51 protein-coding genes (2 of these 51 cut by a window edge) are annotated in these 57,671 nt (G+C 38.9%); 36 read left to right on the forward strand and 15 right to left on the reverse strand.

Features of this window, described 5'->3' with window-relative positions:
• The 4 genes from pheT to LEP1GSC199_RS03075 form a co-directional block, all read right to left on the reverse strand.
• Nucleotides 1-124, reverse strand: partial view of a phenylalanine--tRNA ligase subunit beta gene (gene pheT / locus LEP1GSC199_RS03060; RefSeq protein WP_002977128.1) — the 5' portion only. 2,276 nt of this gene lie to the left of the window's left edge; the window shows 124 of its 2,400 coding nt (coding positions 1-124); the start codon lies at nucleotides 122-124; its stop codon lies beyond the left edge, outside the window.
• A gap of 42 nt (nucleotides 125-166) precedes the next feature.
• Nucleotides 167-2,251, reverse strand: a complete 2,085-nt coding sequence (locus LEP1GSC199_RS03065) for a sensor domain-containing protein (protein WP_002977030.1) — start codon at nucleotides 2,249-2,251, stop codon at nucleotides 167-169.
• A complete protein-coding gene (locus LEP1GSC199_RS03070; protein ID WP_002977290.1) occupies nucleotides 2,241-3,485 on the reverse strand; it encodes an amidohydrolase family protein in 1,245 nt (414 codons plus the stop codon). Before LEP1GSC199_RS03070 ends, LEP1GSC199_RS03065 begins: the two co-directional genes overlap by 11 nt.
• Nucleotides 3,486-3,608: 123 nt before the next feature.
• Nucleotides 3,609-5,516, reverse strand: a complete 1,908-nt coding sequence (locus LEP1GSC199_RS03075) for a RecQ family ATP-dependent DNA helicase (protein WP_002977159.1) — start codon at nucleotides 5,514-5,516, stop codon at nucleotides 3,609-3,611.
• A gap of 59 nt (nucleotides 5,517-5,575) precedes the next feature.
• Between LEP1GSC199_RS03075 and LEP1GSC199_RS03080 the strand changes: the two genes are divergently transcribed.
• The 7 genes from LEP1GSC199_RS03080 (at nucleotide 5,576) to ftsZ (ending at nucleotide 14,131) form a co-directional block, all read left to right on the forward strand.
• A complete protein-coding gene (locus LEP1GSC199_RS03080) occupies nucleotides 5,576-7,132 on the forward strand; it encodes an MBOAT family O-acyltransferase (protein WP_002977016.1) in 1,557 nt (518 codons plus the stop codon).
• Complete coding sequence (locus tag LEP1GSC199_RS03085; RefSeq protein ID WP_002977003.1) at nucleotides 7,122-8,399, forward strand: DUF1574 family protein; 1,278 nt, start codon at nucleotides 7,122-7,124, stop codon at nucleotides 8,397-8,399. The genes LEP1GSC199_RS03080 and LEP1GSC199_RS03085 overlap by 11 nt, the downstream gene beginning before the upstream one ends.
• Nucleotides 8,400-8,458: 59 nt before the next feature.
• A complete protein-coding gene (locus tag LEP1GSC199_RS03090; protein WP_002977173.1) occupies nucleotides 8,459-10,171 on the forward strand; it encodes a caspase family protein in 1,713 nt (570 codons plus the stop codon).
• Between the two features lie 308 nt (nucleotides 10,172-10,479).
• Nucleotides 10,480-10,845, forward strand: a complete 366-nt coding sequence (locus LEP1GSC199_RS03100; protein WP_002977275.1) for an LIC_10421 family protein — start codon at nucleotides 10,480-10,482, stop codon at nucleotides 10,843-10,845.
• 113 nt (nucleotides 10,846-10,958) lie between these two features.
• Complete coding sequence (locus LEP1GSC199_RS03105) at nucleotides 10,959-11,690, forward strand: cell division protein FtsQ/DivIB (protein WP_002976870.1); 732 nt, start codon at nucleotides 10,959-10,961, stop codon at nucleotides 11,688-11,690.
• A gap of 1 nt (nucleotide 11,691) precedes the next feature.
• Nucleotides 11,692-12,930, forward strand: coding sequence for a cell division protein FtsA (ftsA, locus tag LEP1GSC199_RS03110; protein ID WP_002976792.1), 1,239 nt, complete (start codon nucleotides 11,692-11,694; stop codon nucleotides 12,928-12,930).
• 10 nt (nucleotides 12,931-12,940) lie between these two features.
• Entirely contained in the window at nucleotides 12,941-14,131 is a 1,191-nt protein-coding gene (ftsZ, locus tag LEP1GSC199_RS03115; RefSeq protein ID WP_002977153.1) for a cell division protein FtsZ, read from the forward strand.
• Nucleotides 14,132-14,190: 59 nt separating this feature from the next.
• On the opposite strand, the gene LEP1GSC199_RS03120 is transcribed toward ftsZ, so the two are convergent.
• Genes LEP1GSC199_RS03120 through LEP1GSC199_RS03130 form a run of 3 tightly spaced genes read right to left on the reverse strand, consistent with a single transcriptional unit; the run spans nucleotide 14,191 to nucleotide 16,987 of the window.
• Nucleotides 14,191-15,597: a COG3014 family protein gene (locus LEP1GSC199_RS03120; protein ID WP_002977265.1), complete on the reverse strand. Its 1,407-nt coding sequence runs from the start codon at nucleotides 15,595-15,597 to the stop codon at nucleotides 14,191-14,193.
• Nucleotides 15,598-15,614: 17 nt separating this feature from the next.
• Entirely contained in the window at nucleotides 15,615-16,193 is a 579-nt protein-coding gene (locus LEP1GSC199_RS03125) for a hypothetical protein (RefSeq protein WP_002977008.1), read from the reverse strand.
• Nucleotides 16,194-16,228: 35 nt separating this feature from the next.
• The gene (locus LEP1GSC199_RS03130) at nucleotides 16,229-16,987 is read right to left on the reverse strand and encodes a hypothetical protein (protein ID WP_002976945.1); all 759 of its coding nucleotides are present in this window, start codon (nucleotides 16,985-16,987) and stop codon (nucleotides 16,229-16,231) included.
• Here LEP1GSC199_RS03130 and LEP1GSC199_RS03135 point away from each other — a divergent pair.
• Genes LEP1GSC199_RS03135 through ispF form a run of 3 tightly spaced genes read left to right on the forward strand, consistent with a single transcriptional unit; the run spans nucleotide 16,962 to nucleotide 18,967 of the window.
• Entirely contained in the window at nucleotides 16,962-17,459 is a 498-nt protein-coding gene (locus LEP1GSC199_RS03135; protein ID WP_002976994.1) for a hypothetical protein, read from the forward strand. The two genes, LEP1GSC199_RS03130 and LEP1GSC199_RS03135, sit on opposite strands and share 26 nt — an antisense overlap.
• 21 nt (nucleotides 17,460-17,480) lie before the next feature.
• Entirely contained in the window at nucleotides 17,481-18,467 is a 987-nt protein-coding gene (gene nadA / locus LEP1GSC199_RS03140) for a quinolinate synthase NadA (RefSeq protein ID WP_002977123.1), read from the forward strand.
• Nucleotides 18,468-18,472: 5 nt separating this feature from the next.
• Entirely contained in the window at nucleotides 18,473-18,967 is a 495-nt protein-coding gene (ispF, locus tag LEP1GSC199_RS03145; protein ID WP_002977086.1) for a 2-C-methyl-D-erythritol 2,4-cyclodiphosphate synthase, read from the forward strand.
• Here the strand turns inward: ispF and LEP1GSC199_RS03150 are convergent.
• Nucleotides 18,964-19,419 carry a hypothetical protein gene (locus LEP1GSC199_RS03150; RefSeq protein WP_002977082.1) on the reverse strand — a complete coding sequence of 152 codons (456 nt, stop codon included), beginning with the start codon at nucleotides 19,417-19,419 and terminating at the stop codon, nucleotides 18,964-18,966. The genes ispF and LEP1GSC199_RS03150 overlap by 4 nt on opposite strands.
• Nucleotides 19,420-19,556: 137 nt before the next feature.
• On the opposite strand from LEP1GSC199_RS03150, the gene LEP1GSC199_RS03155 reads away from it, so the two are divergent.
• The 7 genes from LEP1GSC199_RS03155 to LEP1GSC199_RS03185 are packed head-to-tail and all read left to right on the forward strand — an operon-like array spanning nucleotide 19,557 to nucleotide 28,653.
• Nucleotides 19,557-21,536: a SpoIIE family protein phosphatase gene (locus LEP1GSC199_RS03155; protein WP_002976951.1), complete on the forward strand. Its 1,980-nt coding sequence runs from the start codon at nucleotides 19,557-19,559 to the stop codon at nucleotides 21,534-21,536.
• Nucleotides 21,529-22,575, forward strand: coding sequence for a carotenoid 1,2-hydratase (locus LEP1GSC199_RS03160; protein WP_002977169.1), 1,047 nt, complete (start codon nucleotides 21,529-21,531; stop codon nucleotides 22,573-22,575). Before LEP1GSC199_RS03155 ends, LEP1GSC199_RS03160 begins: the two co-directional genes overlap by 8 nt.
• A gap of 3 nt (nucleotides 22,576-22,578) precedes the next feature.
• Nucleotides 22,579-23,589, forward strand: coding sequence for an ABC transporter permease subunit (locus LEP1GSC199_RS03165; protein ID WP_002977006.1), 1,011 nt, complete (start codon nucleotides 22,579-22,581; stop codon nucleotides 23,587-23,589).
• Nucleotides 23,586-24,635, forward strand: a complete 1,050-nt coding sequence (locus LEP1GSC199_RS03170; RefSeq protein ID WP_002977092.1) for an ABC transporter permease subunit — start codon at nucleotides 23,586-23,588, stop codon at nucleotides 24,633-24,635. Before LEP1GSC199_RS03165 ends, LEP1GSC199_RS03170 begins: the two co-directional genes overlap by 4 nt.
• Nucleotides 24,632-25,621, forward strand: coding sequence for an ABC transporter ATP-binding protein (locus tag LEP1GSC199_RS03175; protein WP_002977215.1), 990 nt, complete (start codon nucleotides 24,632-24,634; stop codon nucleotides 25,619-25,621). Before LEP1GSC199_RS03170 ends, LEP1GSC199_RS03175 begins: the two co-directional genes overlap by 4 nt.
• Entirely contained in the window at nucleotides 25,614-26,570 is a 957-nt protein-coding gene (locus LEP1GSC199_RS03180; protein ID WP_002976873.1) for an ABC transporter ATP-binding protein, read from the forward strand. Before LEP1GSC199_RS03175 ends, LEP1GSC199_RS03180 begins: the two co-directional genes overlap by 8 nt.
• Nucleotides 26,571-26,577: 7 nt before the next feature.
• Entirely contained in the window at nucleotides 26,578-28,653 is a 2,076-nt protein-coding gene (locus LEP1GSC199_RS03185; protein WP_002976953.1) for an AsmA family protein, read from the forward strand.
• Between the two features lie 67 nt (nucleotides 28,654-28,720).
• Here LEP1GSC199_RS03185 and LEP1GSC199_RS03190 read toward each other — a convergent pair whose 3' ends face one another.
• Together LEP1GSC199_RS03190 and LEP1GSC199_RS21615 are read right to left on the reverse strand one after the other, a co-directional pair.
• Complete coding sequence (locus LEP1GSC199_RS03190; RefSeq protein WP_002977258.1) at nucleotides 28,721-30,265, reverse strand: MutS-related protein; 1,545 nt, start codon at nucleotides 30,263-30,265, stop codon at nucleotides 28,721-28,723.
• A gap of 205 nt (nucleotides 30,266-30,470) precedes the next feature.
• A complete protein-coding gene (locus LEP1GSC199_RS21615; protein WP_002977237.1) occupies nucleotides 30,471-30,701 on the reverse strand; it encodes a hypothetical protein in 231 nt (76 codons plus the stop codon).
• Between the two features lie 165 nt (nucleotides 30,702-30,866).
• On the opposite strand from LEP1GSC199_RS21615, the gene LEP1GSC199_RS03200 reads away from it, so the two are divergent.
• The 8 genes from LEP1GSC199_RS03200 to LEP1GSC199_RS03235 all read left to right on the forward strand — a co-directional run bounded on the left by LEP1GSC199_RS03200 (nucleotide 30,867) and on the right by LEP1GSC199_RS03235 (nucleotide 37,579).
• Entirely contained in the window at nucleotides 30,867-31,079 is a 213-nt protein-coding gene (locus tag LEP1GSC199_RS03200) for a hypothetical protein (RefSeq protein WP_408611802.1), read from the forward strand.
• 68 nt (nucleotides 31,080-31,147) lie between these two features.
• Nucleotides 31,148-33,196 (forward strand): AMP-dependent synthetase/ligase, encoded by a 2,049-nt coding sequence (locus LEP1GSC199_RS03205; RefSeq protein WP_002977060.1) that lies wholly within the window; start codon nucleotides 31,148-31,150, stop codon nucleotides 33,194-33,196.
• Nucleotide 33,197: 1 nt separating this feature from the next.
• Entirely contained in the window at nucleotides 33,198-33,974 is a 777-nt protein-coding gene (locus tag LEP1GSC199_RS03210) for an enoyl-CoA hydratase/isomerase family protein (RefSeq protein WP_002977174.1), read from the forward strand.
• A 126-nt stretch (nucleotides 33,975-34,100) separates the two neighbouring features.
• Entirely contained in the window at nucleotides 34,101-34,442 is a 342-nt protein-coding gene (locus LEP1GSC199_RS03215) for an arsenosugar biosynthesis-associated peroxidase-like protein (RefSeq protein WP_002976941.1), read from the forward strand.
• A 3-nt stretch (nucleotides 34,443-34,445) separates the two neighbouring features.
• Nucleotides 34,446-35,420, forward strand: a complete 975-nt coding sequence (gene arsS / locus LEP1GSC199_RS03220; RefSeq protein ID WP_002976969.1) for an arsenosugar biosynthesis radical SAM (seleno)protein ArsS — start codon at nucleotides 34,446-34,448, stop codon at nucleotides 35,418-35,420.
• Nucleotides 35,421-36,176, forward strand: coding sequence for a type I methionyl aminopeptidase (gene map / locus LEP1GSC199_RS03225; RefSeq protein ID WP_002976832.1), 756 nt, complete (start codon nucleotides 35,421-35,423; stop codon nucleotides 36,174-36,176).
• 62 nt (nucleotides 36,177-36,238) lie between these two features.
• On the forward strand, nucleotides 36,239-37,051 hold the full coding sequence (locus tag LEP1GSC199_RS03230; RefSeq protein WP_002977165.1) for an alpha/beta fold hydrolase: 813 nt from the start codon (nucleotides 36,239-36,241) through the stop codon (nucleotides 37,049-37,051).
• Nucleotides 37,052-37,174: 123 nt separating this feature from the next.
• Nucleotides 37,175-37,579 carry an MAPEG family protein gene (locus LEP1GSC199_RS03235; RefSeq protein ID WP_002976937.1) on the forward strand — a complete coding sequence of 135 codons (405 nt, stop codon included), beginning with the start codon at nucleotides 37,175-37,177 and terminating at the stop codon, nucleotides 37,577-37,579.
• Here LEP1GSC199_RS03235 and LEP1GSC199_RS03240 read toward each other — a convergent pair.
• Nucleotides 37,576-38,577 (reverse strand): NAD(P)H-dependent glycerol-3-phosphate dehydrogenase, encoded by a 1,002-nt coding sequence (locus LEP1GSC199_RS03240; protein WP_002976988.1) that lies wholly within the window; start codon nucleotides 38,575-38,577, stop codon nucleotides 37,576-37,578. The genes LEP1GSC199_RS03235 and LEP1GSC199_RS03240 overlap by 4 nt on opposite strands.
• 56 nt (nucleotides 38,578-38,633) lie before the next feature.
• Here LEP1GSC199_RS03240 and LEP1GSC199_RS03245 point away from each other — a divergent pair, with 56 nt between their 5' ends.
• The 5 genes from LEP1GSC199_RS03245 to LEP1GSC199_RS03265 are packed head-to-tail and all read left to right on the forward strand — an operon-like array spanning nucleotide 38,634 to nucleotide 43,611.
• Nucleotides 38,634-39,314: a hypothetical protein gene (locus LEP1GSC199_RS03245; protein ID WP_002977077.1), complete on the forward strand. Its 681-nt coding sequence runs from the start codon at nucleotides 38,634-38,636 to the stop codon at nucleotides 39,312-39,314.
• Nucleotides 39,315-40,319: a metallophosphoesterase family protein gene (locus tag LEP1GSC199_RS03250; RefSeq protein ID WP_002976897.1), complete on the forward strand. Its 1,005-nt coding sequence runs from the start codon at nucleotides 39,315-39,317 to the stop codon at nucleotides 40,317-40,319. It abuts the gene before it with no gap.
• Entirely contained in the window at nucleotides 40,320-40,730 is a 411-nt protein-coding gene (locus tag LEP1GSC199_RS03255; RefSeq protein WP_002977038.1) for a hypothetical protein, read from the forward strand.
• Nucleotides 40,727-42,796: an ATP-dependent DNA helicase RecG gene (recG, locus tag LEP1GSC199_RS03260; RefSeq protein ID WP_002976959.1), complete on the forward strand. Its 2,070-nt coding sequence runs from the start codon at nucleotides 40,727-40,729 to the stop codon at nucleotides 42,794-42,796. Before LEP1GSC199_RS03255 ends, recG begins: the two co-directional genes overlap by 4 nt.
• Nucleotides 42,797-42,822: 26 nt before the next feature.
• Nucleotides 42,823-43,611 (forward strand): M15 family metallopeptidase, encoded by a 789-nt coding sequence (locus tag LEP1GSC199_RS03265; protein ID WP_002977132.1) that lies wholly within the window; start codon nucleotides 42,823-42,825, stop codon nucleotides 43,609-43,611.
• On the opposite strand, the gene galE is transcribed toward LEP1GSC199_RS03265, so the two are convergent.
• Together galE and lpxA are read right to left on the reverse strand one after the other, a co-directional pair.
• A complete protein-coding gene (gene galE, locus LEP1GSC199_RS03270; protein ID WP_002976825.1) occupies nucleotides 43,606-44,574 on the reverse strand; it encodes a UDP-glucose 4-epimerase GalE in 969 nt (322 codons plus the stop codon). The two genes, LEP1GSC199_RS03265 and galE, sit on opposite strands and share 6 nt — an antisense overlap.
• The gene (gene lpxA / locus LEP1GSC199_RS03275) at nucleotides 44,571-45,377 is read right to left on the reverse strand and encodes an acyl-ACP--UDP-N-acetylglucosamine O-acyltransferase (protein ID WP_002977267.1); all 807 of its coding nucleotides are present in this window, start codon (nucleotides 45,375-45,377) and stop codon (nucleotides 44,571-44,573) included. Before lpxA ends, galE begins: the two co-directional genes overlap by 4 nt.
• A gap of 143 nt (nucleotides 45,378-45,520) precedes the next feature.
• On the opposite strand from lpxA, the gene LEP1GSC199_RS03280 reads away from it, so the two are divergent.
• Nucleotides 45,521-45,829: an Hpt domain-containing protein gene (locus LEP1GSC199_RS03280; RefSeq protein ID WP_002976847.1), complete on the forward strand. Its 309-nt coding sequence runs from the start codon at nucleotides 45,521-45,523 to the stop codon at nucleotides 45,827-45,829.
• Nucleotides 45,830-45,844: 15 nt separating this feature from the next.
• Here the strand turns inward: LEP1GSC199_RS03280 and LEP1GSC199_RS03285 are convergent, their stop codons facing one another.
• The gene (locus LEP1GSC199_RS03285; RefSeq protein WP_002976888.1) at nucleotides 45,845-47,242 is read right to left on the reverse strand and encodes a DUF6938 domain-containing protein; all 1,398 of its coding nucleotides are present in this window, start codon (nucleotides 47,240-47,242) and stop codon (nucleotides 45,845-45,847) included.
• A 90-nt stretch (nucleotides 47,243-47,332) separates the two neighbouring features.
• Between LEP1GSC199_RS03285 and LEP1GSC199_RS03290 the strand changes: the two genes are divergently transcribed.
• The 5 genes from LEP1GSC199_RS03290 to LEP1GSC199_RS03310 all read left to right on the forward strand — a co-directional run bounded on the left by LEP1GSC199_RS03290 (nucleotide 47,333) and on the right by LEP1GSC199_RS03310 (nucleotide 57,426).
• Nucleotides 47,333-48,514 (forward strand): acetyl-CoA C-acetyltransferase, encoded by a 1,182-nt coding sequence (locus tag LEP1GSC199_RS03290; protein ID WP_002977281.1) that lies wholly within the window; start codon nucleotides 47,333-47,335, stop codon nucleotides 48,512-48,514.
• 318 nt (nucleotides 48,515-48,832) lie between these two features.
• The gene (locus LEP1GSC199_RS03295) at nucleotides 48,833-51,898 is read left to right on the forward strand and encodes a peptidase domain-containing ABC transporter (protein ID WP_002976861.1); all 3,066 of its coding nucleotides are present in this window, start codon (nucleotides 48,833-48,835) and stop codon (nucleotides 51,896-51,898) included.
• Nucleotides 51,891-52,994: an HlyD family efflux transporter periplasmic adaptor subunit gene (locus LEP1GSC199_RS03300; RefSeq protein WP_002977161.1), complete on the forward strand. Its 1,104-nt coding sequence runs from the start codon at nucleotides 51,891-51,893 to the stop codon at nucleotides 52,992-52,994. Before LEP1GSC199_RS03295 ends, LEP1GSC199_RS03300 begins: the two co-directional genes overlap by 8 nt.
• A 2-nt stretch (nucleotides 52,995-52,996) precedes the next feature.
• Complete coding sequence (locus LEP1GSC199_RS03305) at nucleotides 52,997-56,059, forward strand: ATP-binding cassette domain-containing protein (protein ID WP_002977075.1); 3,063 nt, start codon at nucleotides 52,997-52,999, stop codon at nucleotides 56,057-56,059.
• Nucleotides 56,060-56,067: 8 nt separating this feature from the next.
• A complete protein-coding gene (locus LEP1GSC199_RS03310; protein ID WP_002976961.1) occupies nucleotides 56,068-57,426 on the forward strand; it encodes a TolC family protein in 1,359 nt (452 codons plus the stop codon).
• Here the strand turns inward: LEP1GSC199_RS03310 and LEP1GSC199_RS03315 are convergent.
• Nucleotides 57,423-57,671, reverse strand: partial view of a hypothetical protein gene (locus LEP1GSC199_RS03315; RefSeq protein WP_002977231.1) — the 3' portion only. It continues 114 nt past the right edge of the window; 249 of the gene's 363 nt are visible here — the last part of the coding sequence; its start codon lies off the right edge, out of view — the gene reads right to left on this strand; it ends in the stop codon at nucleotides 57,423-57,425. The two genes, LEP1GSC199_RS03310 and LEP1GSC199_RS03315, sit on opposite strands and share 4 nt — an antisense overlap.

Consider the following 57,671-nt stretch of genomic DNA (forward strand, 5'->3'; position numbering starts at 1 on the left):
GGAGTTTGAATTCTTCCGCATCATCAATTTCGCAAATAGATGTATTAATTTTTTCCAGAACCTTTTCGAAAGGAATCTGGGAGAGGGGGGTAAATTCGTTTAACCAATCAACTGAAAGTTTCAAGTGAAATCCTTAATTGATAAAAACGGCGGGAAAGCGAACGGGTCAATCCGAAATTCCAAGTTCTGTCTTCAGAAAATGAAGGCAATCCTCGGAAGTCATCGGTTTGGCAAAGAAAAATCCCTGAATGAGATCCACTCCACTTTCCGCAAGTAATTGCACTTGTTCCGCGGTTTCCGCACCTTCTGCAACCACAATCAAACCAAGGTTATGTGCTAGGTTGGCAACAGCGTGGATGATGGTTTTGGAGTCTTTGTCTGATGTGATCTCCGATACAAAAGAACGGTCAATTTTTAAGGAAGAGATAGGGAGTTTTTTCAAATAGCCCAAACTACTGTAACCAGTTCCAAAATCATCGATAGCAATTTTGGCACCGAGTTTGCGAATTTCTTGCATCGTACGAACGGCTGCATCCGCATTTTCCATTACGGAACTTTCTGTGAGTTCCACCTCTAGGTCATGCGGGTCCACTTTAAAAAGTTTCAAATTTTCGGCAATGGTGGAAATCAATTTTTCGTGTTTGAATTGTTTGGTGGAGATATTCACTGCCATAGATACTCCATCAATTCCTTCATCTTTCCAAAAACGCATGGTTTGGATGGCAGATTTGATCACCCATTCCCCAATGGCTAAAATCATTCCCGTTTCTTCAGAGATCGGTATAAATACATTCGGAGAGATAAGACCACGTTCGGGATGGCGCCAACGAATGAGTGCCTCCACACCCACAGGTTTTCTCGTATAAAGATCGATTTTCGGTTGGTACATCAAAGTGAATTGATTTTCGATGATGGCGATTCGCATTCGATTTTCGATTTCTAATCGTTCGGCAACTACCGTTTGCAACTCTTCGGTAAAAAACACATAACAGTTTTTTCCTTGGGCTTTGGCTAAGTTGAGGGCACTGTCCGCATTTTTTAAAAGTGTATTGGAATCTTTTCCGTCTGTTGGGTATAAGGCGATGCCAACAGAAATATTAACAAAAATTCTTTCACCGTCGATGATAAAAGGATGGGTCATGGCATCTGAAATGGATTCAGAGATGACTGCAGCATCTCTTTCGTTCGATAAATCTGGTAATACAACTGTGAATTCATCCCCGCCTTGTCTACTGATCAAATCATATACACGAATGCTTTCGCGGATTCGGTAAGCAACAAGTTTGATGATTTTATCACCAAAGTCATGGCCTCTCGAATCATTGATGATTTTGAAGTTATCCAAATCGATAGCAAGAACTCCTACCAAGTTTCCATGCCTTCTTGCTTCTTCAAAAATAGGAAATAGTTTATCAATAAGAGAATTACGATTGGGTAAGTTTGTGAGTTGATCAAAAAAAGCCATATAGGCAATTTTTTCTTCGGCATGCCTTCTTTGGGTGATGTCAAGAAAGGCAACAGCCAATCCAAAGTTCTCAATCGGAATGGGAGTAGCCAGAATATCAAACCAAGTGATTTTATCTTCCTTAATCATACCAATTTCCAGATTCCGAATCACTTCTTTGTGACGAAGGGCACGCATAAGACTTGAGTTTCGTGGATAAATTTTGTTTCCGTTGGGTTGGATGAGAGTGTATTTGCGAATGTTTAAAGTGCGGTTTAAAAGTTCCCCATCTTGGATATTAAAATAGGTTCGAGCAGTTTTGTTGGTTTCTACAATTTTCCCTTTTTCATCGGTGATGGCAATGCCCATGGGTAGGTTGTCGAAAATAGATTTATACTTTTGTTGCTGCAAAAGGAATTCGAAGGAAATGTCTTTTTGGATGGTGACATCCCGGTCAAAGCCAAGTATAATTTTAGATTCACGTAAAGGAATGAGTAACCAAATGATCCATACTTCTTCATTGGCCTTGGTGACGAGTCTATTTTCAAAATTTACTATATTCGGATTATCGCCAAGATTTACAAATGTATCTTTTGTTTTCTCTTTATCATCTTCTTGGGTAAAATCAACAATGGATTTGCCAACAATCTCTTTGGGTTCAAATTCCAGAAACCGTGCAAACCTTTCGGTAACAGAAATAAAATTTCCATCCCAATCCATCACTTGAAAACTATTCGGATACTCTGCGAGGAGTGACTTAACTGTGAGTCCAGAGAGAATTTTGCTGCCTAATGGCTCATTTTGCATGAATTTCTTTGCCTAAAAAGTAAACTGATTCGATGGATCCAGGAAAACTGAATCCTTCAAAGGGTGACCAGCCGGACTTACTTTTAACCATTGATTTTTGAAATTCAACTGGTTTTTTTAAATTTAGGACAGAAAAATTCGCCGCATAACCTTGATTAATAACTCCAACCCCTTTTCCAAATTTCTTTGGTAAGTAGGGTAAAACAAACTCACCAGGGTTTTTGGCACATATTTTTGCTATGGTTGTCATCGGAATGTTTAGTTTCAGTATCATATAGGTGACAAATAACCCATAAGTATCGAGTTGCGAGATCCCACTTGTACCTTTTTGTTTTTCTTCTATCGAATGAGGGGCGTGATCTGTTGCCAAATAGTCAATATGTCCATCCAATATCCCTTTGACCATGGCTTCGCGGTCTTCTTTTCCCCGTAGTGGTGGGTTCATTTGAAACCATTTGTGGTTGGTTTCTGTTAACATATCCGTATCAAACATCAAATGGGTGGGTGTGACTTCACAAGTGACATTCACTCCGCGTTTTTTAGCGGCAATGATTTTTGTAAGACCATCTTTTGTGGAATAGTGGCAAAGTTTTCCTTTGAGATTGTATTTCTCAATCAAATACAAAGCAAAGTCGGTGGCTACGGTTTCTGCTTCTTTGGGGCGTCTTTCTTCATGTGTGGCTCTAGATTGGTTGGCAATTAAGATTTCTGGATCTTCACAGTGGAAACTAACGTCTTGGCCTACGTAATTTTTAATAACTTCTTCTAAAGAAGCATTGTCATGAAAGAATAACTCCCCGATGGAAGGACCCATAAATACTTTATAAGGAACTTTCTTTGTCAGTGGTTTGGTATGAGGACCGATTCCTGCATACAAAGTGATATGGATGGGGGCTTTGGTAGTGAGCGCTTGTTTGGCGGCGTATGATTCGTCATCCACAGGAGGAATAGGGTTGTTTGGCATATCAGCCACATGAATCACACCTCCGTTGATGGCGGCATTGCCGGCAGAGATAAAATCTTCCTTGTAAGTATGTTTTCCACTCACATCTTCACGTGCATGGATGTGGATATCTCCAAAACCAGGAAAAATTACCGAACCATCGGAAAACTGGCGGGCATCGGGATCGATCCCTTCTTTTACATTGGTGATCAGTCCAGAAATAGGATCAAATTCAATCGTTCCTTCAAATTCTCTTTCATGTGTGACGATCTTCCCTGCAATTTTTTCCATTTTGCCCCTATGAATCTGCAGATTCTAAGAGTCATGGAAAGTTTCAAGGGAATTTAGTTTGGATCGGAGAGTGTTTAGAACTTTGTTCTAAGATCGAAAAAGATTTAGGAAAAATTGGTTCAATCAGTCCCATTTGGACAAAATTTCGATAATATCATTTCCAAACCGTTCTACTTTTGCAGGACCCACACCCTTGGTGGCTTCTAGTTCGGATAAGGTTCTTGGTTTTCTTTCCGCAATTCGTTTGAGAACTGGATTTTGAAATACCATAAACTTCTTCCATTTGAGTTGTCTTGCTTTTTTGTCACGGTAGTTCATAAGTTCTTTTAGAATTTGTGAATTGAGTGTGGGAGGTTTTTTGACTTTTGAAATCGAAATTCCCGTATCATCAGAGTTAGATGACGAAACTTTCGATTTTATTTTGGCAAAATGGGGTAGATAAAGTTTTGGGTATTTGGCCCCGGCGACCAAAACTTTTTTTTGTTCCACCCAAGTTTCTAGTTTTGCAACGACTGCTTCTTCGGGAATTCCGTCCAACTTTCCGTGATATGGATTTCGTTCCATTCGATACCGAAGAACATCTTTGGTCCGTTTGCCCACAAGAGTTTTGGCAATGATGTTTTTACCAAATACAGCGGGATGTTCTTTTAAAAAGTTTTGGATGGTTTCTTCTTCCCATTCGGAAAGTGGGTAGTCCCGTTTTTCATTTTTCTTTTGGACTTTGGCGGCTTCTGTTTTTAAAAACTTGGAACGATGGAGATTGGCGCCAATTTCTGTACAAATATCACAACTCCCACAAGGGGAAATGGTTTCCCCAAAATAGGCACAAAGTTGGACCTGCCTACATTCTTCTTTATTGGCATACTCCTTCATATATTTGAGGAGAGTATCACCACCTTTGAAGTTTGTTTCTTTGGACAACATAAAAACTTGGGTAGCCACATCACCCGCTTTATAAAACAAAACACATTCCGAATCAAGTCCATCTCTTCCCGCACGGCCTGCTTCTTGGTAATAAGCTTCGAGTGAAGCGGGAACTTGGTAATGAACCACCAAACGAACATCAGGTTGGTCCATTCCCATTCCAAAAGCATTGGTAGCCACAAGGATCGGAACTTTACCAGATGTATAGGCATTTTGTGTTCGTTCCCGGATTCCATCCGTTCTACCGGCATGATACTTTCCTACAGAAAAACCAAAGTCTTTTAAAAGATCATAGACTTCATCGGTTTTTTTCCGAGTGGCACAATAAACAATAGCTCGTCCTGGAAATTTTCTTCCATCTTTCCATGGTTCTAAAAGTTCAATGAGTCTATCAGCTTTGTCGCGTTCGGCGGCCGGGTATTCGACACTGAATTTTAAATTGGGCCTAAAAAAAGTCGAAAGAACTACGGTTGGTGACTTCATTCCCAGAGAAGATTGTACATCCGTTTGGACTCTTTCTGTAGCCGTAGCCGTAAGAGCAAGGATAGGAAAGTTCGGACGAGGGTGGCGCTCCCGTAAAACATGAATTTGGCGGTATTCGGGGCGGAAGTCATGTCCCCATTGAGACACACAATGTGCTTCATCCACAACTAGGGAAAACAAATCCAATTCACGAAAGATACGAAGAAATCCGTTGGACAGCGCTCTTTCCGGTGAAACAAGAAGGACTCGAATTTCTCCTTTTACCGATTTGGCAAGGATAGTCATTTGTTCCACTTCGTCTTGGGTGGAATTACAAAAGGCCGCAGGAATTCCTTTAGCAAGTAAACTCTCGGTTTGGTCTTTCATAAGTGCAATGAGAGGGGATATAACTAGGGTTAGTTTGGTTGTTTGGATGGCCGCAGGAAGTTGGTAAATGAGAGATTTCCCGGCGCCAGTAGGCAAAATTGCAAGAGTATCTTCACCATTCAGAACAGAACGAATGGCCTCTTCTTGGCCCGGGCGAAATTCCGAAAAACCGAATTTGGTTTTGAGTTCCGAACGTAGATCCAAGGTAACTCTCAAGATTTCTTGAATTCCGAAAGGGTCAATAATAAGATTCCCCATTTTACCCTCATTTTTTCAATTTTACAGAATCGGCGTTCTGGAAATAGTTACGAAGACCGATGCTTTTTAATACCTTCGTATTTTTGTTATTCTTTTTGATCGTTTATTCGATCTTCTTGGGATTCGGATGGTTTGCCGGAAAAAAGAAGTGGGCTTACCGCGCACAAAACCTATGGCTCCTTCTTGCATCGTATTTTTTCTACGGATGGTGGGAGTGGTTTTTTCTCATCCTAATCCTCATCAGCACCATTATTGACTACTGCGCTGCCCTCCTCATTGAAGGAACAGAAAACCAAATCCGTCGTCGTCTTTATCTATCGGTTTCCATCATAGCCAACTTGGGCCTACTCTTTACCATGAAGTACTACGATTTTTTCGCAGTGAACCTCATCGACTCATGGAACCAGTTGGCCTTATGGTTCGGATCTACAGAAGCCACAAATTCCAATACCTATCTTTTGCGAAACATCATCCTTCCTGTGGGAATTAGTTTTTATACCTTCCAAACCATGTCGTATACCATCGATGTGTTTCGTAGACAAATCAAAGCAGAACATGACTTTTTTGACTTTGCTTTGTTTGTGAACTATTTCCCGCAGTTAGTTGCAGGACCCATTGAACGAGCGCAAGATCTCCTCCCGCAATTAAAAAAACCGAAGTTCCCCACTTGGGATGGAGTGCAAAAAGGATTGTATGACATCCTACTCGGTTACTTTATGAAGGTGTATGTTGCCGATAACTTAGCCACCTATGTAGACCAAGTATTCCTTGCTGGTAAGTCTTTATACACACAAAATCCGGAAATCATACAATCCATGGATGGATCCCAGATTTTTGCAGGTGCCGTTTTATTTTTACCACAGATTTATTGTGACTTTGCGGGTTATTCTTTTATTGCCTTAGGTATTTCTCGACTTTTGGGTGTCACCCTCACCGTGAATTTTGAAACGCCAGAATTTTCTAAAACACCTACCGAATTTTGGACTCGTTGGCATGTAACACTCAATAGGTGGTTTCGCGATTATATTTATATTTCCCTAGGTGGAAGTAAATATGGAAAATTTGCTCAGTACAGAAACCTGTTTATCATTTTTTTCTTATCTGGCCTTTGGCATGGAGCCAACTGGACCTTTATCACTTGGGGTTGTTTGCAAGGTGGTTATACAATCATTTACTTAGTTGTTTTTGCCAAAAAAAAAGAAGACAAAACAGAAACAACTCCGGCCAAATTACCTTCGTTAAAGGACAAACTTTTAAGTGTTCTCTCGGGAACTTCAAGCCGGATTTTGATTTATATGTTGGTTGCGTTTAGTGGCCTTGCGTTTCGTTCTTATGATGCACAAATGATGTTCCTTTATATGAAAAAATTTCTTTTTGTTTGGGATTGGGATCTAAGTCCAAACAATAATATAAAGGATATGATGGGGCTTTTTGGGGAGTATTTCAGAATCTTTTTACCACTTTTGATTTTAGATGGTTTTACCTACTTTAAAAAAGAAAGATATTGGATCTTTCAAATTCACCCTATAATTCAGGCGTTTATATTATCCTTTATGGGATTTCTCATCCTCACTCGTGGGATTTTTGGAAAGGAGGTAATTTACTTTGCGTTCTAAATTTTTAGGAATTGGTATCTCCCTTTTATTTTTTCTGGTATTGGAACTTGTGGTTCGATTCACAGGAATTCACTATTTGGAACAACCAGAAATCTTTTTTGTAAACTTAAAGAAAAACTTTGTAGAATCGGGAAAAGGTGACGCCGACATCATTGTGTTAGGTGATTCGAGGTCAATGGCTCTTGCCGGGTATCCTAAACAACCTGATATTGAATTTTCAGTCTATAATCATAGTTTGCCGGCAATGGGACCAAAATACTATCGTTTCTTTTTGGACAAATATCTAAAGAAGGGTAATACCAAACCAAAAATGGTATTGTTTGCAGCATCTCCTAAGTTATATGCAACGGGATATGGTCCTCCCTTGTATGATCCCGATGCCAAATCCGTAAAAGAAAACGAATCTATTTCCACTTATTTAAACCGAAGGTGGAACGAAGGAATTGAGAAGAATTTTTTTCGCACTTCCACTCCTACCAATATTATTAGTTACAGTGGAAAACAAGAAGATGCAAACCAAATCCTTTGGGAATTTTTTGGTCACAGATACCTTCACCAATTTACCTATTCGGAACTTTCGGACCAATATTCTGGTGTAGAACGATTGTTTATACTTTCGAAAGCAGCACCGCTGTTATACGAGTCCTATCGCTTTCATGGAGCCATTCGAAATGCTCTCAGTCAAACGAATTGGAAGGTAGATAAAAACTACAAAGAAAGATCCCTCTTTTGTGAATCTTGTGAAAATATAGAGGCAGGACTTTGTAAACCATCCACTTCCCAATTGGAAGACAACCTCACTATCGAAGACCAAATCAGTCGCCATTTCGGAAAATACAATATCTCCAATCGATTGAAACCAGAACTAGTGCTCTTTTCCAAAGACTTGATTCGAAAGGAATTGGATGCAGAAATCAGCCAACCAAAACCCTATATGTACCACAAACCGGACTTTATTGTATTAAAAGATCTGATCGAATACACTCGTTCGAAAGGGATTCGGTTTGGAATGGTGTATATGCCTTGGATGAAGGAACGTCAAAACTCCCAGGAATCCAAGGACCTACTTGCCGATTTAAAACTTTTTTTTAGAGAAAATCCAGATGCCGAACTCTTTTTCTTTCCCGATTCTTCCTACCCGGCGGAGAGGTTTGTAGATAATATCCATTACGATTGCCGAGGAGAAAAACGGGTAAACGAAGAATTTCGTAATTATATTCTTCCCAAGGTGTTCCGTTTTTTGCATTCCAAAGAAAAATCCAATTGATTTCCGATTTCTGGTGATGGAGAATGAACCACTCCATCCGGATAAGAGGAAACCCAATCATGTTTTCGTTTCGAAACATATTTGTTTGTATTCTATTGGCCTATCTCATCGGTGTACCGGTGTTTGGGCAGAACCGTTATGCGTTGTTCATTGGAACTAACTACAAAGGGAACACAGCCAAAATCCCTGAGTTGAATCTTTGTGAAGCAGACGCAACGTTCTTAAAGGAAAAAATCCAAAAGAAAGGAAACTTTAAGGATATCAAAGTCCTGTTAGGTTCCATGGTCACTCGTGACAATGTAAAAAATGCGATTACCCAACTGGGTAAAGTTGTGGGAAAAGAGGACTCTGTCTTTTTATATTTCTCCGGCCACGGAATGTATATGAAAGATGCGAAGGCCAAAAACGGAATGCGTAACTATCTCATTTGTTACGATCGCCCTCATATTTCCGATGAAGAGTTAAACGAATTTTTAACAGAAATTAAATCCCAAAAGACGGTCCTTGTGATGGACTGTTGTTATTCAGGTGGGATTGCCAAAAAAGGAAAAAATACTCGCGGTGCCGCTGAGATTCCGATTGCCCAAGGAAATGATGGAGTTGTGCGTCAAAACGCAGAAGACTATTTTTTCCAAGACAAAGCAGTCATTTCCTCCTCAGACGATGACCAAACATCCATCGAAGTGGGGGGAACCATCAACCACGGTATCTTTACTTATAACTTTGGAAATGCCTTGGAAAAAGGGGACTTAAACAAGGACAGTGTAGTGACTGCTCTGGAAGCCTTCTTTGTTGCCAAAGAAGAAACAGTGAAGATGGCTCGCCAATTCAATCACGAACAAACCCCACAAGTTTCAGGGAATGCGGCGGGAATCTTTTTATCAGGTTCACCGAAACCACAAAATCCTCCCCCAAAACCTCCGAATGTTGTGGTAAACGTGCCGATTACCCCTGTGGAAAACACAACGCCACCAAACAATAATAACACAACGCCTCCGCCTGTAAAACCAGAACCGGAACCAACACCGGCCAACGAAACCACAGTGGTCATCCCTCCGATTACGGAAGTGGAACCACCAGCCCCACCATCCGTCACAACAGGAAGTATCCTCATTCGCACTTCCATCATCAAAGATAAGTCTTATGGGGGAGCCGCTACCAAGTCTCCTTATGACCTTCTCAACAAACAGGGAAAACTAAAATCTTCCCCGCCAGAAGACAAAGTAAGGTCAATCAAAGTCCTCGTGGATGATCAGGAATACACATCTCAGGTCACAACAGAAAAATCGAAAATTTGGGGATCGGTTTCCAAAAATGGAACCTTGGTTCAGGGCGATATTTACAATGTGAAAATTGATAACCTTCCTGCCGGAGTGCACCAAATTGAAATCCGTGCGGACAAGTATCCTATCTATAAAACAGCCACGGCAGTGCTTCCGAAACAGACGGTCACTGTGGATGCCATCAATTCCATGGATGGGTTTGGTGCGATTCGGGGCCGAGTGTTTTACAAAACCTTGGACAACCCGATCGAAAAACACCCCATCTATATGCCGACAGTGGTCTCAACCAACCAAATCTTCAAAGTCACTACCGACAAAGATGGATACTTTTGGTTCACCAACCTAAAACCGGGTAAATACGAAATCCGAGCGAGTTTCATGGAAGAAATGAAATTGGAGAATTCTGAGATCAATATCAAACCTGGGGAATTGACAACTGTAGAGATCATCCTCAATAAAAAATTGAGTTATACCAAGACAAAATACTGACCCAAAATCCTTTCTTAGATTTTGGATAGGCAAAGGAAAGACCCTCTTCGGAGGGTTTTTTTATATATCGGTCTGGAATTCCATCTTTGATTGGAAGCTTTTGGACAGGGTTATGAGACCTATTGATTAAATTTAATCTATAATTGATTAATATTAATCCAGATTCGCCATTTTTTGCTAATTTGGGCCCATCTAGGGGAAATTCTTCGTAATTTCCGATTGAATTTAATCGGGATGAGAACTTTTCTAGAGTCATAGATTAAACAAAGGGAATCGGAAAAAGAGGTTCCCACTCTAGAGAGGATCACATGAAAACAACAAAGATAATCGCAACAGGGATCTTAGCTATGGGACTTGCAACAGCAAATCTCTACGCTTTAGATACAAACGAAAGATTGGAGCTTTTGGAGTCTGCTATGATTGAACAAGCAACCACTCCGGCGCAAAAATCTGCCGTTTCGGAATACCTAGCGAACATCGCTAAAGAAAAAGTAGAAATGGCTCAGGCACTTCGTGACAGAGCAGGATCTACTCGAGGTGGTAAGGCTCTTAGCCAAATGAACGAGAAGAAAGAACTTCTTCGCCGTGCAGAAGCTCTTGAAAAAGAAGCCAAAAAATACCAAACTGTCTCTATGGATCTTAACCAAGGTTCCATGCGGGTAGCACAAAACTAAGCACCTCAAATTCATTTTGAGACTAGCGAGAAAGGTCAGGTTCGCCTGGCCTTTTTTTGTGCCCTGTTGATAAATGCTTTCCAAACATCCTTACTATGTGACATAATCAATATATGGTTGACACCCCCCAAGAAATCAAAGAAAAACGATTTGGGCGTGTGGTTCCGATCCTTTTAGTCTTTGTGGGCCTTGTGGCTCTGGGACTAGTCTTTCGTTGGGGTAGACCCGTGAAACCGGTGGTTCGTGTGGAGTGGGAAGGCCTTGTGGCTCTTTCTCCTGCAGAAGTTTTTCGCTCTTTGGGAGTGGATCCAGAAGCACCAACCATAGCCGATTGGAAAGAATGGGAGAAACGATTGTCAAACCATCCGAGGATTCGGAAGGTTAGAATCACCCGCGATCCCGATGGATTTTTGATTATCAATGTACAGGAGAAAGTCGCCGAATTTGTCATACATGTAGGAAATTCCCTGTATGAAGTGGATGAAAATCTGGAGATACTTTCCAGAGATCGCGTGTTAGCTAATCATCTAATTGTGATTAGTGGACAGTTCACGGTGGGGGAACAAAAACTAGAAGGCAGACAAATTTTTGATATCACTAAAGAAATGCGACATGCTCTTTCCTTATATCCCGCACTCAAATCCAGAATTTCAGAACTCGCCGTTGAACGTGACGGCAATTATACTTTGTATTTAAAATCTCCCAATTCCATGAAAGTGTATTTAGGTGATAAGTTAGAATTGAATGTGTTTCGCAAATTATATGCTTCGATTGCTTATATGGAAGCAGAATCTGTGAAAGCTGTTTCTATAGATTTAAGAGGAGAGGACGCCGTTTACCACTAATATGACCTATGATGATGCACCGATCATAACGGCCTTGGATTTGGGATCCTCTCTTGTTAAAGTTGTCATTGGGCGACTTGTGGGTGATTACGAAATCGAAATTATTGGAACAGGAGTTTATCCTTCTGCCGGTATTAAAAATGGTTCTATCGTTAATATAGAAACAACAACAAAATCCATCATAGAGGCGTTTGGTGATGCCGAACTTATGGCCGGCCAAGAAGTGAATACCGTTGTCGTAAATGTTTCTGGCAAGTCAGTAAATGGGTTCAATGAAAAAGGAATCATCGCTGTTACTAACAGAGAACGAATCGTTTCAGAAACGGATATCATGCGTGTTGTCGAAGCAGCACAAGCGGTTCATATTCCGAACGACCAACAAGTCATCCATGTTCTTACAAAAGAATTCAAAGTAGACGACCAAGTCAATATCAAAGATCCGATTGGAATGACAGGGGTTCGTTTAGAAGCAGAAGTACATATTGTATCCTGCGGGAACACAGCACTCAATAATATTGACCGTTGTGTAGAACAAGCCGGCCTTTTGCAAATGGATCGAGTGTTATCAAGCCTTGCCTCTTCAGAAGCCATCCTAACTTCAGGAGAAAAGGATTTAGGAACTGCAGTCATTGATATAGGCGCTGGAATCTGCGACATCATTATCTATGTGGATGGCGGAATCGCTTTTTCCTCCGTCGTTCCTTTTGGTGGGTTCCACATCACAAGCGATATTTCTATTGGTTTAAAAACCACTGTAGAAACAGCGGAAGTCATCAAAAAACGATATGGTCATACGCGCATTGATATGGTGGACCCTACAGAAAAATTTGAAATTCCTTCTATCTCTGGAAGGCCATCCCGTTCGGTCTTTCGTCAGGAACTAGTGGAAATTTTAGAACCGAGAGTTCGTGAAATTTTAGAAATGATTGATCATGAACTGGTTCGGTCAGGATTTAAATCTAGTTTGGCGGGAGGAGTCATCCTTACAGGCGGAACTTCCCTATTACAAGGAATTGAAGCCACTGCTGAGGAAGTATTACGTTTGTCAGTTGGTCGTGCCAAACCTGCGGGCCTTAGCGGCCTTGTGGATAAAATTTCCTCACCTGAATATGCTACTGCCGTTGGTCTTATTAAATATAGTTCAAAAATACAAAACCTAGAACAAAGAAACATGCATTCCGGATCTGATTCAGACGGTTGGATGAAGAAGGTTCGTCGTTGGATGGAGAATAATCTCTAAGGATATGTCGATGTTGTACCTAGAAGAAGAAAAAACAAGCCCTGCCATTATCAAAGTCATTGGAGTTGGTGGAGGCGGAATGAACGCCGTCACTCGTATGGTTCATGCTAAAATGACGGGTGTTGATTTTATTGTAATGAACACCGACGAACAAGTATTATTAAAATCTCCTGTAGAAGTCAAAATCCAATTAGGTAACAAAGTAACTCGTGGTATGGGGGCAGGTGGGGATCCAGAACTTGGAGAGAAGGCCGCCCTTGAAGACAAGGAACGAATTGTATCGGCTCTCAAAGGTGCCGATATGGTTTTTGTCACTGCAGGTATGGGTGGTGGAACAGGCACTGGAGCTGCTCCCATCATTGCAGCCATTGCTAAGGAAATGAAATGTTTGGTTGTCGGTGTGGTGACGGTTCCATTTTCTTTTGAAGGAAAACGCAGAGCTGAACTTGCCAAACAGGGAATTGACCAACTCCGTGCCAACGTAGACACTCTCATCACCATTCGTAATGATTCTATCTTTCAAGTGGTAGATAAAAACACTCCGGTGGATATGGCGTTTCGTGTGATCGACGATATCTTGTTAAACGGGGTTCGCGGGATCAGTGATATCATAAACCACCCCGGAATCATCAATGTAGATTTTGCCGATGTGAAAACCATTATGAAAGATACTGGGGATGCAATTTTGGGTGTAGGGGAAGGAAGCGGAGAAACTCGTGTGAGTGAAGCCGTAGAACAAGCCATCAACAATACTCTTCTCGAAGATTCTAGTATTCAAGGGGCCAAGTCCCTTCTTATCAATGTGACTGGGGGAAATGATCTTACCATCCACGAATGGAATGAAGTTTCGCAAATCATTACAGCACAAGCAGATCCCGATGCAAACATTATCATTGGACTCAATGAGGATACAAATCTTTCCGAACAAATCCGAGTGACAGTGATTGCTACTGGTTTTTCCAAACGAGGAAAACAGTACCAAAGAGAACAAAAGGTTGTGGGTTCAGAAGAATCGATTTCTCCTATGGTTTACATTCGAAAGAGTGAAGAGAGAGATTCTGGACTTGGAAAAGAACAAGAGTCAACTCGAAGTATCCGCCAATCGAACCGGGGATTTTCTTCTCAGAAACAATCCTCCCCGTTTCAAAACTACGGAGAGGACTACGACATCCCCGCTTTTTTAAGAAGGAAAAACGACTAGAAGTAAACCCTTCTACTGACTTAAATACCTCGATCGTACTCAGTTAGTCAGTTTATTTGTTAGTTCGAATATGAACGAACGGAAACAAACAAAGGTTTGCCGGCTTCCACGAGGAGTTTTTTGGGAGCAGCAGTCACAATAGATCCTGGAGATTCTACTTTAAAGTCGTATTCTCCGGGAGCTAAAAAGACTCGTTTCACTTGGAAGTTGGCCGGAATGGTTCGCCAACAACGTAAGTCTGGGGCAATGGTCTGAGAAACGGCAAGGCCCGCAGCAGCACCGGCTGCCACTCGAATGAGTCCAGAAACCAAGTCGTTATTTTTAGATTTCCCGCTAGATTCAATGGCACGAGCCATCGCCTCCGATGCAATCACAGCAGCTACAATCTTTAAGGACAATGAGGTAAGGTTTTTTGTGATGAGAGTTTTGTAATTTTCGTTAAAGTTGTTCATTGCTGTTTCAGAATAGTTGTTCATGATATCTGAATAACCAACATCCACACCATTGATGAAATATTTTTTAGGAAGAGAACCATTGGGATCCCTTTCTTTATAGATAGGAATTGGATTTTCGGCAATGGAAAGTGCTGCAATCGCACCAGTAAGAGATGCTCCCGCCCCTTTGGAATAAAGACCTACTTCTACGGCTCCCCTGAGTGCGACAGCAAAATACTCATCTTCCATGAGTTTTCCCCGAGACATTTTGATCGCAGATTTTCCAGCTTCATGAATGATGATGACTTCAGAAAGTTTTTCGTTTTCTGGAGATGTTCTTTGCATGGAACTATCGTAAGCTTGGAGACTAGAACGACCTGCCCCATACTTCGATTTGTCCCCAGAGTCACCTTCCTTTGCAGCTAACAGATATCTATCGGCGATTAAGTTTTGACTTTTTCCAATGAGTTGTTCCATGTTTTTGTATTGGACGCGAGCATCATTGTAACGGCCGAGGGATTCTGAAACATAAGCATCGATGAGTCTTGCTGCATTGTTTTGTCTATATTCAGGCGCCATAAACCGCATTTCTTTTAGTTCGAAGTCGAGTCTTCGGAAGTAAATTTTTGCGTTAGCCGTATCACCTTGAAGAAGATAATTATTCGCAATGTAGAACTTGATCATAACTCTTTCAAAGTCTTCACCGGTGTAATTGGACTCGTTGTCAGAAAGGACGAACGAAAGACCTGACCTCATCATACTGACTTTGATATTGTCCGCTAAATCTTCTGCTTCTTTGAAAACTTTATTGGAGGTTACGTAATCACCTTTGGTATGAAAAATCATACCTGCTTCCATTAAAAAAAGAAGTTTATCCTTGTTAGATGAACCTTCGTAAAGTTCTCTAATTTTAGGAATGGCAGAGTCATAATCTTGCCCATAGTACGCCGACTCAGTTGCTTTGATGATTTTGTTATAATCACTGGCGCAACCGAGAATGAAAAGAGAAAGAAAGAGAATTGTTTTTTTCATGAAATGATGGGCAGGGGTTACCAGCTAACCCCTTTATTTCCTCGAACAGCTAATTTACGATAAGAAACTTTTTCAGACCAAACTGCGATGGTTGTTTCCACTTCGACTAGTTCGATATTGATAGATTGTTCTACGATTTTTTCTCCATCAGAGGTAAACATGTTTTCGTTGATTTCGCAACGAACAAAGAAGTTGGGAGACTTGAGTTTTCCAATGGAGAGCCTGTTGGAAGTAAGTCCGGACAAACTGAACTGGATTTCGTTCAGTGACTGTTCTCTTGTTTTTGTGCGAACTGTATAAATTTTGCTTTTGATGAGTTTGGAAACAAAGGCGTTGTCAAAAAGTTCTGTTTGGATTTGTTCCGATGTATCGTTACGTGTAGGGAAGTGGGCAACAAAGACACCTTCTTCATGTGGGTTTTCTTTAAAGTACTCCCCAATTTGGCCTGCGAGTTTGTCGGCAGCTTTCACCAATTCCTGGCTAGTGAGCCCACCTGAGTCGGAGATATAATCATCAGCGTTGTCGAGTCGTTTGGGACTGCTACTGCATTGGAATAAGAATCCTACTAAGAGAAAGGAGAAAAGAATTTGTTTCATAACCCCACTTATATGGGGGACACAACCAGGTCTTGTCAATTCCAAAAATCGGCTTTCAGTTCCTCCAATTTTGCACTGCGGTAAGAAGTTTTTTCCTCTTCGGACATTTCTAAAATTTCTCTTTCATAGATCAGTTCAATCACCTGGCGAAGAAACATAGGACTTTCCCAAGTTCGGATTTCCCATTTTTCGGCTTGATAGAGTTCTTCCATTTTCCTAAGAAAGATTCGTTTTCTTTCCCTGGAATAACTGTAGGGATTTTTCTGAACATAATCTTCCAGATAGGAGAGAAGCAAAACCGGAGGAGTGGTGGGATGTTTGGGAAATAAGATGGTACGTAGGACAAGAGGAAATATTTCTTCTGATACACGATTCACAGCTGTTAGTTTTTCGTAGGCCGAAAGGTCTCCTCTTTGTTCCACTTCTGAACTTTTTTCCTTCCAGTTCATAAAGGCAATGAAGACTGCGTAGAGAACATGGCCTCTTTCATCTGGATAGGTTTCGAGTAAATGGGTATAAGTTTTGTCTCTGTCCCCTTCCCAAAGATAGGATTCTTTTCCCCTAAGAGTTTCCAAAAAATCACGCAAATCTGTAGGGTAACCTGGCCCAAGTAGAACCTCGGGACGATTTTGTAACCTCTCCCAGTAGAGCTCAGAACGAGAATCATAGGAAGATGCTTTCAGATCAGGGTTGGTATTTTTCAGAAAAAGGATATAGACAAACCCACCCAAAAAGAGGGAAAGTAGAATCAGTATGACAAGGAAAGTAATGATTTTCTTTTTGTTAACAGGCATTGTCTTTGGGGCCAATGGTTGTACGAAAAAATCGAAAAAAGATTCTAATGCGGAACTACTTGCTTCGATCCTATCGCAAGGGACTGCTATTGATTCCGCTTGTCAAAGGTTTATTTCCTCAGAAGCAAATTGTGTCGCCGTTCCAGATTCTAATTCCGCTGTGTGTTCTGGTCTTATTTCTCGAGTCAAAGGAGAAATCCTTCCGCAAGAGCTAAATACAGATGCTGTAGCTATCTTATATTTCGATTGTTTCACGAAGATAAATTTAGCCTATAATATTGCGAAGCCTTGTAATCATAATTCTTTTAATTCCAACTCTGACTATCGCAAAGTCCAAAGAACAGGGAGCTCTGAGGCAGAACTTTCCTTTCGTGAAAGTTTCAACAAATGTGGATCTTTAGAAAATGAAGTTCCGCCTGCTGATTCTGGACTCAGTGAAACAAACACTATCCTTCGGGCCGATCCGTTTTAATGATTCATTTAGGAGTTTACTATGTCACTAGTAACTAAAGACCAACTGGTCCAAAAATTAAATCCCATTTACCTTCCTCATGAAATCGAGGAACGGATCCTTCCTCTAGCGGAGGAAATTAACCGCCTTAAAAAAGAAAAAAATGCGGTGATCCTCGGTCACAACTACATGACTCCCGATGTGTTTTGGGGAGTGTCCGATATCATTGGAGATTCTTTGTATCTTTCTAAAATGGCAAAGGAAACCAAAGCTGCAATGATACTCTTCAATGGAGTTCATTTTATGGCGGAGACTGCAAAAATTCTATCTCCAGAAAAAAAGGTTCTGATTGCTGATCTAAAAGCAGGATGTTCTCTTGCAGAAGCCATTACAAGAGACGATGTTAAAGCTCTCAAAGCCAAATATCCTGGAGTTCCTGTCGTTACGTATGTCAACTGTTCGGCGGAAGTAAAAGCAGAAACCGATGTTTGTTGTACTTCAGCCAATGCCGTACAAATTGTAAATGCTGTGGAAGGAGATACTGTGATTTTTTTGCCAGATGAATATTTGGCAGGGAATGTGCGAAACCAAACATCCAAAACCATCATTTCCCATCCTGGACGTTGTATGGTACATGAAATGTACACACCAGAAGATATTCGTTCCGCAAAACGATTGTTCAGCGACGGACTCACTGTGATTACACATCCAGAGTGCCATGAAGATGTGGTAAAAGAGGCAGATTTTTCTGGATCCACTTCTCAAATGGTTGATTTCATTCGACAAAGTAAAACTAACAAAATTATGCTTGTGACAGAATGTTCTATGGGTGATAATTTGCGTGCGGAATTTCCTGAAAAAGAGTTTGTATCCACTTGCCAAACTTGTCCGCACATGAAAAAAATTACTTTGGAAAAAGTGAGAGATGCCCTTCTAAAAGAACAGTTTGAAATCTTTTTAGATGAAGAGGTGATTCGCCTCGCACAAAAGTCTGTGAATCGTATGTTAGAATTGAGTTATAAAAAGTAGGATCTATGTTTAGAGTTGGAAACGGAATCGATTTTCATAAATTAATCCATGAACCCTTTCGCCCGCTAATTTTGGCTGGTGTCGAAGTAAAATCGGAGTTTGCTTTTCTTGGTCATAGTGATGCTGATGTGGTTTTACATGCAGTGGCAGATGCCATTCTCGGTGCCTTAGCACTAGGTGATATTGGGGTTCACTTTCCCGATACAGACCCACAGTATAAAAATATGAAATCCACTCGCATCATTGAGAAGTGTTTGGAACTTATGGCAGAGAAAAAATTTAAACTAGTGAATATCGATTGTACTTATGTGGGAGACCATCCCAAAATCAATCCTATTCGTGCAGAACTCAATGCCTCTTTAGCAAGTATCACCAAATTGCCGTTAGACTGCGTTTCGATCAAAGCAACTACTTCCGAAGGGATGGGTTCGCTTGGTCGAAGTGAAGGTGTGATGGTGATGGCAACGGTTCTTCTCGAAAGTACTAAAACAAAGTCTTAGAATAGTTTTTGTTTTCCTTGGGCGATGTGGTCAAGATCAGCATCGCTAAAGAACAAAAATAGAAGTTTAGAAAGAGTATTCGGATGTGTTTCCAATTCCCATTTTCCATGGATGCGAACACCGTTCTGGATGGTTTCCACACGGTAGGATTCTTTTAAGATTTGGTAGTGTTTAAAACCTTCTGCGGAAATTTGGAACTCTGTCTGGCCTTGTGTGTTGGCAGAGGTTGTAGTGCATTTTACTGTTTCGCCCATGATTTTGGTTTCCCAACTTTCGCCAACGACTGGCAATCGAGAGGATTTGGGTTGGAAGGAGTCATAGAGAACTTTTTGTACTAGTTCTGGTTTGTTTGTGACTTCCCAGGTCCGTTCCACCTGAGTTTCATTTTGTCGGAATACAGTAATACCAAAGACCAAAACAAATACACCAAAGACACGAAGATACCAAATCATATCTCCATTGAAAAATCTATTGCCTAGGGATCGATTGAAATTTATTTTTCTCCTACCGAAGGGAAACCCTCGGGAGGGTTTTGCCACTGCACACAGGAAGAGAAATATCATCGAAACGTGTCTCGGGACTGATTCAAGTGTACCAACGTGAGAATCATTTATCACGTCACACCAATCCCTTTCCGGAAAATTTAGATGATACTGTATACAATCGAATTCTAAAAGATCCGAACTATTGGATCTCTCAAGATTTAGAAGATAAAATCATCCAAATTATATCCCAATCCCTTGATATCTCAGGAATTTTATACCATCTGGGAACAGAAAGTCTTATTACAAATGCTTATGATTTACTTCCTCTGGATGATTCTCGGATTGATTTGAAGGAGATGATAGAACGTCTTCCTATTTTGATTGGTCGCCTAACGCGAGCAGTCTATCTGAATGTAAAACCTGTTTCCAATCAAAAAGTGATATTTCTATTCAACTACTTACCTGAATACCAAGAGAAGTGGTACGATGCCGTATTTTTTCAAGGGATGTTGAACGGGCTTGCCGTCCTCTTTGAACTCAAAGAATTCAAGATCCGAATGACTAAAACAAAACTTTTTGGAATCCATGTATCACACAAAGAGTTAGGTGAAAATATTTTATTTGGGGCCGATTCCAATGAATATGAAATGGAATGGTTGGAAGACAATTTGTTTTTGTCTCGCTCGCGTTTGACAAAAGACGATTTAACAAACAGGCATCGAGTGATGGTTACATCTCGGATGGATTCTCAATTGGAAGAAATTTCCATTGTAGATGTGAAAGACGTTGTGGGAAAATCCCGTGAACTGGCGATTGAAAATCGGGATTTAGAAGCGGCTGTCGAAGTATTAAAATCTTTCAAACAAGAATTAGAAAAAAAACAACTCTCAATGGAAAAGGACTTACGGTTGGCAAAAAACATCCAGAAGGGTCTCATTCCAGAAATCATTCCCGATTGGAATGGAATTCAATTTTGGACAGCATTTGCCCCCATGCAAGAAGTGAGTGGGGATTATTATGATTACTTTCCATATAACATGGATAAGTTGGGGGTTGCTGTTTGTGATGTTTCTGGTCACGGAGTCCCTGCAGCTTTTATTACGGCATTATCAAAGTTACTTTTTTCCAATTTTAAAAAACCAAAACCATCGGAAACGTTCAAACTAATTAATCGAGAGTTGTTAGACTTAGTCAAACAACAAGGATACACAACTTGTGTTTATGTTTTGATTCATGATGATTATAAAGTTTTGTATTCCGTTGCCGGCCACCCAAGGCCCATTCTTTACCGAGCAAAAACAAAACGAGCTGAAATTTGTGAAGGAGACGGAACCTTCCTGGGTATGTTTCCCGATGCCGGCGATACGTTTAGAGATCTGCAAATCCAATTGGAGCCGGGTGATAAATTATTTTTATACACAGACGGACTGACTGAAGCAGAAAATGATAAGGGGATTGCGTTTGGAGAAGATAGACTCATCCAAATCATCGAAACCACTTTTGAAAAATCCATCCAAGAAACTGTGGAAACCATCCTAAGCATTCACAAAGAGTTTACGATGGGTACAGACCCAATGGATGATATCACATTACTTGGTCTTCAGTTGTCTCCCAGGCTTCCCGAATTCAATTTAATTAAAGCGAAAGGAGATGAAGCTTACCGAAAAAAAGAATTCAATGAGGCTGTAGTTTTTTATGAACAAGCACATCAAATTTTACCTCGTGAACTCGATACCCAACTCTCTTATGGGAAGGCACTTGCCTATAGTCAGAATTTTGAAAAGGCCATCAGTTTGTTAGAGTCTTATAATAAATTCAAAACAAATCATTTTAAATCACATTCAGTTCTTGGATATTGTTATTACCAAATGGAGATGTTTGAAAAAGCGGAAGTAGAGTGGAAAAAAGCTCATTCCATCAATGATTCGAATTTATCTAATTTGTATAACTTAGCACAATTGTATCGAAAGTTGAACGAAAAGAAAAAAATGAAAGATGTCATTGAAAAGATGAAACGAATTGAAGAATCCTATCTTCATATCCTTCCACTTGAAAAGAAGTGGGAGTCTTTACCTGATGAATAGAATTAAAATTTTAATCCTATCCCTCCTTTTTTTTCATTTTAGTTTTCCCAAAGACCATAGTTTTCATTCTGATTTTGGATTGGAATGGTGTTACTTTGTTGGGCACATAGAATCTGACACCGGAAATTTATACGGATATGAATTGTCTTTTTTTCGACTGAAGTTTTCTGATGATAGTGATTGGAATCCAGAGGTATTCCCGGTTCATTTTGCTATTTCCGATTTTTCTTCTAAGAAATACAAAAATTCTCAGACCATCAAGCGAACGATAGGTGGTTTATCTGGATATTCTGATAAAGTCATTTTTAGTGGGACTTATCGATTAGAGATTATCTCCAAAGATAAATTTCATATCCAGGCTCAGTCAAAATCAAAAGATTTGAGTTTGGATTTTGAGTTAGAAGGAAATGGGAAAATTCTGGTTCATGGCAAAGATGGGGTTTCTATTAAATCCAATCGAAATCCAAATATATTTTCGTATTACTATAGTTATCCGAGACTCAAAACAAAGGGAATTCTTTTTGTAAATGGGAAGAGGGAGACTATTGTTTCGGGAAATTCTTGGATGGACCATGAATGGAGTGAAAAAAATTCCAAATCAATTCCTTCACTTGCTACAGGGGAAACCGGTTGGGATTGGATTTGTCTGTCGGACAATTTAGGTGGTGATTATGTATTTTTTCGGTTTCGAGAGTCGCACGGACTGACACCGGAAATTTTTGGAACCCATCGAAATCCAGAAGGAAAAACTACCTATTGGAAGGAACCGGGTCAAATCCAAATGGAAACTGTAGGATCCTTTTGGAAAAGCCCTGATACAAAAATAGAATACCCACTCCACTGGAAAATCAAATACCCAGGTGGAGAATGGAACGTATCTCCTATTTTCAATGAACAAGAGTTCGATGGAAGTAAGACAACTTCTACAATCTATTGGGAAGGCGGAGTGGATGCAATCGATCCAATTCAAAAAAAGTCGGCCAAAGGATATTTAGAATTGAAAGGTTACAAAAAACCGAAAGAGTGGTGGGAGTTCTAAGATATGTGGAAATATTTTCTAAAACGTTTTTTACTCATCTTCCCGACCTTACTTGGAATCACCTTCCTTGTTTTTTTGATTTCCCATTTTGCCCCAGGTGGACCACTCAATAGTGAGATTGCAAAATTAAAGGGTACTGGAAATTTAGCTGGTGCCTCTACCAAACAAATTTCGCAGGAAGAAATTGAACTCATCAAACAAAGGCTCCATTTAGACAAACCTGCACCGATTGCTTATTTACTTTGGCTAAAACAAATTGTTCAGTTTGATTTAGGGGAGTCGAGGTTACACTCTCGTAAGGTATCTGAGCTCATTGTAGAAAAACTTCCTGTATCCCTTTTTTTTGGACTCTCTGGTTTCTTTTTAACTTATTTGATTTGTATCCCTCTTGGAATTCAGAAGGCATTAAAAGAAGGAAGTCGATTTGATTTCATTTCTAGTTTTATTATTTTTTTCACCTATTCATTGCCTGTTTTCGCCTTTGCGATGTTACTCTTATATTTGTTTGCATCGGGGAAAGTGTTTTCCTTTTTTCCTTTGGGACACGAGGTATCTGACTTTTATGAAGATTTGAGTTTTTGGGGAAAGGTAAACGATCGCCTCGCACACATGTTCCTACCTGTGATCTGTTATGTGGTGGGAAGTTTTGCCGTCCTCACTTTACTTATGAAAAATAGTTTGTTGGACCAAATCGCCAAAGAATACGTTCGGACTGCTGTGTCGAAAGGACTTAGTTTTTCGGATTCTATCTTTCGGCATGCATTTCGAAATTCACTCATTCCTATTGCCACTGGTTTCGGAAGTAACTTAACTTTGATTTTTTCAGGTTCTTTATTTATTGAGTTGGTCTTTAATATCGATGGGATGGGCCTCTTAAGTTTTGAAGCGGTAAGAGAAAGGGACACAGATCTTATGATGGGTTTACTCCTGGCTCAAAGTTTTTTAGGGCTTATCGGAAAAATAGTCTCCGATTTCTGTTATATACTGATTGATCCGAGGATTGACTTCGAATGAATTTTATTTCAAACCCGGCAAACATTCGTAAGTGGGAAAAGTTTAAAAAGAATAAACGTGCATATTATTCAATGTTAATTCTTTTTTATACTTATGTTTTATCTTTGTTTTCACCACTTCTTATCAATAACAAACCATTGTTTATTTTATATGAAGGGAGTATTTCTTTTCCTATTTTTAGTTTTTATCCAGAAACAAAGTTTGGTGGGCTTAATCTAACAGAACCCAATTATAAAAAACTGAATAAAGAATCCAGGTTTGTTGATTCATCCAATTATATGCTCTTTCCTCCTGTTCCGTTTGGAGTCAATGAAGACAACTTAGAAAGTTTAGAGGAGGGAACAAATCCTCCTTCTACACCAACACTACGACATTGGATGGGAACGGATGACCGTGGTCGGGATGTCTTTACTCGCATCATATATGGATATCGGTTGGCGATGACATTTAGTTTGATCCTTATCATTGTTGAGATTCTACTCGCTTCCTTTATTGGTGGGATTCAAGGGTATTTTATGGGGCGATTGGATTTGTTTTTACAAAGGATTATAGAAATTTTATCTGCGATTCCTTTTTTGTATCTGATTTTGATTATGGGTTCTTTTTTTGGACGGGGATTTATGGTACTTATTGTTACTTATGGATCTTTGAGTTGGATTGGTCTTAGTTATTATATGCGTGGTGAGTTTTTAAAACTCCGCAAACAGCAGTTTGTTGATGCAGCAAAAACTTTGGGAGCCTCTTCGTTTTCGATTATAATGCGTCATCTACTTCCCAATTCCATTACACCACTTGTTACTTTTTTACCTTTTATTTTAATTTCTGCAATCTCTGTTCTTTCTGCCCTTGATTTTTTGGGTTATGGAATCCCTGCACCGAATCCTTCCTGGGGAGAGTTGATTGGGCAAGGACGAGAAAGGCTCACTGCTTGGTGGTTGATTACCTTTCCGTCGGTTGCTTTGTTTCTAACCATTTTATTTTCTGCATTTGTGGGTGAAGGACTTCGTGATGCATTTGATCCAAAAGATAAGGTGGCTTACAAATGAAAGAAATTGAAAAAGCCATCGAAGTCAAAGATCTTTCAATTCAAATCAAAACAGATGATGGAATTTTGCCCATTGTAGACAATGTTGATTTTTATTTGTCGAAAGGTGAGACTTTGGCTCTTGTTGGGGAGTCCGGTTGCGGGAAGTCTATCACTAGTTTGGCGCTCACTAAGTTATTACCATCCAATACAACATTATATCCCACCGGATCTATTTTATTTGAAGATAAGAACTTATTAGAAATGCCCACAGAGCACCTAATGACAGTTCGAGGAAGAAAAATTTCTTATGTATTTCAAGAGCCGTTTTCAGCTTTGAACCCTCTTCATAAAATTGGAGACCAACTCATAGAAGGTTTTTTGTTACATGGTCTTGGTTCGAAAAAACAAGCAGAAGAGAAGGCTATCTATTTATTAGAAAGAGTAGGAATTACCGATGCAAGGCTTAGGCTTGGACAGTACCCGAATCAATTTTCTGGTGGGATGTTACAAAGAGTTTGTATTGCTATGGCACTGATGTGCGATCCTCAAATTTTGATCGCAGACGAACCGACGAGTGCCATTGATGTCACCATCCAATTACAGTTGATTGAACTCTTAAAAGAACTACGCAAAGAAAATGGAATGTCGGTTCTTTTTATTTCCCATGATATTGGTCTTGTGAGCCATATTGCCGATCGAATTGCCGTTATGTATGCGGGAAAGATCATTGAACAGGGAGGTGTTGGTGAAGTCATAGACAGTCCCAAACATCCTTACACACAAGCCTTAATTGCTGCTTATCCCACACATGAAAACATTGGTAAAAAGTTGGTAACTATTGAAGGGATTGTACCTTCTCCAAAATCGTATCCAACAGGATGTCGATTCCACACACGTTGTAACGAAAAACTTCCTATCTGTCACCAGTCAATTCCGAAGGATATATCTATTTCGGAGAACCAATCGGTAGAATGTTTTTTATATGGAGGAAAAAAAAGTGCTTAATGTAAAAGACTTAGTTGTTTCGTATAAACAATCGCAATCACTTTCTTTTTCTTCCAAACGACTTGTCGCCGTTGAGGGAGTTAGTTTTTCCATTCCCCAAGGAAAAATTTTAGGACTTGTCGGTGAGTCCGGTTGTGGTAAATCCACAATCGGCAGAGCCATTTTATCCTTATTGCCGTTTGATTCTGGTTCCATCCAGTTTGAAAATCAGGAAATCAAAAATATTCCTAAAGAAAAACTAAAAGCACTCAAACGAAAAATCCAAGTGGTTTTCCAGGATCCTTATTCTTCGCTAAACCCGCGTTTTACGATTGAGGAAATCATCACAGAAGGCCTACAGATCCATTTTCCTAATCTGTCTTTGTCGGAAAAAAAAGAAAAAGCAATTCAGGCACTCGCTGAAGTCAACTTACCGGCCGATATATTGCATCGTTATCCCCATGAATTTAGCGGTGGACAAAGACAAAGGATTGCCATTGCCAGGGCCTTGATTTTAGAACCAAGTCTTGTGGTTTGTGATGAAGCGGTTTCGGCATTAGATATTTCCACTCAAGCACAAGTAATTAATAATATTTTGTTATTACGTGAGAAATATGGCCTATCTTATTTGTTTATATCTCATGACTTGAACATTGTAAAACACGTATCGGATCGAATCGCTGTCATGTATTTAGGACAAATTGTCGAAGAATGTAGTCGTGATGAGATCACAAAAGCACCATTACATCCTTATACGAAGGCATTATTCTCAGCTAGTTTTGATTTAAAAGATCGAACCAGAGTTTCTCAACCATTAATCGGCGAAATTCCTAGTTTGATGAATAAACCTCGCGGGTGTAGGTTCCATACGAGATGTCCTATTGTTCAAGATATTTGTAAAACGGAAGAACCTGCGGAAAGTTTTCCTACGCCTGCACGTAGAGTAAAATGTCATTTCCCTTTAAAATAAAATTCTAATGAAGTTAAGCATTCGAGACAAAATCAAAGGAGTCGTCGGTAAAATCCTACTGACTCTGATTTTTGTCGTTTCTATGACTATGTTTTTTATTCTGTATCCACTATTAGCAGATCCAGACTATTATAAAAAACTAATTCTCGACACGACAAACCAACTAACGGGACTAGAGGTGAACTATCAATCTTCAGAACCTGTATTTTTTCCATTTCCAGGAATTGAATTGGCTGAGGTAACTGTATCAAAAAACAATGATGAGTTAATTCAAGTCCACAAACTTAGGATTGAAGTTTATTATGGAGTTTTTGTTGGACAACCTTTAGAAATAAAAAAGATCTATCTCAATACGGGCACTGTGGAAATTGCTCGTGAAAAGGACGAATCCTTTCCAATTTTTGAAAGAATCCTTTCCAAAGCTGAATCCTCTGCCCAAGAAACAAAAGAGTCCATTGAAGAAGTTGTTCAATCTGAAACAAAGTATTACTTCTCAAAGACTTTTGCAAACTTTGTAAACCAAATTGAAATTAAAAACATTACCATTCTTTTTGAAGATAAACTGTACTCTCGCAATATCAAGTTGTATCTTTGGGAAACCACTTTTCAGTTAGATCCTGATTTGCGTAATTTGGATGTTTATGTTTATGGTAAACTAAATGGTGATCCCATTTCATTTAGTACAAATGTATTATTTGTTACAGATGAAATGAGTTATGAATCTGCACGTATAGAAGGCGAATTTTCATTTCAAAATTTAAAAGGAACAGATCTTCACGATATAGTGATCATTTTTACTAATGGAGATTTGCGATTTGCAAAAACGACAGGTAACATTTCTTTTTATAAGCGAGATGAAGCAAAAATATTTGCTATCGTAGATCGAATGCATATTCGTGATTTGGCATTAAAAGATGGTAAAACTTTTGCAGATGGGTATGTCTCAACGATTATGAATTATGATATTCGTGAGGCTAAATTATCTTTCGCCAACGTTGTTGTTGATTGGAAAGGAAAGTCTAAGTTAAACGGATCGGGATATGTTAACTTTTTAAAACCGCCTTTGTCTCCAACAATATCTTTTGAAGGAACTTCAGATTATTTAGATGTTCCTAGTATCATCAAAGTCATCAAAATCTGGGTGGATCCTGATTTCGAAAAATCAATTCTTACAAGAGATATACCAAGCACTGGTTATGTGAATCGAATGAATGTGTATTTGACTTTTAATTTAAGAAATCTAAATGCTGAGGATTTTCATGCTGATTCTCTAAAACTAAATCTTCATTATGCAAAAAGAAAATTAAATATTACAAAATATGAATTAAAGGCTTATGAAGGAATGGCGGTCGGAACCGGGCATTATCTTTGGGGAAATAATGCTGGTCTTGAAATCAAAGGGAATGTCAAAAATTTAAGTGTAGCACCTATACTTACTGATCTTTTTAAAATTTCACCTATCACTGGAAGTTTGGATTCCGAATTTGTTTTGTCATCACCTGCGGATACAGAAGATGCTCTCATTTCCAACCTATCCGTCACTGGTAACATCAATGCAAATCATGGAGAATTACTAAGTTATACAAACATTTTAAAACCTATCAGTTCAATTGGTAGCGTAATCAACTTGAAAAAGATAGATTTTAGCCGAGCTACACCATATAACGAACTAAAGTTCGATTTTCATTACGCAAAGGAAACCATTGAAATAATGAATTTCACATTAAAAGCAGATGGAATTGCAGGGGCTGGTGGTGGAAAGATTGGATTCAATAAAAACATCGATATGAAATTCACCGTTGGATTCCCAGGTGTTGCTGGCAGAGCTTTAAAACTTCCCATCATCTATCGTGGAACCTATGGAGTTTCGACCCCATTCATTGATCCCATTTGGCTTGGTTCCGTCTATGCAGGTACCATCTTTCTTGCAAGTCCTGCGGGTGCCGCTGTTGGTGGGATTGCAGGATCAGCTATGTCTGACTATGTTGATAAAGCTGTGGATAATGTTTCTGGTGGTGTAAAAAAAGGTTGGAAGGGAATTAAATCACTGTTTGGTGAGGAAGAGGAAGAAAAGGAAAAATAAAACCAACGTATGAATCACTGATGACAAAGTATGACAACGATGGTAAGTAAGACTTAGAAAAGAAATTTCATTCCTCTTCGTTACGAATCGGAATTCCTTCCTTTTTCAAAATTTTGAGAGCGTTTGTGGAACCGGACACCCCATCTCGAATTTGATAATCAAAATCCATTTGTCCATCTACTTCTAGTTCTGTGAAGTGGAATCGTTTGGCCCAAGGAATTTCTGCGAGTTTTAAATCGTGAGTTGTTAAAAATACTATCGTTTGTTTTTCCCGTAAGACAGAAAGAATCTCTCTAGTGGCAATGTAACGTTCTTTGGAATTCGTTCCCTTTAGAATTTCGTCCAAAAATAAAATAGGAACTTTCTTGTGATTGTCTGCCGTTTGGATGATGGAAGACAAACGCCTCACTTCACTATAAAAAAAGGAAACCCCATCTTCCATGGAATCTTGTGAGCGAATCAGTGTATGGATTTGGAATTCAGGAAGTTCAAATTCGGAACCAAGTACAGGAGCTCCCGTTCCCGCAAGTAACAATGACATGGCGATGGATCTTAGATAAGTAGTCTTTCCACTCATATTAGATCCTGTGACAATCATTAAATCACCAGGTAACATTTTGGTGAGTGGATTGAACACACGGCTTTCTTTGGGAAGTAAAGGATGAACCAAACTCATCGCACTTAAGGTTCCTCCGGGAGAAGAAGTGGCAAAGTTAGCTTCTGGAAACAAAAACCCAAAATTCACAAAAGGAAGCTCTGCATCTGTTTTTATGATAAGAACTTGCAGATCATTCCAAAGATTTTCAAACTTTAGTTTCCATTTTTCTAAGGACTTAATTTTCCATAGGTCCCACAAACATAAAATATTGAGAACGAGGTGAGGGAGGGGAGAGATGAGTAATTCGGAAGAATCTCCCAAAGAAGAAATTTGACCTATCATTCGTTTGGTGGTCTTTCGATCTTTTGCCAAATAAACAAAAGTTTTTTCAAATCTTCCTGCCGCAGAAGACAAAGTTTTAATTTCTTTCCATTGTTTTAATGAGTCATTTCTGTAACTCAAAAATAATAGTCCATTGGTTAGTAGAAGTAAAGGGATCAGGGGCAAATCAAATAACAATCCCAGAACCAAATAAATAGGCGAGAATATCCCCCAAATTGGGAAAAAATACTTTAAAAACCCTCTTTTTTTCCAAAAAGAATTTTCTGCACTCACCCGCGGTAGAGGAAACTTTTCATTGGTTTCTGATTCAGGAACCAAAAATTTTCGGAGCAAATGGTAAGCACGGAAAGGTTGGTTTAAAATTTTTTTAATTTCACTAGGGTCAAAACTTAAGTTTATATCTTCAATTGGTTCTTGCAAAAAACGTTTGAGATAGGTTTGAAATCCAATTTCGGTAATGGTGGTATCATAAATTCCAAGAAATCCCTGTTTGGTGCAAAGGTCTAAATCAATCGATAGAGGGTGGTTCCGTACAACTTCTGGATATTCCCAAAGTTCTCTTGTTTTTAACTTTTTAAACTCACCACGGAGTCTGTAGATTTCTTCTTGGATAAAACTGTAGGTTTTTTTTGCATATTGGATCTGTATTTTCCGCTTCGCATACAACTGCACTAAATAGACAAAAGGAATGAGAATGAGAAAGGAATACGCATATTCTTTCCAGGATTGTTTGGTTAGATAACAAAGTATGAGAGCACTAGTAAAAAGGGTAAAGGTAACAAAGCGGAAAATAGAAACTTTCCTTAGTTTTTGAGAAAGGGATTGTATTTTGTTTTGGTAACGTTTGTTCCTAAGGTTTAGGAAAACATAAGTTGGGTTAGTGGAAAAGGGGTCGTTCGTAATTTTCTTCTTCCCTGCGAGAAATCTCTGTGTCTAGAACACGGATGAGACTTCCTAAGTCATTTAATCTCCATTTGTCGGTCAGACGACCTCTTTCTCGACCCGAAAATTTGTTCAAATACAGGGTGCCAAATAGGTCTTCCCCATACTCGTAAGCTACGAAACGCCCGTTTCGTCTGCCAGTAGAATTTTCCAATCGAATCGTCATGAACGAATACCAATAACCAGATAAAAAAAAATAGTACAAGCAAAATTTTTTGCTTCAGGATATTCATTTTCCGGCGATACATATATTGGGGAAAGGCTACCTACCACGGATGGTGGGAAACCTTAAAAACAAATACCCCGGAAACCGGAAAGCACGGAGGCTTGTATGGATTTCTATCCCGATATGAATTTGGAGTTTAAAAGCTCCTTTGTGAAGACCAACCAGTTTTTAGCCAACACACAAGACGAAAGCCTGCTCCCACAAATGGGACTTGCGGCAGGTAACCTACTCAATCTCTCTCAAATGACCAAACTCCGCGAAATTCGCGAACGCCATCTGAAAAAAGGACACCAACGCGAAGGGTTCCACTGGGACTAAATGCCTAAATTTCTCTTGACCATCTGAAAGTAGGGTCTATCATAAAGACCGCTTTTAGATGGAGAGATATGGCAAATAACCTAGCAGAAGTTTATAAGGAATCCGCAGAAAAATTTGGTCCAAGACCCGCATTCTGGTATAAGAATGCCCAAAAGGATTACCAAGCCCTCACTTACAAGGAACTTTATGAAGACGGGCTCGCACTTGCCGAAGCCCTCGTTGATTTAGGAGTTAAGGCAAGAGAACACATTGGAGTTCTCGCTGACAACCGTATGGAATGGATCATCGCCGATTGTGCGGTGTTAACTGCAGGTGCCGCCAACGTTCCTCGGGGTTCTGATATCACAGATTCAGAAATTGTTTATATTTTGAACCATTCGGAAGCCAAGATTGTTTTTGTTGAGAACGACAAAGTTTACGAAAAATACAAAAACAACAAATCCCAAGTGAAGTCGGTAAAAACCGTCATCATTATGGACAAAGACACCAAACTCAAATCAGGTGCTGGAATTCTTCATTTTTATGATCTCCTTGAAAAAGGGAGAGATATGCGTGCCAAAGGAAAAAGAGAAGCTGAAAAACGAATGGCCGGAATCAAACCGGACGATTTGTACACTCTCATTTATACTTCTGGAACCACGGGAATGCCAAAGGGTGTTATGCTTATGCATTCCAACATGATCCACCAAATGCACTATGTAGTTCCTCGTGTTGCTAAAGTATCACCTGACGATCGTATGTTGTCCATTCTCCCCGTTTGGCATATCTTTGAACGTGTTGTTGAGTACTTTGCGATTATTAACGGTGGTTCCACTTATTATACAAAAGTAACAGAACTTCGTAACGACATCCAAAAAGCAAGACCTACCTTTATGGCTTCGGCTCCCCGTGTTTGGGAAAGTATTTACAATGGGATTTACACTCGCATTAACGACCCAAAACAAACTCCTCCTGTGAGAAGATTTTTGTTCAAAGTAGCTTACTTTTTTTCGAAACACTACCATGCTGCCATTCGATTTTTAAAAGGTTGGGAAGTTGACTATGAAGGAAGAAATATTTTTCAATCATTAGGATTGTCTGTTTTATCTGTCATTAAACTTTTGTTAACTGGTCCATTCACTGTGACTATCCTTGCCATTTTGGCAGCACAGTTTGGATTGCCTGAGGAGAGTGCCTTCAAAACTCCACTTTATGTGATTGCGGGCCTCGGAGCTCTTTTTAACTCCTTTACTTTGGATCGAATTGTTCTCTCCAAAATTCGCCAAGCTACGGGTGGACATTTACGTGCCACTTTATCTGGTGGTGGAGCTCTGCAAAAACATGTGGATGCTTTCTTTATGGATATTGGGATTACAGTTCTTGAAGGTTACGGAATGACAGAAACAGGTCCTGTGATTTCGGCTCGGACTTTTGACAGACCAGTGATGGGATCAGTCGGTGATATTGTTCCTTTAAGCCAAGTGCAAATTCGTGATGATGTTGGAAATGTCCTTTGTCATATCGACGACAAAAGAAATATCATCTTTGGTAAGTTAGGTGTTAAGGGTGTGGTTCACATCAAAGGGCCTCAGGTAATGAAAGGATACTACAAAAATCCAGAAACTACCAAAAAGACAATTGTGGACAATTGGTTGAATACCGGTGACATCGGTATGATTAACTTTAAAAAAACCCTGACTCTCACGGGTCGTGCCAAGGATACTATCGTTCTTCTTGGTGGAGAAAACGTAGAACCAGTTCCAATCGAAAATAAAATCGATGAATCAACTTACATCAAACAGTCGATGATTGTGGGCCAAGACCAAAAAGTCCTCGGTGCTATCATCGTTCCTGATTTTGATGCTCTCATTCCTTGGGCAGAAGAAAATGGAATCTCTGAAAAAAATCCTGATAAACTAATCACCAATCCAAGGATTGTAGATTTTTACAAAAAGGAAGTTCGTAATTTTAACAGTGTTAAAACTGGATTCAAAAACTTTGAACAAGTGCAGTACGTAACACTCATTACAAAACCATTCGAAGTTGGTGATGAGCTAACAAACCTAATGAAGATGAAACGACACGTAATTACGGAAAAATACAAAGACAGAATTTTGGAACTCTACAAAAACAGTTAATATGACTCCATTTGCAGAGATTTTTCATGGAGACCGCATCTTGGAAATCAAGATGCAGTCCAATGAAAAGAACACATTTGATTTTGAAGCTTTCGTATTATTCGAACAAATCTTAAAAAAACATGCAGAAAATCCAAATTTGCGTGTTTTACTTTTTACATCCGCACAAACGCAGTTTTTTTCCAACGGGATCGAACCCACACTGATGTATGGAAAATCAGAATCCGATGTTCGTAAGTCCGTGGAACAGTTGTTAATAACTGCACAAACCTATTTTCATTTTCCGGTTCCTACCATTGCTGTAGTTAACGGACATTGTATGGCCGCAGGAGCTGTATTTGCACTTTTTTCTGACTATCGGTATATGGTGGACAAAGGGGCAAGGATTGGATTTTCCGAAGCCATTGTTGGTCTTAACTTCCCATCCATTCCAACCATTGTTTTACAAGATTTGGTAGGTGTCAAAGTTGCTCGTGACCTTCTTTATACGGGAAAACAAATCAAAGGTCCCGAAGCAAAAGAAATTGGACTTGTAGATGAATTGTATAGCGCCGAAACATTGTTTGGTGAATCAATGAAATTTGCTGAATCACTTGCAAAACTCACGAACAACTCAAGCAGGGGAATGAAAACTGCCTTACGAGAACCCTATCGTAACCGAATGGAATCTCTTTTTCAAATCGATGCAGATCTTTTTACAAAGGTGATTTTATCTCCTGATGGACAGGAAGGATTTCACTCCCTCATCGAAAAACGTAGACCCAAGTTCATTACTTAATATCTAGATTTATTTGTTCGATCTGTTGGGCAATTTGAGTAAAATTCTACGTCCTGCATTGGGTATAACAAATTGCCACAATTGACTCCCTGGTTACTTTTAAAAGTCTAACAATAAGGAGTTACTATGTCAGAAAACAATCATTATTATAACGCAAAAGATCTTGGTAAATTTGGCGAAATTGGTCGTACTAATCCTGCTTTAGCAGACAAATTTTTCGGATATTACAATGCGGTGATGGCAGAGGGTGCTCTCACAGAAAGAGAAAAGGCACTCATTGCCCTGGCTGTGGCACATGCCTTAAAGTGTCCTTATTGCATTGATGCTTATACCACTACTTCATTACAAAAAGGTGCAGACGAAGCGCAAATGAATGAAGCAGTTCATGTAGCAGCAGCGATGGCCGCTGGAATCAGTTTGGTTCATAGTGTTCAAATGCAAAATAAAATTGATGAACTTTCTTTTTAGTTTATGGAAGTAACCGAACAAATATCCACCTTACACGCATATAGTGGGAAGCCTTTTTTTGAAACTGTAGGAAAATCAATTTCTGCAAGATCTCTGAAGGTTTTCCAAATCAATGTGGGTAGGTGGTGTAACCAAGCCTGTCGGCATTGTCATGTGGATGCATCTCCGATTAGAACTGAGATGATGGATCAGGCCACTGTGGATCTTTGTTTGGACTTGATTTCTAAAATCCCGCAAGTGGAAACAGTAGACATTACTGGAGGTGCTCCCGAAGGAAACCCACACTTTCGATATCTCGTAGAAAGGTCACGAAAGTTAGGTAAACGTGTCATCGATCGTTGTAACCTTACCATTTTGGAAGAACCGGGATATGAATGGTTGTACGAATTTTTAGCAGGCAACCAAGTAGAAATTGTTTCGTCACTTCCTTCTGTTTTGGAAAACACTACAGACAACCAAAGAGGAAAAGGTGTCTTTCAAAAATCAATCACCGCCTTAAAGAAGTTAAATGATCTTGGTTATGGGAGAACCCTCCCCATTCATTTGGTGTACAACCCCAATGGACTTTTTTTAAGCTCAGGTCAATCGCAGTTAGAAAGAGAGTATAAAGAATCTCTTTCTAAAAAGTTTGGAATTATATTCAACCAACTGTTTTGTATCAACAACCTTCCCATCAATCGATTTTTGGGATCTTTAGTGAGAGCTGGTAAATTTGAAATGTATATGGATACTCTTGTCAATGCTTACAATCCAACAACAGTGAATGGTCTTATGTGTGTAGATCAAATTTCTGTAGCTTATGATGGGACAGTATATGATTGTGATTTTAACCAAATGTTGGATTTAAAATCGAGAGAAGTGAAACACTTAAAAGATTTCGATTTGCAATCTTTCCTAAGCCGCGATATCGTAGTAGCAAATCATTGTTACGGGTGTACTGCAGGTGCGGGATCCAGTTGTGGTGGGGAGATTGTTTAGATGTCGATTCAAAATGAAAAAGACTTACAAGGGATTTTAAAAGCAGGAAAATTCGTAGCTAAGGTGCGTGAGTTATTAAAACTCCTAGCGAAACCTGGAGTTTCTACTTGGGAATTGGATACTGTCGCCAAACAAGAGTTCGAAAAAGCTGGGGCATTTTCTGCTCCCAAATTTGATTATAAATTCCCTGGTTATACTTGTATCAGTACCAATTTTGAGATCGCCCATGGAATCCCCAAAAAAGAAACCATTTTAAAAAATGGTGATTTAGTGAATATAGACGTATCTGCAAAATTAGACGGCTACTATGCCGATACAGGAATTTCTTTTGTGGTCGGTGAGTCAAGCGATACACTCCAAAAACTTTGTGCAACGGCAATTGAAGGAACGATGCGTGCCACAGAACAAGCGTTCACTGGCAATTATTTACGTCATCTTGGAAGAGAAATTCATTCTGCTGCTGTAGAAAATGGATTTACTGTGATCAAAAATTTAGCGGGGCATGGAACGGGAAAAAAACTTCATGAAGAACCGCAAGTTTTGGTTTATGAAGAAAAACGAGACCAAAGGAAATTGGGTAATGGCCTGGTCCTTGCGATTGAGTCTTTTATTTCTACCGGAAGCCAAACCGCTTATGAAGAAGAAGATGGTTGGACTCTTGTGGCTAGTAACCGCCGTGGGGAACTTAGTTATGTGGCACAGTGTGAACATACTGTAATCGTACAAAACGGAAAACCCATCATCGCTACTTTGTAAATCAAACGATAAACGGATAATAAATCTGTAAAGTTTAACAATTTCATTTGGATTTTAATCCTTTGAAACAAACCAACTCATCCGATTTTTTAGAAATCATTGAATCAGGTGCCTCGCAAGCCCAGATGCGAGGAGTATTGGTTCTTTGGCCAAGTACCGGTGGGAATGCCAGATCATTTCGGATCCGTGATAGCGAGTTGGAAACTTTGGGCCTACGCCTAATTCGGTTCAATCCTCCTTCTCATGGAAACTCTGAAGGAATCTATGATCCGAATTCTGCCATACAATTGTTAGATGGCTATTTAAAGGAAAGAGGTTATCTAAACAAAGACTTGTATGGAATTGGTCATAGTGGGGGAGGAGCAGCTCTTATGATGTATGCAAACCAAATTCCCTTTCGCCATCTGTTTTTACTTTCCCCCATTTTAGATAGTGTTCTTAGCTTACGGTTTTTGTATGAATCAAATTCGATTGAGGAGTTTAGTCGGTTACTTTTGTTGCCCGGTGTTTCTGAAATGGTTACGCCCAACAAACAGATATTAGAGACACTTTCGACTCCCCAGTGGTTAGAAGATGGAAAGATCCAACATTTAACTGTATCGATCAAAAACAGTCGAATCCAAGTGTTAGACTTATCTCTTTTTTTAAAGAATTTATTCCTACCGGGATTTGTTGTGGATGGTTCCCTCATCCAAAAGCAAACCAAATATACAATCTTTCTTCCCAAAGAGGATCGGTGGTTTCCCAAAGATTATACAGAAAACTTCGCCAAACAGAATGGTTTAGATTGTATGGAAATACCAGACGCTCCCGATCATTTTTTTTCTTCCTCGTGGCTTACGGTTTGGAAACAAATCAAAACAATTGGCTTATAAATCGAAGTTTTCTAAGGAAATCAGGAAATCCATTTTATTACTTTACAAATGAACTAGAGTCATTTAGAATCTCCACCTGTATCTGATTCAATATAGTTTGGTTCTGGTACAAAAGGAGGATTTGTGGAAACGATTTATTTTACACTCATTGGATTTGCACTATGGACATTGGGACTTGGTGTATCTTTAACAACGTACCGAAGCATTTTGGTATTACTCGGCAAAAAGAAATCAAATGAGTTCCCTGCAGGGATCCAACATGGATCCGACTTCAACTGGCGACTGAACCGCGCACATTTCAATAGTTTGGAAAATCTTCCCATCTTTTTGGCAGTGGTTTATTTAACTTCGAGTTTTGGGATGATTGATAGTTTTGTAAACCAAGCAGGCTTTGTGATTTTGGGAGCAAGGGTTTTACAATCCCTCACTCATTTAACTTCCACAAGTGTTTTAGCAGTGAATGTTCGATTTACGTTTTATATGGTACAAGTTGTAACATATATCATACTTTTGGTTCGTCTGTTCTAAACACCTTCACGTTTTAAATCTCGGCTCATGAGAGCCTTGACAACTTCTTTCGGATCTTTGTCTTCGTATAACATCCGATACACTTCCTGGGTGATGGCCATTTCCACACCCAGTTTGTCAGAAAGATTTTTTGCAGAGAGAGTGGTTTTGACACCTTCTGCAACTTCATTCATGGAAGCTAAAATTTCTTTTAGTTTTTCTCCCTGACCCAGACGAAAACCAACTGTCCTGTTTCTTGATCCTTCTCCGCAACATGTGAGTACCAAATCTCCCATTCCCGAAGGCCCAAGGAAAGTCATAGGATCTGCACCCATCTTGATTCCCATTCTTGTGATCTCGTTTAACCCGCGTGTGATGAGAGCAGCCCTCGTATTTTGACCAAACCCGAGTCCGTCTGCAACACCTGCGGCAATTGCGATGACATTCTTCAAGGCTCCGCCGACTTCTACACCGACCACATCGGGAGTCCAATACGTACGAAAGTAGGTAAAACTAAAAATCTCTTGCACCCGTTTGGCTGTAGCTTCATTTTTCGAAGCGATAGACACAATCGTCGGAACCCGTTTGACCATTTCTTTGGCAAAACTGGGACCGGAAAGATAAGAAAGTTGTGAATGGAATTGTCCAGGAAGTTCTGACTCAAAAATTTCGGAGATAAGTCTTAGGCTTTCGTTTTCGATTCCTTTTGAGGCGGAAACAATAGGAACTTTGGGTGGGATATGGTCTTTGATTTCTTTCAAAATTCCCGAAAGCGCATGGCTTGGAGGTGCCGAAACAATCATGTCCTTATCTTTGACAACATGGATGAGGTTGGTATCCGCTTTTAGTTTCTCCGGGAGCACCAAATCCGGCATATGTTTGGTATTTATATGTTTTTCATTTATGGATCTTGCTTGATCCTCGCTCCTGGTCCAAAGGATAACGTCATATCCCTTGTCCGCTAATATACTACCTAGTGCAGTGCCAAAACTTCCAGCGCCAATGATACCAATCTTCATGAGTTCTGTATTCTAAATCTGCTTTCCAAAAAGGCAATAGAAAATAAAATTAAAATATGCTTTTAACGGATCTTCTCCGTTTCAATCCACTGAATCTCTTTTTGCCACCAAAAGTGGTCCCAAAGAGTAATTATAAAGTCACCTTACTACTAGGTAGCTTACGAAAGGTCATATCGACTGAAATCATTGCAGAAGATCCCGACTTAGAGAGTTTGGAAGTCACTTCTGCCAAGGGTGAAGTCATTATGACAGGAGTTTACCGGATGGGTTGGCTCTGGATCGCTCGATTTTTGAAAGTGGAATCCATAAGGTATCGAGTTCGTCTGAAACCCGTATCCGTCAAAGACAACAAAGCTCGTTTAAAAATTGTAGGTTACCGAGTTTGGGATACAAAACCAAGACGTTTTGACTTTGTTAGGTGGTTTGGAAAAGTAGACCCCTTTCACAAAAAAAAAGTTTTTGAATCCATTCTTTATGCGGCACCTCACCTTCTATCTCTCACTGGTTTGCAGTGGGAAATTCTATTTGATCTAAATTACTTTTTAAATTTAGTTCCTTCCATTGCTGGAAAAATTGAAATCCAATACATCATTGGAGATAATAACGAACTTTATATTTTTGTAAGATCTTCCACGATCCTAAAACCCCTTGTGGATTTTTTTGGACCTGAATATTTAAAGATAGATTATATTGAAGAAGATCGTGATATACAGATGTTACTTTGGGAAAATGAATAAATGAAAATCATTTATCTTACGGATATCCATGATGGACTTCATGGCTTAAAACGAATTCTGCAAACCACAGAAGCAGATTTGTATTTGTTTTCCGGAGATATTATCTATAAGGCATTTTTTTCTTTTGATCGTATTATTGATTTTTGTGGAGTCCAGGAAGAGTTATACTATTTGTTAACGGAAAGAAAGGATGATTCCACGCCTTTTGATTTTACAACACATGCAATTCGTTTTCCAGAAAAGTATTCCACAGCCATTGTAGAAAAATCTCAAAAGTATAGAGATTTGTACAAACTCGCAGCCAAAACGATGAAAGAAAAATATGAAATCATCGAAAAACTAATTCTTAAATATGCAAAGTCGCCTGTGTATTGTTTGCCGGGAAATTATGATTTGGATTTACAATATACAGAACTCTACCAACGCGAAGTACATAGGAAAAGTTTTGAATTTGGGAATCTTAAGGTTTCTGGATACGGCGGTGCTCCCATTTGGACCTCAGGGATTCCAGAAAAACTCACCGTAGTTTTTCATGAATACACAAAAAACGGGAAAAATTATAGCGAACCAGAAGGTTTTTTTCGCGAAGAACTTCCAGATATCTGTTGGATCCATAATCCGGCTTATGGGTACTTTGATACCATTCCCGGTGTTGGAAAATGTGGAAGTCAAGGGATTCGAAGGTATTTAGATGATGAATCACCATCACTCGTTGTCTCGGGGCATGTACATGAAGACCAAGGGATCAAAAAAACAAAAAATACTGTCTTTATCAACCCATCTAACTTTGGTGCTGTGGATTCTTTACATGGATTCCAAGAAGGAGGTTATTTTGCGGAAATTTTTATGGAAGGAAAAAACGTAGTCCAGTCCAACCTTTGTCAACTCCGTGGAGAGGACTGGCATACACTCATTGAAGTGGATTGTACAGAAAAATATCCGAAATTAATATCACAAAATCCCATCTCCACAGTGAGTTCCGAAGACTATATCCGGGGCAATTGAATGGTCACCTTTCTTACGATATGCGGTGTCCTCTTTACAGCCGCCTTTTTTTTATATGCCCTCTCTGCTGTTGACAACCAAAGTTTAGATAAAAAAGAAAAAGAACGCCTCGCAAAAGAAGGATCTTTACGCGTCGGGGATCCAAGAAAGGTCTATGGAAAACAAAAGGATCCGAATTTACCACAGATTCGCCTATGTCCTGTTTGTGGGACAGTCTTACGTAAGGATGAATTTTTATATGCTGCGATTTCTACTTATACCAATAGTGAAGGGAAAAAACAGGCTCAGATTTATGGCTGTAAATACTGTTATTTGATTTTGGATTCTGAAAGAAAACCAACAGATTCTTCAGAAGTGCCGAATGTGAAAGATAATGGATTTGGACCACCCGCGCCCACGGATGAACTATGAAACAGGGACTAGACCTATCACAAAGTTTATCTACACTGAAAGGGATTGGACCGAAAAGAAAGTCTGTCCTTTTAGAACATGGGGTCTCAACTTACTTCGAACTACTTACTTATTTTCCCAGGCGTTACTTAGATCGTAATTTTACAAAAGACATTATCTTAAAACAAGGGGATGTTGTGACCCTTCTTGGAACCATTGCGGATAGTTATATCGTACATGGAAAAAAAAGTCGGTTACTTGTTGGGTTTCGGACCTTAAACAACGAACGGATCAATTTGGTTTTTTTCCGTGGAGTGAACTTTTTTCATAAGATTTTTACAATTGATAAGAAGGTTGTGGTCTCTGGCAAATTAGAATATTATAAAGGTTACCAGATCCTCCACCCAGAGTATGAATTTTTATCCGACAAAGAGGATCCAGAAGATTCCATCCATGCGGGTCGTATCATTCCATTGTATCCATCCACTGAAGCACTCAAAGAAGAGGGGCTTGATTCCAAAGGGTTACGAAAACTCATCCACCAAGTTTTGGAAGGTGGAAAAATTGCAGAAAACCTTCCCAAGAATTTAGTCAAAAAACGGACGTTACTTGGTCGTGACGAAGCCTTTCATGAAATCCATTTTCCGGAAACCATGGAAGCCGTACAAATTGCACGGAAACGATTTGCTTATGAAGAGTTTTTTTATTTCCAAAGACTTTTATTATACAAACAAAGGGAAAGACAAAAAGTAAAACGTATGCTTTGGCCACTTCCCAAATCCGCTTCCCATGAGAACTTGGAAAAGAACCTTCCCTTCGAATTAACAGAAGACCAAAAAGTAGCTGTCTCTACCATTCTCTCGCAAACAAATTCTGATTCGCCCGCAGCCTTTTTACTCCAAGGGGATGTGGGTTCGGGAAAAACCATCACAGCCCTTCTCATCGCACTCCATTATATTGATAACCACATCCAAGTGGTGTTTTTAGCACCGACGGAAATTCTAGCACGCCAACACTACCAAACTATCTATAAATTTATGGGAAATATGCCCTTTCTTGGGATCGAACTACTCTTAGGCGGAGAGAATAAAAAAACTCGATTAGAGAAACTGACAAGGATCAAAATGGGAGAATCCAACATCATCATTGGAACACATTCCCTATTACAAGAAGATGTGGTTTTTTCCGACTTGGGGCTTGTTGTGATTGATGAACAACATAAGTTTGGTGTGGACCAAAGAGAAACTATTCGTTCGAAAGGAAAAAACCCTGATATTCTTGCAATGACGGCCACACCGATCCCACGTACACTTTGCCTTACTTTGTACGGAGATTTAACTCTTGTTAATATCAAAACAAAACCGAAAGGCCGTAAACCCATCGATACAAGATGGTATAAAGAAGACCGAAGGGCTGGTGTTTATAATTCCATTCGTAAGTATGTGGGATCAGGTAGGCAGTGTTATATTGTATATCCGTTAGTAGAAGAATCGGAAAAAGTCGATTTGGAATCTTGTACAGTCGCTTATGAAAACCTAAGAACCAATGTTTTTCCTGAATTAAAAATTGGATTGTTACATGGTAAAATGAAAAGTCTAGAAAAAGAATCTGTGATGGAAAAATTCAAATCAGGAGAAATTCAAATCCTTGTCACAACCACTGTGGTGGAAGTGGGTGTGGATGTTCCCAATGCTACCATTTTAGTTGTGGAACATGCGGATCGGTTTGGAATTTCCCAATTACACCAGTTACGTGGTCGAGTCGGAAGAAGTGATATCGAAAGTTTTTGCATCTTAATGACGGGTGATTTTATTAGTGATGAAGGGCGAGACCGTTTGGAGGCTCTTGTTGCATCCAACGATGGATATTATTTGGCTGAAAAAGATTTGGCGATTCGAGGCCCAGGGGAACTTCTTGGGGTCAAACAAAGTGGACTTCCTGAATTCAAAATTGCCGATTTGGTTTCGGATAGGAACTTACTTGATGAAGCCAAAGAAGATGCTTCCTCCTTTCCTTTGGATGATCCCACGGAAGTTGCTGAATTGAGTACAAGATTCAGCGAAGGCAAATTTTTATTTGCGAATTAATCCTTAAATTTTTAATGAACCTATCTATGTTACGCAGTCCATACATAACTCTGTTATTTGTTTCTTTATTTTTAGTTTGCGGTGAAAAACCGCTGAAAACATCTCAAACAGATTTGTATTTAGGCCTGGATAAAACATCTTATTTAACCGGAAAATTCAATTCTCCTGGTCCATTAGCACCTGTTATACTGGAGGAAACTGGAAAAGATCATTTTCTTAGACCCGATGTAAAAAAGGCTCTCCTCCAAATGGTAAATGATTTTGAAGATTCAAAACCATCCACTTACAAACAACATATCTTTTTAGTTTCTTCCTTTCGCAACTTTAGCCACCAAAAAGGAATTTGGGAATCCAAATACACGGGTAAAAAAGTTATGAGAGTACCCATCAAAGGGAAATCACCCGAAGAAATCACCAATTTGATTTTGGAATTTTCCAGTGCCCCAGGAACTTCTCGTCACCATTGGGGAACCGATTTTGATATCAATGCCCTCGACAATGCGTATTTTGAAGAGAATGGAAAGGGGAAAATTCTTTACGATTGGTTAAAACAAAATGCAAACAAATACGGGTTTTGCCAACCTTATAGCCGTTTGTCGACAAGAAATAACAAAGGATACCAGGAAGAAAAGTGGCACTGGTCTTATGCACCGATTTCGAACCAACTCACTAAAGAATGGGTCAAGGGATTTGGTTCAGGCGAGATTCAATTGGCTGGAAGTTTTTTAGGAGCTGAAGTTCTCGGAGACCGGGCTTTGGATTTTGTTCGTTCCATAAACCCGGAATGTGAAAAGATTCAAAACCCTTCTTTATAGGGTTTTATACAAATTCCACATACTAGACAGTAAGGTTTCTGCATCACTATAAATTGGTTTCCAATTTAAAAGTTCCCTTGCTTTTGCGGAAGAGGCAAGTAACTTCGCAGGATCTCCTGCTCGTCTAGGGCCTGTTTTGTGAGCAATGGTTTTTCCTACCACCTTTTCAGCTAGGTCCGCCATTTCTTTAACAGAATATCCCGACTCAGACCCTAAATTCACCGTCAAACTCTCGTTTTTCGACATAATGTAATTCAAAGCTAAGACATGAGCCTTTGCTAAATCCGAAACATGGATGTAGTCGCGGATACAAGTTCCATCTTCTGTTTCGTAATCGGTTCCAAAGATTTCGTATCCGTCGCGAATACCCGAGGCAACTTCCATGATGATCGGCAGTAAATTAGCTGGAGTTTTTTCAATTCCTTTGATTCTTCCTTTGGGATCATAACCTGCGGCATTGAAGTAACGTAATCTTGCTGATTTTAAACCTTTTAATTTATCAAACCATTCGAGGTTTTCTTCAATACAAAGTTTTGTATATCCGTAATAGTTCTCTGGTTGTAAAGGATGGTTTTCATCGATTGGGAGATATTTGGGTGCTCCATAAACTGCTGCCGAGGAAGAAAAAACAATGTAATTACAGCCATATTGAATGAGTGCATTTAATAAAGTAAAGGTTCCATTTAAGTTATTCATTGTATACTTAAGTGGATCTGTCATGGATTCCCCAGCGGCCTTCCAAGCAGCAAAATGGAAAACGGCATCTATTTTTTTAGCAAATGCCTTTTTTAATATCTCTGGGTTTTGGATTTCCCCTTTGATAAATTCATTTCCAGGAAACAAATTGGCTTCGTTTCCTTTTTCCATATCATCTACAATGAGAATCTCATGGCCAAGTTCCATAAGCTCTAATACAATATGACTTCCAATATAACCGGCTCCCCCGGTAACGAGAATTCTCATTCTGCGTCCGATCCACCTGAAACAAAACGATGATCCACTACACCACGTTTACTAGATTCAAAGAATTCGATGATTTTTTGAACTTCGGGTGCAGGGTTTGTATCCTTTTTTAATTCAGTAAGCGCTTGTTTTGTATTGAGTCCACTGTGGTAGATGATTTTATAAACCCGTTTGATTGCCAAACGAACATCCGCAGAAATTCCTGCACGTTTCATACCTACAACGTTCAAACTAACAACTGCACCGGGATGTCCATCTACTGTAGCATACGGAGGGACATCTTTGACCACTTTGGTAAGACCAGCTAACATCGCATAATCAGAAACACGTACAAATTGGTGGACTCCAACGGAACCCGAAATAAAAACTTTGTCACCAATGACAACGTGACCCGCAAGCATTGTATTTTGAACCATAATGTTATGATCTCCAACAATCACATCGTGGGCAATATGAACATTTCCCATCAGATAGTTATGGCTTCCGATCGTTGTAGCTTTTCCTTCTACGGTTGCTCGGTGGAAGATGACGTTTTCGCGCATATGATTGTGGTCACCAATCTCTAAATAGGTCTTAGTTTCCGGTTTGAAGGCTAAATCTTGACCCAATCCGCCGTAACTTCCGCCCGAAGATAGTTTGTTGAACTTACCAATCCGAGTTCCTGAAAGGATCTTTACATGGGATTCAATGACGGTTCCTTCGCCGATTTTGACATCTTTCTCAATGATACAAAACGGTCCTACTTCTACGGACTCATGGAGTTCCGCCTTCGGATCGATGATGGCAGTGGGGTGAATTTTCATAGTGTTTTACAAAAAAAACCGATTCCGAGGACCTGCAAATGATTTTTTAAAATGTAATTTACACGCTTTCTCTAGGCTGTTTACTTTTGACTGGGTGGTGTAACTTGCTTATAGATTGGTCTCGTATAGAATCTTTAGTGGATATGAACGATCCAGAGGACCAGGCCTGGTTAAAAGAGATGATCACCTCTCTTTTGGAAAATATGGCAACTCGGATCGAAAATTTAGGCCGTCTTTTGGTCTCCAAAGAGCCAAAGGACCTGCAGGCAGAATTACACCAAATCAAAGGTGTGGCTGCCAATTTTGGTCTGGCAGCGCTTTCGGAAGTGGTGATCAAAGCAGAAGGTTTTGCAAAAACTGGCGAAATTGAAGCCTCGGTGGAAGAGGGAAAAAAAATTCCCGCTATCTGGGAATCAACCAGACAAGAATTAGAAAAAAAGTTTTCTACTTAAAAATCCACCGCCTCGTTAGTTTGCGGTCGACATTTCCACGGCCGCCTTACTACCATTATAGATTCCTTCAATTGTATTTCTAATTACGGATTCATTCATACGCAGTAACAAATCTTCTGATTCTGTGAATATATGAATGAGTTCTTTTGCGTGGATTACTTCTCTACATTCCACAGTTCCTTCTCCGAGTTCCAATGAACGAAGGACCGATGCGGCTTCATGATCTCCCACTCTACGAATAAAAAGTTTCGGAACAGGATAAAAAGCAAGTTCCGATGGTTTTGTGACTAGAACATCTGTAATACGAATCAGTCTATCGGTTGCAGAAAATGCTTCCGTGTGCGATGGGAAATGAAACAAAACCACTGGTGGATTGTTTTCATTGTCTTCGGAACGTAAAGGGTGGCGTTCGATGAAATGAATTAAATCTTCCCAAGTGTTGATGGACAGATAGGGAATTTTTTTGACGATCAGAAACTCTTCAATGGATTTTAAAACTTTGGTATGGTCCCCTGTGTTGATCCAAAACACTGCTTTTTTATTTAGCAGATGGTGTTTACTCAATCGTATTAAATCAAGTACATAACCTTTTTGTGCACCGGCTCCTCCGATAGGGATAAGAAACCGTCTAGATTTTTTGGCGTCAATTCTACGAACCCGATTTTCACTATCAGTCACTGCATTGGAGACAACATCTTCGGAAACCCAATGGCCGGCGACAGCGAGGTTTTCTTTCGGAACACCCATCTGGATAAACTTTGTATAGGCGGAAGGAGTTTGGACTAAGTTTAAGGCACCTGGGACAAGTAAATAATACTGCGGATAGTTATCACAAATAAGATGGATTGTTTTTTGAAACCCCGATGCCACCGCAATTTGACCATTTAACGGATATGTGGTGACGATGGGTGAATCGGTTGGAATTCCCTTCATCAGTCCCTTATAAAGTTCCGCCAATTGGCAAGAAAGTTCTAAAGAGGTCAGGTTTCCTTGTGACATAAGTTGTCCCCAGAGCCATTCTACTGGCCCACCAATCTCAGCGCTGAGTCTTGAAAAAAAACTATAACCAGAATCGATGTCAGAGATGGCGGTTGCCTCTGGAGACTGGATGGCGAGAAGGTCATGTAAATAAGTGGGGATTTGTTTTTTTAAGGAATGAGAATATACGGAGAGTGCCATACGGTGGTGGCCATACCCCATACGAACGCTACCAACCACCAATCGTTTTTGGATGGGATTTGGCCCTTTGTCTGAGATGAGTTCCAAACCCGGATACAGATGTGATGGAGAGGAGTATAAAGGAACAGAGGAGTTACCGATAGAATACCGTTTTGCGAGAATCCCTCGAATGAGACCTGCAGTTTGTTTGGATAAAAAGCCGGTTTCCAGGCCGAACATGGGTTCTCGATTCATTCAAGGAAGTCTATCCATCTTCGATTCCCTTTCAAGTGAAATTTCAATTCTTAGCTGACAGGTGACTAAATTTGCCTATTTCTGGTATCTATGGAACAAGTTTATATATTGGGCGGACTTAGATCTGCATTCGGTAGTTTTGGCGGAACTCTCAAAGATATGAGTGCCGTAGATCTTGGAGTAGAAGTCTCCAAAGCAGCACTTCAGAAAACCGGTGTGGATCCATCTCTCATTGAAGAAAGTATTTTTGGGAATGTAATCCCAACGGGTAAAGACGGAATCTATTTAGCACGACATATTGGTTTAAAATCGGGGGTCCCGGTTGCGAGCCCTGCACTCACACTCAACAGACTTTGTGGTTCTGGAATGGAAGCTGTCATCCAAGCGGCAAAAAAAATTATGTTGGGTGAAGCACATACAGTTCTTGCTGGTGGTGTAGAATCGATGAGTAACGCGCCTTATGTGGTAAGAAACGCAAGATTTGGTGTTCGTTACGGAAATTCTGAATTTGAAGATTCTTTGGCAACAGGTTTAACTGACATTTATGTAGAACTTCCCATGGGAATGACTGCTGAAAACTTAAGTGACCAATACAAAATCTCAAGAGAAGAACAAGACCTTTGGGCAGCTACTTCACAAGAAAGAGCCGAAGATGCAACGAACAAAGGAATCTTAAAAGATGAAATTCATGCCATTACGATCAGTGGAAAAAATCCTATCGTATTTGATAAAGATGAATTCATCAAAGGAAAAGCTGGTGCGACAAAACTAGCTAACTTAAAACCTGCATTCAAAAAAGACGGAACTGTCACTGCGGGAAATGCATCTGGAATTAATGATGGTGCTTCTGCATTGATTGTGGCTTCTGCATCCCAAGCAAAAAAGTTAGGAAAGGAACCTTTGGCCATTGTGAAATCATGGGGACATGCTGGTTGTGATCCTGCGAAGATGGGAATCGGTCCAGCTGTTGCTATCCCGGCTGCCTTACAAAAAGCAGGACTAAGTTTGAAGGACATCGGTCTTTTTGAAATCAACGAGGCGTTTGCTGCACAGTATTTAGCTGTTCAAAAAGAATTGGGACTCGATCCTAAAATTACCAACGTAAATGGTGGTGCTGTTGCGATTGGACACCCACTCGGAGCTTCTGGTAACCGGGTGACTTTAACTCTTGCGTTAGAAATGCAAAGACGAGGAGTTAAATATGGAGTCGCCTCACTTTGTATAGGTGGTGGACAAGGGATTGCAATCGTTTTAGAAAATCCGAAAGCCTAACAGTCTACTTTAAAAAACTTCCGGGTTGTCAATTTCCGCACTCTGCCAAAAGGTCTTTTCCTTTTTGGTGGATGGATGACTTCTCGGAAGCTAAAAAACTCTGGGGAAACCTACGCAGAATTCCCTCTCTTTCTAGATCCCGAAACAAACTCTTAATCACCAAGTTTTTTCCAATTTAAAACCCAGTTTTGGGCAGAGGGCCTTTATCTGCTTAGGGCTGAGTCGATTTTCGTCGATGGTAAGAGTATATATGGATTCGAATTTCTTTCGCAAATGGCCTTTTTAGTGCGTCGAATCCAGATATTACCGGAAAAATAAATGCAATCTGAAGTTAGGCGAAATCTTGAAAAAATCCGCACTGTGTTTCGAAGTAATTATTTACTTGCGGAATTGGAAGAATCGGAAAGGGAAAGCCTACTACCATTTATTGAAGTACGTTTTGTTCGGTTAGGACAAAATTTAATCAAAGCCAATCAAATGCCGGAATATGTTCATTTTGTATTAACTGGCCGATTTGGAATGAAACAAAATAAACAAGACTTGAGTTTGGGTAGGTATGCCTTCGTTGAGGTTGGTGAATCCATCGGGGAAAGAATCACTCTCACAAAAACTCCATCTAAACATGATTATTATGCACTTGAGCCTTCTATTGTAATTTTACTTCCCACCTCTCGTTTTTTAAAGTTAGTTGAGTCGCATCCAGAAATTGCAGAAAAAGCAAAACATAGAGAAGAAGAACAGGAAAAGTTTCATTATGTACGTAAACTTAGTTTCTTTGATGAATTATCACCAGAAGAGATCAAACTCATTCTCAAATCCATACAGTTGCTAAAAATCCCACAAGGAGATTTTATATTTGCCGAAGGAGAAGAAGGAGATGCTGCTTATATTGTTCGATCGGGGAAAATCCAAATTCGAACAGAAAATCCTAGAAAGATTATCTCCATTATGCGGTCGGGAGATATCCTGGGTGAAATTGCTATATTCAAACAACAAAAACGATTAGCGAGTGCAATAACCTCAGAAGATTCCGATTTATATAAAATACCTGGTGCTGTCTTTCGTAAGGTCATCGGTGTAGAAAAAGGAAACAAACTAGAAGAAATTGTCCAGTCGCGTTTACTTCGTTATTCGACTTACAAAGCAAAAGAAAAAGAAGAAAATATAATACGACCCTTTGTTTCTAAACGTTTCGAATTTAGAAAGACAACTAAGAAAGTTTACATAGAACAAGTAACTACTGATGAACATACCTTAGTCGGTTTGATTTGTTCCGAATTAGCTTTAAGAGTATTTGATAAACCTCTCCCTGCAAATTGGAAGATTAGAATTAAAAATGAGTTAAGTAGAAATATTGTACCTGGTATTTTCGAATTAGCCATTGAACTCGAGAAATTAGGTTTTTTGACCAAACAACAACACCTTTCGCCAGACCAACTCATTGAATTGGAAAACCCTGTTTTTATTACTGATGATGAAAGTGTTCCTTGTTTATTGTATCTATATGATTCGGAGTTAGATGCCGTCCTTATCTCACATCCAATCAAAGGTGTTTATGAACTTTCTATTTCTCAATTTTTACACATTTGGGATGGAGTGATATTACAGTTTTCACCAGCGCCGGCCACAATGTCTGCCGATGTTAGTTTGATTAGTTTTTTTAAAGAACTTCGAACTTTGTTTAGTCCAAAACGAAGTGAAATTCGTTGGATCTTGGTTGCCACAATATTTTCTGCCCTTTTAACATTGTCTTTACCTTATTTAATACGCCAAGTAGTGGATCAGGTATTAGTTTTTTCAGATAGAAATTTTCTATTCACTTTGGTGATTGGAGTGGCTCTTGCAGTCTTTTTCCAAACGTTATTTTCTTTATTTCGAAATCTAATTTCCATTGGGCTTATGCAAAGTCTGGAATATAATTATTTTGTAAGATTTTTCCAACATATACTCAACTTAACTTTGCCGGAATTCCGTAAATTTGAAACGGGTGACTTTACCCAAAGGTTAAAAGAAAACCAAAGGATATTGGAAATCACACAAAGATCTGGTTTATTTTTGATTTTAGATTTAGTGACTCTGCCGATTTATCTTTTTATCTTATTTCGTTTGGATAGTAGCCTATCCTTTGTTGGTCTTTTCTTTTTAGTCGTTTATTCTTTGTTTGTTGTTCGTTCTAGTTCCAAAATCAAAAAATTACAAAAACATAGCTTTGAATCGAAGAAGAAAACTACTTCCTTTTTTTTGTCATTATTTGCAGGTATGCCACTCATCAAATCATCAGCGATGGAAAGTCGTTACCTTTCTAAAGGTTTGAATGAAATAGCAAGAACCATCCTCACCAACTTAAGAGTCGGGAAACGAGTCCATGTTTTACAACTGGTAAGTAAGTTCTTTGAACAAATTGGTCTCATCGCAGTGATTACATTCGGTGTAAGTGATGTTTTAAACGAAACATTGACATTGGGAAGTTTTTTGGCTTTTTTGGTGCTCTATTCGCTTTTAATGGAACCGATTGTCAGGCTTTGTCACGTATATGAAGATTTAAGTGAACTACGAGAGTCTCGAGCACGATTGACAGAAATTTATTCACTTCCTGGAGAGATTGTCAGCCAACGACCGTTTGGTGAATTGCCAAAACTTTCAGGAAAAATTACCTTGGACCATATTAGTTTTCGTTATTCAGAAACAAGTCCCGATATACTTTCCGATATCAATTTGGAAATAGAAGCAGGCCAAAAGATTGCTATAGTAGGAAGGAGTGGATGTGGAAAGTCGACTTTAATGAGGGTTATGATGGGAACACTTACACCGAGCAAAGGGAAAGTATTTGTGGACTCATTTGATCTTTCTACATTAGATCCTGAAGAAGTAAGAATTCAGTTTGGAGCTGTTGAGCAACATCCAATCTTATTTTCTGGAACCATTGCCGAAAATTTATCTAAAAAAAATCCATCCCTAAACAAAGAATCTTTGTTAGCTGGCGCAAAGTTAGCTTCTGTTGATCATTTTGTAGAAAGATTTCCAATGAAATACGAAACAAAAATTGGGGAATCGGGAATTGGACTTTCCGGCGGACAAAGACAAAGGTTAGCAATCGCAAGAGCTTTAGTTACTAATCCAAGTATATTGTTTTTAGATGAACCAACATCTGCTTTAGATTCTGAAACAGAATCACATATCCAATCTCAGTGGGAAACGGTATTTCAGGATAGAACTGTCATTCAAATCTCTCACAGACTTCACAGTACAGTCAGTGCTGATAAAATCATAGTATTAGATGAAGGTCGGATTGTGGAGATGGGAACTCATGCTGAGTTGATTACGACAAAAGGTTTCTATTATCATTTGTTCCCAACATTAAGCGAAGGGGATAAAGATGTTTAAAAAATTCAAAAACATAAAAGAAACTGATTCTAACTGGGAATCAAGACATTCGGCATCCTATTACGATGAGTTATTAAAACATCCTGCACCCAATTGGGAGAGAAAAGGAATTTATCTCATCACTGCATTTTTTGTCTGTTTTATTTTGTTCTTAGTTTTCGGACGAGTGGATGTTGTTGTACAAGCATCAGGTTCCATTCGACCTAAAGGAAATTACCACATGGTGGAAGCTTTGGAAACAGGAACATTAACAAATTTATATGTAAAATCTGGGGACTTTCTTAAAAAAGGAGAGCCCATTATGGAATTAGAATTCTCAGAGCAACAAATTGAATTATCAAAAGATACAAATAATTTAGATTATGAAGAGAAAAAATTACAACGTTTGATTCGAAATAAAAGAGAAGCGGAGAAGATTCTAAAAAACTTAGCTTACAATTTAGAGAACAATTCTGGATCCTCTTTGTCGGGGGGAGTATTAAATAAATTCGTAAGTTTAAAAAAAGCATTTATGGATTATCAAAATGGTGTTGGTGCAAAATTCATTTATGATCAAAGTTTATTGGAGTTTAACGAAGAATTCGGGAACTTAAAGGACGAAATCCAAAGAGAAGAAAATGTGATTTCGAGTCTTAGAGGTGATACGAAGTTAAAACGAGAAAGAGTTGCTAATGCAGTCATACGAATGCCTTTTTCCGGTATCATTGGAGAACTTTCGGTCAATAACGTGGGACAAAATATCATTCGAGGCCAGACAGTTGCATCCTTAATGGAAGAAGGTCAACCATTAGAAGCAATAGTGGAGGTTAGTAGTAAAGATATCGGTGCCGTTCGCATTGGTTTATCATCAGTGATCAAAGTAAAAGCATTCCACCAAAATGATTTTGGTGTAGTGGAGGGAACCGTTTCACAAATCATCCCCAATACAAAAGAAAAAGATTCTTTTTCCGTGATTCTTATTTTAGGTACACAAGATTTAAATCAAGATGGAAAAGAATTTCGATTGTTTCCAGGTTTGAAGGTACTTGCTGATATCGTCATCGATAGAAAGAGTATTTATCAAATTTTATTTCGTTCTGCGGATCCTAGGAATTAACTTTGAAAAACTTAAAAGAAATTCCTTCAGTTGTTGGTGAGGACGAATTTTTATCTACTCTGCCAACTAACGAGTTAAAAAAGTTAATTCGTTTATTTGAATTTAGATCTCTTGTTGCAAATGATAGGATAGGAGGCAGTGAATTAGAGCCAACACCAATCCTAATTGTAGAATCAGGTCGGATTCAGGTTAAATTAAAAATTTATGAAAAAGAACTATTGATTAGAACTTTAACGGAAGGTTCTTTTTATGGGGTTGCAGAATTTTCTTCGGATTCTTTAAAAAAACAACTATTTCAAGTAGAAGAAAATTCAAAAGTTCGTGTCTTATCACAAGTCCATTTTTTAAAATTCATCGAGTCGGATAAGAGCAAAAAGCAGTTATGGAATGAATATAAAGAGAATGTACAACTTCGTGATGAATTAAGAATTCATCCTTATTTTAGAAAACTTTCGAATCCAGAAATTCAAGAGTTATCCAAAGTTTTAGTAAAAAGGAAGATATCTTCCGGTCAAATACTAATGAAAGAAGGAAACAAAAGTTCCTCCTTGTTTTTTATTCGATCGGGAAGATTCAAAGTCACTAAATCTACTTGGCAGAAAGATTATTTTTCCTTTGTCGAAGCTGGTTCGGTGTTAGGTGAAATGGGGGTATTGGAGAAAAAGGCAAGGAATGCAACAGTAACTGCTATAGAAGAAAGTTTTGTTTATGAACTTTCTTCGAAAGATGCTGAAAGTTTTTTCAAAAAATCAGAAAGTTTATTAATTACCATTCGTTCGATTATGAGCGAGAGGAAACTAAACTTAGGGGATGGTATTGAAGATGATAAATTCGAAACAACTTCTGTATATGAAGAAGATAAGTTTCATTTTTTACCTAAGTTAAAATTTTCTCCTCCGCTGCGTAACCAATTAAGATTTCCTTTTTTGTTTCAAGATGGTAAATCACAATCTGGTGATGCATGTCGCAAGATGATATTTCGTTATTGGGGATTTTCTTTTGCAGATTATGATGCAGACTCCGCATTTCCAGATTTTGATCCTGACATTCGACCTAACCACTGGAAAAGTAGTTTCGGAGAAGGAAAAGGAGATTGTTATTTTGTAAATTGGAAAGAACATGAGACAGAATTAAATAACAGCCCTGCTATAAACTTTTTCGAAAATTCAAAGTATGTAATCGTGAAGTCCATTGGGTCTAAAAAAATTCTAATCATAGATCCAGAGTATGGCGAGATGAGTATTTCTCGAGAAGAGTGGGAACAAAAGTCTTCGAATGTAGTCATCTATTTCATTCCTAAAGTAAAGCCGGATCAAAAATGGGAATGGAAAAATAGATTTTTTTCTGGGCTGGCCGAATATTTTTTACCAGCAATCAAATATTTAAAAGCAGGTATTGTTGCTAGTTTTGTGATTAAAGGTTTAGAAGTTTTTATACCTTTGGTGAATTTATATTTGATCGATGCTGTTTTGTTACAAGAGAACAAAGAGTTTTTTCTTCCAGTTGTTTTGGTTGTTGTTTTACTTAGTTTTTCTCAATCCTTCCTTGGATACTTCAGATCGAACGTTATCTTTTTTACAAGCAATCGGGTAAATCAAACGATAGCCATTCGGTTTTTAGTAAAATTGATTTCATTACCCATTTCTTTCTTTGAGAGGAATCGAAAAGGAGAAATCCTGAATCGTTGGGAGGAGATTGAATCAGTGATTTTGTTTTTCTCTGACCAAGGGGCAATGAAAATATTTGACTTAATTTTTAGTTCGTTGGTATTTATTATCTTTCTTTTTCTTTCTCCGTTGTTGTTAGTAATTATTGGCTTTTTAATTTTGCCAGAGATGTTAATCCTTCGTGCGCTTACTCCGAAGATCATTGAAGAGACAAAAAAAGAATCACTGAAGAAATCAGAAACTTTAAGTTACTTTATCGAAACTATCCATGGATTTGAAACAATCAAAAATCTGGGTGCTACCTATTCCCACCGTTGGGATTTTGAAAAAAGACTAACGACTCAATTGAATTCGGAAGGAAAAAAGCTTTTTTATTCTAACTTACTTTTCACTAATACTGAGTTTTTTAAACAGATAACAGTTGTGATTGTAATGTTAGTTGGCAGTATTTTGATTCTGAAAGACCAGATGACCCTTGGGACCTTGTATGCAATCATTGGTCTTGTGGCTTATATACGAAATCCAATAGTTTCTTTGTATGATGATTTTTTGAAATTTCAAAAAGCCAATATGTCTTGGAACCGATTGCGTAGTTTTGAATCTCTGGATAGTGAAATGACCGATAGAGACAATCTATTCAAAGTGGATTTGCCAGAAGTAAAAGGGAATATAGAGTTTAAAAATCTAACTTTTTTTTATGATACATTAAAACCAGAATCAGGAATTCGAAATCTAAAAATTAAAATTCAATCCGGTAAAAAAGTTGCTTTTGTTGGTCGGAGTGGAAGTGGGAAATCCACAATTTTAAAACTGATACTTGGTCTATACAAACCACAAGAAGGGGAAATTATCATTGATGATGTTTCTTTGGATGAAATTTGGCTTCCTAGTTTAAGAACAAAAATTGGTGTGCTTTTCCAAGAAAATCCTCTGATTGCGGGAACTGTCAGAGAAAATATTTCGATCACAAAACCAGAAGCAACACTCAGCGAAGTAGTGGAGGCGGCTAAACTTGCATGTATCCATGACGAAATCGTAAAACTTCCGCTTGGTTATGATACGGAAATCTCTGAGAGAGGTTTTATCTTTTCGGGTGGGCAAAAACAAAGAGTGTCGCTTGCTCGATTGTTTTTACAAAGACCGAATCTTTTATTGTTGGATGAACCAACTGCTTCTTTAGATAAGGAAACGGAGGTTCGGATTCTGTCTCATATAAATTCTGTGTTTGCAGACGCGACCATCATCACAGTGGCCCACAGATTAGATACAATCCGTAATTATGACCAAATTTTTGTATTAGAACGAGGAAAATTGGAAGGAAAGGGTACTCACCGGGAATTACTTTCAAAAGGTGGAATTTACCAATTACTTCATTCCAAACAGGAAGCGATCCGATAATTGATTTAGTGATTCGTTTTTATTTATATATATTTACTGTTTTTATATCGATTTTTCTGGTTCCCAATTTACGGTCAGATTCGGTAGATTTTTATGACTTACCTAAGTTAGTTGGAGAAAAGTCTTATGAATTGAAATTGAAAGAGATGGAGATTGAAAGGAAAAAAGTTGATATTGATTCAAAAAATTTACGTTATTTACCTTCCGTCAATTTAGAACATTCCCCTTTCTTCGAATCACTACGAGGAGATGGTTATAATAGAAAGGGTTGGAGTACATCTTTAAATCTTAATTGGAATTTTCAAGACCAGGGAAATACAGTCCTGACCAATTTGATATTGGAATTGGAATACGAACGACTGTTATTGGAATACCGAGCCCTGTATCAAAAAGAGTTATTTGACCAAGCCTTTCAATATGCTGAAACTTTGAAACTCTTAGCATTCTATGATTACGATTTTTCAAATGAATCGGATGCGGACAAACAATTTCAAACTGTTCAAAAACTTTACAAACAAGGCATTGAATCTTATTTGGTGACTCAAAACTCCAAAGTAGATTATTTCTTTTACAAATACAATGCCATCAAATCGAGATTAGATCAACAGAAAAGCCAGTCCATATTTAGGAGAAAGTTTTTATTAAAAGATGTTTCTTTAAAAGAAATTCCGGAACGTGATTACAAAATCCTTCCTTTAGAATCTACTTTATCCGAATATGAAAAGAACCTAACGGATCTAAATTTTGATATTATCCTAACTATCAACCAAGTTAAGATATTAGAAGTTCAGAAGTTGGTTAGGTTTAACGAACTTTGGGTCCCTGATTTTTTTGTGAATGTTTACAACCAGTCTAATCGGGAATCATTTTCGGGTTTGAGTGGTACATGGGCCAATTCCATGGAAGTTTATGATTATAGCCGAAATGATTTCAGCCGGTATGCGAGGTCTTCAGATACAGACTTTAATGTTGGCGGTAATTTTGGTTTTAGATTTCCTTTGTTCAATCGTTGGTTGTCCAAAAACGAATTTGATAAATCCAAAATTGAAATCAAATTAGCAAAATCTCAATCGCAGTTTTTACGCGAGAATACTGGATTGTATCTTTTTGAATTGGTCCAACAACATAACAACTTAGTAGAGTTGTATGATATTTCGCGTGAAAGTAAACGAATTGCTGAAGAGAATTATCAAATTATGGAAAAAGCCTATAAAACTGGTTCTGCTTCCATTATCGAATTGCAAACGGTTGATAGGCGACTTCGTGATGTAATGCGAAATGAAATTCAAAACCGTTATGATTTAATCCAACTGAGACTTCAGATAGGTCTTCTCTTAGGAGATACAATGAAGTTTCTAAATAATTAAAGATCTGTCGGCCGAGTTTCAGTTTGCTCGGAATTGGTTTCTCTAATCCCACACCTATCTTTTTTCCATTGGCTTAGAATTTCATCCGATCTGACCTTATTTTTGTAATGAATATAAGGTGTGGTGAGAATCGGTAAAAGAAAAATCGGGGACAATGCCGAATGAATTAAGGAAAGAGTGATAACAAGTCCCAATGTCAATGAGTTGTCATCAAATACTTCAGTGGCCTGTCGTTTGGTTTGAAA

It is taken from the genome of Leptospira vanthielii serovar Holland str. Waz Holland = ATCC 700522, from assembly GCF_000332455.1.
Lineage (GTDB): Bacteria > Spirochaetota > Leptospiria > Leptospirales > Leptospiraceae > Leptospira_A > Leptospira_A vanthielii.

Bases quoted from the DNA above. Each gene is read 5' to 3' on its own strand.
- LEP1GSC199_RS03080 (WP_002977016.1), top strand. From the start codon at position 5,576: ATGCTTTTTAATACCTTCGTATTTTTGTTATTCTTTTTGATCGTTTAT.
- recG (WP_002976959.1), top strand. From the start codon at position 40,727: ATGAAACAGGGACTAGACCTATCACAAAGTTTATCTACACTGAAAGGG.
- LEP1GSC199_RS03070 (WP_002977290.1), bottom strand. From the start codon at position 3,485: ATGGAAAAAATTGCAGGGAAGATCGTCACACATGAAAGAGAATTTGAA.
- LEP1GSC199_RS03105 (WP_002976870.1), top strand. From the start codon at position 10,959: ATGGTTGACACCCCCCAAGAAATCAAAGAAAAACGATTTGGGCGTGTG.
- LEP1GSC199_RS03135 (WP_002976994.1), top strand. From the start codon at position 16,962: ATGATTTTCTTTTTGTTAACAGGCATTGTCTTTGGGGCCAATGGTTGT.
- LEP1GSC199_RS03200 (WP_408611802.1), top strand. From the start codon at position 30,867: ATGGATTTCTATCCCGATATGAATTTGGAGTTTAAAAGCTCCTTTGTG.
- LEP1GSC199_RS03175 (WP_002977215.1), top strand. From the start codon at position 24,632: ATGAAAGAAATTGAAAAAGCCATCGAAGTCAAAGATCTTTCAATTCAA.
- LEP1GSC199_RS03245 (WP_002977077.1), top strand. From the start codon at position 38,634: ATGCTTTTAACGGATCTTCTCCGTTTCAATCCACTGAATCTCTTTTTG.
- LEP1GSC199_RS03295 (WP_002976861.1), top strand. From the start codon at position 48,833: ATGCAATCTGAAGTTAGGCGAAATCTTGAAAAAATCCGCACTGTGTTT.
- LEP1GSC199_RS03120 (WP_002977265.1), bottom strand. From the start codon at position 15,597: ATGAAAAAAACAATTCTCTTTCTTTCTCTTTTCATTCTCGGTTGCGCC.
- LEP1GSC199_RS03215 (WP_002976941.1), top strand. From the start codon at position 34,101: ATGTCAGAAAACAATCATTATTATAACGCAAAAGATCTTGGTAAATTT.
- LEP1GSC199_RS03125 (WP_002977008.1), bottom strand. From the start codon at position 16,193: ATGAAACAAATTCTTTTCTCCTTTCTCTTAGTAGGATTCTTATTCCAA.
- nadA (WP_002977123.1), top strand. From the start codon at position 17,481: ATGTCACTAGTAACTAAAGACCAACTGGTCCAAAAATTAAATCCCATT.
- lpxA (WP_002977267.1), bottom strand. From the start codon at position 45,377: ATGAAAATTCACCCCACTGCCATCATCGATCCGAAGGCGGAACTCCAT.
- LEP1GSC199_RS03240 (WP_002976988.1), bottom strand. From the start codon at position 38,577: ATGAAGATTGGTATCATTGGCGCTGGAAGTTTTGGCACTGCACTAGGT.
- map (WP_002976832.1), top strand. From the start codon at position 35,421: ATGTCGATTCAAAATGAAAAAGACTTACAAGGGATTTTAAAAGCAGGA.
- ftsZ (WP_002977153.1), top strand. From the start codon at position 12,941: ATGTTGTACCTAGAAGAAGAAAAAACAAGCCCTGCCATTATCAAAGTC.
- arsS (WP_002976969.1), top strand. From the start codon at position 34,446: ATGGAAGTAACCGAACAAATATCCACCTTACACGCATATAGTGGGAAG.
- LEP1GSC199_RS03205 (WP_002977060.1), top strand. From the start codon at position 31,148: ATGGCAAATAACCTAGCAGAAGTTTATAAGGAATCCGCAGAAAAATTT.
- LEP1GSC199_RS03090 (WP_002977173.1), top strand. From the start codon at position 8,459: ATGTTTTCGTTTCGAAACATATTTGTTTGTATTCTATTGGCCTATCTC.
- galE (WP_002976825.1), bottom strand. From the start codon at position 44,574: ATGAGAATTCTCGTTACCGGGGGAGCCGGTTATATTGGAAGTCATATT.
- ispF (WP_002977086.1), top strand. From the start codon at position 18,473: ATGTTTAGAGTTGGAAACGGAATCGATTTTCATAAATTAATCCATGAA.
- LEP1GSC199_RS03165 (WP_002977006.1), top strand. From the start codon at position 22,579: ATGTGGAAATATTTTCTAAAACGTTTTTTACTCATCTTCCCGACCTTA.
- LEP1GSC199_RS03160 (WP_002977169.1), top strand. From the start codon at position 21,529: ATGAATAGAATTAAAATTTTAATCCTATCCCTCCTTTTTTTTCATTTT.
- LEP1GSC199_RS03290 (WP_002977281.1), top strand. From the start codon at position 47,333: ATGGAACAAGTTTATATATTGGGCGGACTTAGATCTGCATTCGGTAGT.
- ftsA (WP_002976792.1), top strand. From the start codon at position 11,692: ATGACCTATGATGATGCACCGATCATAACGGCCTTGGATTTGGGATCC.
- LEP1GSC199_RS03285 (WP_002976888.1), bottom strand. From the start codon at position 47,242: ATGAATCGAGAACCCATGTTCGGCCTGGAAACCGGCTTTTTATCCAAA.
- LEP1GSC199_RS03150 (WP_002977082.1), bottom strand. From the start codon at position 19,419: ATGATTTGGTATCTTCGTGTCTTTGGTGTATTTGTTTTGGTCTTTGGT.
- LEP1GSC199_RS03265 (WP_002977132.1), top strand. From the start codon at position 42,823: ATGTTACGCAGTCCATACATAACTCTGTTATTTGTTTCTTTATTTTTA.
- LEP1GSC199_RS03170 (WP_002977092.1), top strand. From the start codon at position 23,586: ATGAATTTTATTTCAAACCCGGCAAACATTCGTAAGTGGGAAAAGTTT.
- LEP1GSC199_RS21615 (WP_002977237.1), bottom strand. From the start codon at position 30,701: ATGACGATTCGATTGGAAAATTCTACTGGCAGACGAAACGGGCGTTTC.
- LEP1GSC199_RS03075 (WP_002977159.1), bottom strand. From the start codon at position 5,516: ATGGGGAATCTTATTATTGACCCTTTCGGAATTCAAGAAATCTTGAGA.
- LEP1GSC199_RS03130 (WP_002976945.1), bottom strand. From the start codon at position 16,987: ATGCCTGTTAACAAAAAGAAAATCATTACTTTCCTTGTCATACTGATT.
- LEP1GSC199_RS03250 (WP_002976897.1), top strand. From the start codon at position 39,315: ATGAAAATCATTTATCTTACGGATATCCATGATGGACTTCATGGCTTA.
- LEP1GSC199_RS03100 (WP_002977275.1), top strand. From the start codon at position 10,480: ATGAAAACAACAAAGATAATCGCAACAGGGATCTTAGCTATGGGACTT.
- LEP1GSC199_RS03210 (WP_002977174.1), top strand. From the start codon at position 33,198: ATGACTCCATTTGCAGAGATTTTTCATGGAGACCGCATCTTGGAAATC.
- LEP1GSC199_RS03300 (WP_002977161.1), top strand. From the start codon at position 51,891: ATGTTTAAAAAATTCAAAAACATAAAAGAAACTGATTCTAACTGGGAA.
- LEP1GSC199_RS03185 (WP_002976953.1), top strand. From the start codon at position 26,578: ATGAAGTTAAGCATTCGAGACAAAATCAAAGGAGTCGTCGGTAAAATC.
- LEP1GSC199_RS03280 (WP_002976847.1), top strand. From the start codon at position 45,521: ATGAACGATCCAGAGGACCAGGCCTGGTTAAAAGAGATGATCACCTCT.
- LEP1GSC199_RS03255 (WP_002977038.1), top strand. From the start codon at position 40,320: ATGGTCACCTTTCTTACGATATGCGGTGTCCTCTTTACAGCCGCCTTT.
- LEP1GSC199_RS03065 (WP_002977030.1), bottom strand. From the start codon at position 2,251: ATGCAAAATGAGCCATTAGGCAGCAAAATTCTCTCTGGACTCACAGTT.